The organism is Streptomyces sp. NPDC052496 (assembly GCF_040679095.1).
Classification (GTDB): Bacteria; Actinomycetota; Actinomycetes; order Streptomycetales; family Streptomycetaceae; genus Streptomyces.
This window is the reverse complement of the sequence record NZ_JBFAUH010000011.1, coordinates 115,343-173,013: the sequence shown is the minus strand read 5'-3', so window position 1 is coordinate 173,013 and position 57,671 is coordinate 115,343. Positions and strand designations below refer to the sequence as shown.

The following is a 57,671-nucleotide window of genomic DNA, read 5'->3' as shown; positions in this document are numbered from 1 at the left end:
CGCGACGGAGAAGCTGAGCCCCACCGCGTGGCCGGGGGTCGGATAGGGGTCCTGCCCGACGATGAGCACCCGGACGTCGTCGAAGGGCTGTTGGAAGGCGCGCAGCACCTTGCTGCCCGCCGGGAGGTAGGTCCGTCCCGCGGCGATCTCCGCCCGCAGGAACTCGCCCATCCTGGCGATCTGTCCGGCGACCGGCTCAAGTGCCTTGGCCCAGCCCGGTTCGACGATTTCATGAAGAGGTCGTGCAGCCACGCCCGTCACCCTACTGGCCGCAGGGTGATCCTCTTCAACCGATGGCCTGATCCGCTCCCCGGTGCGACCGCCCGTCCACCCCCTCCCGGCTCATCCCACGCTCATCCCACCGCGGCTGCCCGTACGCACAGCACGTCCGGCAGGTGGGAGGCGAGTTGCTGCCAGCTGTCACCGTCGTCCGCGCTGGCGAACACCTCGCCGTTACGGTTGCCGAAGTAGACCCCCGCGGGATCGGCGTCGTCGACGCACAGGGCGTCCCTGAGCACCGTGCCGTAATGGTCCTCCCGGGGCAGGCCGTCGCTGAGCGCCTCCCAGCTCGCACCGGCGTCCTGGGTGCGGTACACCCGGCAGCGGTGGTCCGCCGGGACGCGGTCCATGTCCGCGGTGATGGGGAAGACGTACGCCACGTCAGCCCGGCGCGGGTGGGCCGCTGCCGCGAACCCGAAGTCGGACGGCAGGCCGCCGCCGATGTCGGTCCACTTCGCGCCCGCGTCGTCGCTGCGGTACACGCCCCAGTGGTTCTGCAGGTAGAGCCGGTCCCGGTCCACGGGGTCCTGCGCGATCTTGTGGACACACTGCCCGAACTCCGGGTCCGGATCCGGCAGGAACACGGCCTTCACGCCGCTGTTCGACGGGGCCCAGCTCCGGCCGCCGTCCTTCGTACGGAACACACCGGCCGCGGACACCGCGACCGTCACCGCGTCCGCGTCCCGCGGGTCCGTGATCACCGTGTGCACCGCCAGGCCGCCGCCACCGGGCACCCACTGTGCACGGGACGGGTGGTCCCACAGGGGGCGCACCAGTTCGAACGTCTCGCCCCCGTCCGCCGACCGGAACAGCCCGCCGGGCTCCGTCCCCGCGTACACCACGTCGGGGGCGGCCGGCCCGGCCGGATGGAGCTGCCACACCCGCTCCAGTGACGTCCCGGTGTCCGGCGGGTACTTGACGGGCGGCCGGGGCGGCTCCCGCCAGGTCTCGCCGAGGTCGTCGGAGTGGAAGACCGAGGGGCCCCAGTGCGCGCTGTCCGCACCGGCCAGCACCCGGGGGGTCGGACGACGGGTGTCGATGCCGATCGAATACACCGCCTGCGCGGCGAAGTGCGGCCCGCTCAGCTCCCAGTCGCCGTGCCGCCGCCGGCCGATGAAGAGTCCTTTGCGCGTGCCCACCGCGAGCAGTACGTCTGCCGTGCCAGCTGTCTTGCCGGATGCCATGCCGAACACCTCCGGGACGCCGTTGTCTCAGGTATCGCTCAGTCTGCACCCGACCACTGACAACGGCCCTCCAGCGCGACGTTGCCGCAGGTCGGAGCGCGAGGCCGGCAGCAAAGGACCGGCCCCCGGCAGAAAGAAGACCGGCCCCCCGTCGCCGGGGGGCCGGTCTTCTCTTCTCGCGCCTTGCCGCGTCAGTGCCGTTGGTTACGGCCGATGGTCACGCGGTAGATCACCAGGACGATCACCGAGCCGATGATGGCCGCGATCCACGTCGAGAGGTGGAAGAAGCCGTTGATCGACTCCACCCCGAAGATCACCTTGCCGAGCCAGCCGCCCAGCAGACCACCGACGATGCCGATCAGCATGGTGACGAGGCATCCACCCGGGTCCTTGCCCGGCATCAGCGCCTTCGCGATCGCACCTGCCAGCAACCCGATCAGGATCCACGCGATGATTCCCACGGCAGCTCACCTCGTTCACAAATAAGATCAAAACGCTTCGACTCTGGTGTTTCCTGCTTTTGCGGATCGAAACACTGCAAGCGCATCGGGTCGCTGTGCGAGCCTCGGCACTGGACCTCTGCCGCGGACCTCGGGGCCGCTGCCGCCATGGCCGCCGGTCCACCGGCGCGCCCCGGAGCGTCAAAAATCGCTCGTACGGGAAGCGCCGGGGCCCCTATCGTGAGCCAGTCGGTCCGGGACGGTGTTCCCGGGCCGGACGGCCGGTCGCGGCGGTACGGGGGTACGCCGCGAGCCGGCGGCACAGCAGTGCGGAACGACGTGCGGGGCCGGACCCATCAGGGGCCGGCCCCGTTGTCGTACGCCGGACGGCCCTCAAGTACGAGAACCTTCGTAGTTTGACAAGCCCCGTACTACGAGGGGTATCGTACGAAGCGTCAAGGAGAAGCACCACCGAACGCGGGAGTCCGTCGTGAGCGCACTGTTCGAGCCCCTCACCCTCCGGTCGCTGACCATCCCCAACCGCATATGGATGGCTCCGATGTGCATGTACTCGGCGGCGCCGGACGGTCCGGAGCAGGGCGCGCCCAACGACTGGCACTTCCAGCACCTGGCCTCGCGCGCCGCCGGCGGTACGGGGCTGATCCTGACCGAGGCGACGGCCGTGAGCCCGGAGGGGCGCATCAGCCCGTACGACCTGGGGCTCTGGAACGACACGCAGACCGCCGCGTTCCGCCGCATCACCGACTTCCTCAAGGCGCACGGCTCCGTCCCGGGCATCCAGATCGCCCACGCGGGGCGCAAGGCCTCGACGGAGCGTACGTGGGTGGACCGCGGCGCCCCGATCGCCCCGGGTGAGGGCCACGGGTGGCAGCCGGTGGGCCCCAGCGCGCTGGCGTTCGACGAGGCGTCCACCGAGCCGGCCGAGCTGGCCGTCGAGGAGATCCAGGAGATCGTCGGGCAGTTCGCCGCCACCGCGCGGCGGGCGCTGGAGGCGGGCTTCCAGGTCGCGGAGATCCACGGCGCGCACGGCTACCTGATCAACGAGTTCCTCTCGCCGTACACCAACCGGCGCACGGACGAGTACGGCGGCTCGTACGAGAACCGCACCCGGTTCGCCCTGGAGGTCGTGGACGCGGTGCGGGCCGTGTGGCCCGAGGAGCTGCCGCTGTTCTTCCGGATCTCGGCGACGGACTGGCTCTCGGAGAACGCGGACGACGAGCGCGAGGGCTGGACCGGCGAGGACACCGTGCGCTTCGCCGCCGACCTGAAGGCGCACGGCGTGGACCTGCTGGACACCTCCACCGGAGGCAACGCCCCCGGCGCGAAGATCGAGGTGGGCCCCGACTACCAGGTGCCGTTCGCCGAGCGGGTCAAGAAGGAGACCGGGCTGCCGGTTGGTGCCGTCGGTCTGATCACCGAGGCACGGCAGGCCGAGAAGATCGTCGCGGACGGCCGGGCGGACGCCGCCCTCATCGGCCGTGAGCTGCTGCGCGACCCGTACTTCGCCCGCAACGCGGCCCGTGAACTCGGTGCCGACATCCACGTCCCCAACCCGTACCACCGCTCCTGAGCTGCGAGGACGCGCCGTGCCTGACGGTCCGGCACGGCGCGTCCGGATGCGGTGACCGGGTGCGCGGGAGGGGCGGCCGAACGGGTCAAGTTGTCATGAGCCTGCCAGTGAAGGGGTCGCTCCCCGGCACCCCGTGCACAACGAAAGAGCGGTGGGGTTAGCATCTGAGCACCGCCTAGCTCGAAAGATGGACCTGTGACTGTCAACGAGGACTCGTTCACAAACTGGAAGAACCGCGAGGAGATCGCGGAGTCGATGATCCCGATCATCGGGAAGCTGCACCGGGAGCGGGACGTCACGGTCCTGCTCCACAGCCGCTCCCTGGTGAACAAGTCGGTGGTCAGCATCCTGAAGACGCACCGATTCGCGCGCCAGATAGCCGGCGAGGAGCTCTCGATCACCGAGACGTTCCCGTTCCTGAAGGCCCTCACCGCCCTCGATCTCGGTCCGTCCCAGATCGACATCGGCCGGCTCGCCGAGACGTACAAGGCCGACGACCGCGGTCTGACGGTGGAGGCGTTCACGGCCGAGGCCGTCGCGGGCGCCACGGGTGCCGACAAGATCGAGCGCCGCCAGGGGCGCGACGTCGTCCTCTACGGCTTCGGCCGCATCGGCCGCCTCGTCGCCCGTCTGCTCATCGAGAAGGCCGGTTCCGGCAACGGCCTGCGGCTGCGCGCGGTCGTCGTCCGCGGGGGCGGGGGGCGGGCCGACGAGGACCTCGTCAAGCGCGCCTCGCTGCTGCGGCGCGACTCCATCCACGGCCAGTTCCAGGGCACGATCACGGTCGACGAGGCGAACAGCACCATCGTCGCCAACGGCAACGGGATCAAGGTGATCTACGCCGACGACCCCACCGAGGTCGACTACACGGCGTACGGCATCAAGGACGCCATCCTCATCGACAACACGGGCAAGTGGCGCGACCGCGAGGGCCTGTCGAAGCACCTGCGCCCCGGCATCGACAAGGTCGTCCTGACCGCGCCGGGCAAGGGCGACGTCCCGAACATCGTGCACGGCGTCAACCACGACACGATCAAGCCGGACGAGCGGATCCTGTCCTGCGCGTCCTGCACCACCAACGCCATCGTCCCGCCGCTGAAGGCGATGGACGACGAGTACGGGGTGCTGCGCGGCCACGTCGAGACGGTCCACTCGTTCACCAACGACCAGAACCTGCTGGACAATTACCACAAGGCCGACCGCCGCGGCCGCTCGGCGCCGCTCAACATGGTCATCACCGAGACCGGTGCCGCCTCCGCCGTCGCCAAGGCGCTGCCCGGCCTCCAGGCGAAGATCACCGGCAGCTCGATCCGCGTTCCGGTCCCGGACGTCTCGATCGCGATCCTCAACCTCCAGCTCGCGCGCGAGACCAGCCGCGACGAGGTCCTCGAACACCTCCGTGACGTGTCGCTGACCTCGCCGCTCCGGCGCCAGATCGACTTCACCAGCGCCCCCGACGCGGTCTCGAACGACTTCATCGGCTCGCGCCACGCCTCGATCGTCGACGCCGGCGCCACCAAGGTCGAGGGCGACAACGCGATCCTCTACCTCTGGTACGACAACGAGTTCGGCTACTCCTGCCAGGTCATCCGCGTCGTCCAGTACGTCTCCGGAGTCGAGTACCCGACCTACCCGGCCCCGGTGGGCTGATCCCGCGAAACCGCCCGGGACGGCAGCCTGCCCCGAAAGGGGCCCGGGCTGCCGTCCCGCTGCCGTCCGCGGCGGCTACCACCGGCCGTCGCCGTACCGACGGTGCAACTCGCTGATCTCCTGGTCGTCGTGAGCGTCCATGGACCGGGTGCGCCGTACGCCGGCCTCTATGACGAAGAGCACGAGCCCGCCGATGAGCACCGAGGCGAGCAGCAACACCACCACATATTCCACATACATCTCCTACCCGGCGCCCACGGCGCTGCAACGAGCTTCCGTGGGCACCGCCGAGCCCGCATCCAGGGGCCCCGGCCCGCAGCCGTGCGCCACCGGTCACGTCGCTACGTGAAAGCTGTACGCATGGCCGCAGGCATCGCAGGCGAAGCGGCCGTTCAGTCCGTCGTTGGCCGTCTGGCAGCGCGGGCACGGGGCGGTGGTGAAGTACTCCGGCCACCGCCCGGCCGCCTCTCCGGGGCCCGCGCCACCCGGCCTTGGATCACCTTCTGTCATCCGGACGCTCCACAGTTGCACGACCATCCGCCGTCCGGTCCCTGAATGACCTGAGCACCACACCTGCTGCAATACATGACAGCTCCTCAACCCGCACCACAGCACCCCGCGCCCAGACCGAGTACACCCATCTCAACATCGCCACGCCGTTATTCGGAGAATGTCCGGAAACGGCGTGGCGTACCGGATGCGGGACGGCGCACGGTCCTCTGGAGCACGTCGCGGCGCCGACTGTCCCACCAGCAAGCCCACGGCGGAACCCGCTTCCCGACGGGCAGGCTGATTTCAGCCACCCTCAGCCCCGCTCCCAGACGATCCGGGTGGCGGGATCCGGCGCGTACGAGCAGTACGCGCCCGTCCGCACGCTGCGCTCCAGGTGCAGCCCGAGGACGGGATCGTGCACGGAGATGCGTTTCACCGCCGCTTTGAGGGCCTTGGTGACGCTCAGCCGGGCCCGTTCGCCGTCGGAAACGGCCCGGCGGTCGCGGCCGCCGAGGCCGACGGCACCGGCGAGCTGCTCGGTCACGGCGTCGAGTTCGACACGGGCCTGTTCGGCCCGGACGGTGTCGTGAAAGCGCTCGGCCTCGTCCAGTTCCTCGGCCAGCTCCCGCAGACGCCTGCGGTAGGCGGCCTTCGCCCGTGCGTCGAGGACCGGGCCCGCGTCGCCCGTCCCCCCGGACGCCGGCGCCTCCGGTGCGAGCGCGGCGCCGCGGGCCGTACCGCGGTCGGCCGCGGCCAGCTCGCGGGCCAGGAACTCCCGGTCGGGCGCGGCCAGCAGCCGGGCCAGATAGCCCAGGCCCACCGTGTGCTTGAGGTGCACGACCTGACCGTCGTGGACGAGGGCCCAGTAATCGCCCCGCCTGCGCAGCGAGGCCCGGTGCGGCGGTGGTGCGGACGGCGCGCGGGCACCGGGCGGTGGTGCGGAGGAAACGCGGGCGCCGGGCGGTGCGGGCGGCGGGAGCGGCGGGACCGTGCCGAGCTCCGCCGCGGTGGCCAGTACGGCGGTCTCCAGCGGCCACTGCCGGCCGTGCTCGCGCGCCTCCTCGAAGCGCCGGTCGCCCATCTCCGTACGCGTCTTGGCGATGCCGGCCGCCCGCCAGCCCTTGAGGAACGACAGCAGCGCGGCGCCGGACTTCTTCCGCGCCGTGTCCGACGCGCCGAACAGCGCGGCGGCCTTCTCGTAATGGCGGCCGGACATGGCCAGCATGGCCGTGATCTGGAAGACCTCGGCCAGCCCCCACGGGGCGTCGAGCTTGTGGAACAGGCGCAGCGCCTCGCCGGTACGGGCACGGGCGTCCCGTACGTCACCCAGGCCCCACGAAGCGGTGGCGAGGGTGAGCTCGGCCCAGGCGATGCTCTTGGGTTCACCGGCCTCGCACAGCAGGCGGAACGCGGTCCTGCCGTGGTGCTCCGCCTGCGCGAAGTCGCTCCGGGTGACCTCCACCATGGCCAGGAACAGGTACGACCAGCCCATCAGCCACGGCTCGTCGGTCTTCAGGGCGGCCGCCAGCGACTCGCCCAGCGTCTCCACCGCGCCGTCCGGATTGCCGACCAGCAGCGCGCCGAACCCGAGGTACTGCAAGGAGCACACCAGCCCCGGCAGATCGCCGTTGCGCCGTGACAGGTGCTCGGCCTCGGAGCAGGAGAGCCAGGCACGCTCCAGGTCCCCCTGGATCACCGCGAGCAGCCCCAGCCCGTTCAGCGCCCGCACACGGCCCTTGGCGGCGGCGCTCCGGTCGGCCTCCAGGGCCCGTTCGAGCCAGACGCGCCCCTCGGCGTAACGTCCCTGCACGTCCCAGAAGGACGCGAGGGCGCCGGCCATCCGTACCGCGCCGTCGATGTCGCGGGACGCCATCAGCCAGTCGAGGGCGGCCCGCAGGTCGTCGTGCTCGGCCTTGAGCCGGTCCAGCCACACCGCCTGGTGCGGGCCCCGGAACCGCTCCCAGGCCTGCTCGGCGAGGTCGTGGAAGTACGCGGCGTGCTGCGTCGACAGCGCGGCCGACTCGCCCCGCTGCCGCAGCCGGGCGAGCCCGTAGGCACGCAGCGTCCCCAGCAGCCGGTACCGGGCGGGGGAGCGCCGGGGGACGACCGTCACCAGTGACTTGTCGACCAGCCGCAGCAGCAGCTCACCCGGCCCGACGGCGCCGGCCTCCGCGATGGCCGCCGACTCGCGCGCAGCCACAGCCTCCGCGGCGGCCACGGCTCCCTCCGAAACCATGGCCTCCGGCCCGGCCACGGTCTCCGGCGCTCCCACGCTCTCCTGCGCGGCCACGGCTTCCACGGCGTCCAGGGTGAAGGCGCCCGCGAAGACCGACAGCCGCTCGAACAGCGCCCGTTCGGGCTCGCTGAGCAGGGCGTAGCTCCACTCGACGACGCCGTCCAGGGTCCGGTGGCGGCGCTGCGGGGCCCGGGCCTCCCACGCCAGGAACCGGAACCGGTCGTCCAGCCACCTGCTGAGCTGGGCGGCGTCGAGCGCGTTCGCCCGGGCCGCGGCCAGCTCGATGGCCAGCGGCAGACCGTCCAGCTTCCGGCAGATCTCGGCCACCGCCGCCGCGTTCGCCTCGGTGACCGCGAAGTCCGGCTCGACCGCCGTGGCCCGGTCCGCGAACAGCCGTACCGCGTCGTACTCCATGACGTCCACCGCACCGCCCTGCGCGGGGGGCGTGGCGAGCCCCGTGACCGGCCACAGCGCCTCGCCCGGAATACCCAGCCGCTCCCGGCTCGTCGCCATGACGCGTACGTCGCGGCAGGCGGAGAGCAGCGGCAGCACGAGCTGTGCGACCGCCTCCACGAGGTGCTCGCAGCAGTCCAGCACCAGCAGCATCACCTTGTCGCGCAGCCGCTCCGCCAGGACGTCCGGCAGGGTTCTGCCCGCCTGCTCCTGCACGTCGAGACCGGCCGCGACGGCGTGCGCGACCAGCAGCGGCTCGCTCAGTCCCGCCAGTTCCACGAACCGCGCCCCGTCCCGGTAACGGGGGGCCAGGCTCGTGGCCACCTCGACGGCGAGCCGGCTCTTGCCCGCTCCGCCGGCCCCGGTCAGGGTGACCAGCCGGTTGTGTTCCAGTCGCGCACAGACCCCGGCGGCTTCCTGCCGGCGCCCGACGAAGCTCGTCAGCGGCGCGGGTAAGTCCTTCGGTCCTCCGGCCGGCACCATCTTCGACGCTCCAACCCAGCGGCGCATCGAAGCGCCACCCCCCGCTCGCGAGGATAGTTTCGCGCCGGGCGGCGAAACAACCGAAAGCGGTTGCATCGTCTGCCGGTAACGGGCCTGACCTGCGGGTCGGGTACGGCAGGGCCGGACCGTCACGGGGCGGGTGGGCATTCCGGCGTCCGGGTGCCCCGGGGGACGGGAGCGGCGGTACGGCCCCGCGGACGTACCGCCCCTACGGCGGACGGCCTCCGCCGCCCGGCCCGGTCCGAGGTGGTCCTCCCGGGTGTTACGTGAATTGTCACGGTGTTCCCTCCGCGTTCACGCCCACCACGGCGAGGGGCCCGGTCCGCCGGGCCCGGACCTCCGCTACGCCGCTACCCCGAGGAGCTCACGTGGTGGGAAAATCCGCCGAGGCACCGCCGGCCGCACCGACACCGACCACACCGACACCGGACGCGCCGGATACACCGGACACGCCGGCTGAACCGTCCGGACCGGCCGCCGTGGCCGCCCCGGCGGCCCCCGCCCTCGCCGCGGTGCTCGCGGACGTCCTCCGTGTCGAACGCGTCCCGGCCGACGCCCACTTCTTCACCGACCTGGGCGCCGACTCGCTGGTCATGGCCCACTTCTGCGCCCGGGTCAGGAAGCGCCCCGGCCTGCCGTCGGTGTCGATGAAGGACATCTACCGGCACCCGACCATCACCGGCCTGGCGGCGGCCCTCACCGAGACCACACCGGCTGCGCCCCCGGCGCCGGCCCCGGCCGTGTCCGACGCCCCACCGGCCCCGCCGGCCGCCCCGCCGCGCCCCGTCAGCACCCTCGCGTACCTCCTGTGCGGCACCCTGCAACTCCTGGCGTTCCTCGGTTACTCCTACCTCGCCGCCGTGGTCACCACGGGCGGTTACACCTGGATGTCCGCCGCGTCGGGCGCGGGCGACAGCTACGTACGGGCGGCCGTCCTCGGAGCCGCGGTGTTCGCGGGGCTGTGTGCCTTCCCGGTCCTCGCCAAATGGGTGCTCGTCGGACGCTGGACGCCGCGGGACATCCGGGTCTGGAGCCTGGCGTACGTCCGCTTCTGGATCGTCAGGACGCTCGTCCAGGCGAGCCCGCTGGTCCTGTTCACCGGCTCGCCGCTCTACACCGGCTACCTCCGGGCACTGGGCGCGAAGATCGGGCGGGACGTGACGATCCTGACCAGGCACGTACCCGTCTGCACGGATCTGCTGACCGTCGGCGACGGCACGGTCGTCCGCAAGGACGCGTACCTCACCTGCTACCGGGCGCACGCCGGGGTGATCCGGACCGGCCCGGTCGTCCTCGGCAAGGACGTGCTCGTCTGTGAGGCGACGGTGCTCGACATCGGGACGTCGCTGGGCGACGGCGCCCAGCTCGGCCACGCCTCCGCCCTCCACACCGGCCAGGAGGTGCCCGCGGGGGAGCGCTGGCACGGCTCGCCCGCGCAGCGTACGGCGGTCGATTACCGGACGCTCGACGCGGCGGGCCGCAGCACACCGCGCGTGGCCTACGCGGCCCTGCAACTGCTGACCACCCTGCTCGTGTACCTGCCGCCGGCCATCGGCGGCGTGAGCATGCTGCTGGCCGGAGTGCCGCAGCTCGCCTCGCTGCTGGACCCCGGAGCGTTGGCCCTGACGAGCTGGTCGTTCTACGGCGAGGCCCTGGCCGCCTCCGCACTGCTCTTCTTCGGCGGCCTGACCGCCGGGCTGCTGGTGGTCGTCACGGTGCCCCGGCTGCTCCACCTCGCCCTCGAACCGGGCCGGACCTACCGGCTCTACGGCCTGCACTACTCGCTGCACCGCACGGTCGCGCGGATGACCAACGTCAAGTTCTTCACCACGCTCTTCGGCGACAGTTCCTACATCGTCGCCTACCTCAGCCGTCTCGGGTACGACCTGTCCCGCGTCGAGCAGACGGGGTCGAACTTCGGCACCGGCGTCAAGCACGAGTCCCCGTACCTCAGCTCGGTCGGCAGCGGGACGATGGCCGCCGACGGCCTGTCGCTGATGAACGCGGAGTACTCCCGTACCTCCTTCCGGCTCTCCCGCGTCGTGATCGGGCCGCACAACTTCCTCGGCAACACCGTCTGTTACCCGCCGCGCGGCCGGACGGGTGACAACTGCCTCCTCGCGACGAAGGTCGCCGTCCCCGTCGACGGGCCCCTGCGGGAAGGCGTGGGCCTCCTCGGTTCGCCCTGCTTCGAGATCCCGCGGTCCGTCGAGCGCGACGCCGCCTTCGACCACCTGCGCGAAGGCGAAGCGCTACGGCGCCACCTGGCCGCCAAGAACGCCTACAACCTCCGGACGATGGGCCTGTACCTGCTGGTCCGGTGGGCGCACGTCTACGTCCTGACCCTGCTCGCCTGGGCCGCCGCCGATCTGTACGGCACGTTCGGCGCCGTGGCGGTCGCGGTGGCGTCGCTCCTCGCGGTGCTCTGCTCCGTCGCGTACTCCGTGGGGGTCGAACGCGCCGTCACCGGGTTCCGGCGCCAGACGCCGCGGTACTGCTCGATCTACACGCCGTACTTCTGGCGGCACGAACGTTTCTGGAAGCTGCACGCCATGCCCTCCCGCTTCCTGAACGGCACCCCCTTCAAGAGCCTGTTCTGGCGGGCCCTCGGCGTACGGCTCGGACGGCGGCTGTACGACGACGGCTGCGACATGCCCGAACGCTCCCTCGTCACCCTCGGGGACCACTGCACCCTCAACGTGGGCAGCACCGTCCAGTGCCACTCCCAGGAGGACGGCACCTTCAAGTCCGACCGCACCGTCATCGGTTCCGGCTGCACCCTCGGCACCGGGGCGCTCGTCCACTACGGCGTCACGATGGGCGACGGCGCGTCGCTCGCGCCCGACTCCTTCCTCATGAAGGGCGAGGAGATGCCCCCGGACGCGCGATGGGGCGGAAACCCCGCCAGGGAGCTGCCCGCCGGCCACGCCCTGCCCGCCCGGCACCCGTCCGAGACAGCCGCACCCGCCGCACCCGCCGCACCGAGCGGTCCACCGGCAGCACCCCACCCCGAGCGCACGGACTGAGAGCGGAGGAAGACCGATGACATGGTCAGCGGAGGAAGCCGACCGCGAGTTCTGGCGCGGTGTGCTCGACGGCGGCGGCCGTACCGTCCTTCCCCGGTGGTCGGCCCGCCCGGTGCCGGGCCTGGCCGAGTACCGGACCGTGGTCCCGGACGGCCTCGTGGCGGACCTGCGGCGCGTCGCGGACGAACTGGCGGTGCCGCTGCGCTCCGTACTGCTGGCGGCCCACGTCAAGGTGCTCGCCGCACTGACCGGCGAGCAGGAGGTCACCACCGGCTACGTCACGGCGGCGGGCGGCCGGCCGCTGCCCTGCCGGCTGACGGCCGCCCCCGGCTCGTGGCGGGCCCTGGTGCTGCACACCCGCCGTGCCGAGTCGCGCCTCCTGGCGCACCAGAACCTGCCGGCCGGCGAACCGGGCCTGGACACCCCGCTGTCCGAGGCGGTCTTCGACCCGCACGGCACCGGCCGCGGGCTCCCCGACGGCGTCGTCCTGTCGACCGGCCTCACCTCGGGCCGCGGTCGTCTCACCTTACGGCTGCGCCACCGCACCGAGGCGCTCGACGAGGAGTGCGCCGCCAGGATCGCCGACTACCACCGCACCGCCCTCGCCCTGATCGCCGCCGACCCGCACGCCGAACACGCCCGGCAGAGCCTGCTGTCCGCCGCCGAACTCCACCACCAGCTCGAAGGACTCGCCGGCCCCCGCAGGGACCTGCCGGACCACCGCGCGCACGAACTCTTCGAACAGCGGGCAGCGGCGCACCCGGACGCCGTCGCGGCCGTCCAGGGCACCGGCAGCTGGACGTACGCGCAACTCAACGCACGCGCCAACCGGCTCGGCCGGGCCCTGCTGGCCCGCGGGCTGCGCCGGGAAGGCGTCGTCGCGGTGGTCACCGAGCGGAATCTCGACTGGCTGGCCGCCGTCCTCGCCGTCCTCAAGGCGGGCGGCGTCTACCTGCCGATCGAGCCGCACTTCCCCGCCGACCGCATCGCCACCGTCCTCTCCCGGGCCGGCTGCGCCCTCGTACTGACCGAACACGGCAGCACCGGCACCCTCGACCAGGCACTGAAGACCCTGCCCGGGGTCCGGCGCCTGACCGTCGGCACGGCGTACGCGGAGGACCACGCCGACGCCGAGAGCGACCTGGGTGTCCCGGTCGCGGCGGACCACCTCGCGTACCTCTACTTCACCTCCGGCTCCACCGGCGAGCCCAAGGGAGCGATGTGCGAGCACGCGGGCCTGCTCAACCACCTCTACGCCAAGATCGACGACCTGGAGATCGGCGCGGGGCAGGTGGTCGCCCAGACCGCGCCCCAATGTTTCGACATCTCGCTGTGGCAGCTGCTCGCCGCGCTGCTCGCCGGCGGCCGGACCCTGCTGGTCGAACAGGACACGGTGCTGGACGTGCCGCGGTTCGTCGACCGGATCACCGAGGGCCGGGTGAACGTCCTCCAGGTCGTACCGTCGTACCTCGAAGCGATCCTGTCCTACCTGGAGCAGCACCCCCGCGCCCTGCCCGACCTGCGGTACGTGTCCGCGACCGGTGAGGAGCTCAAGGCCGGGACGGCGCGGCGCTGGTTCGCCGCCCAGCCCGGCATCGTCCTGGTCAACGCGTACGGGCTGACCGAGACCTCGGACGACACCAACCACGAGGTCATGCGCCGCGCGCCGGAAGGGCCCCGGGTGCCGCTCGGCCCGCCCGTCGGCAACGTGCGGCTCTACGTCGTCGACGAGCACCTGGCACCGGTCCCGCTCGGCGCCCCCGGCGCGATCGTCTTCTCCGGCGTCTGCGTCGGCCGCGGCTACGTCAACGACCCCGAACACACCCGCGCCTGCTTCGGCACCGACCCGCACCGCCCCGGACAGCGCCTCTACCGGAGCGGGGACTTCGGGCGCTGGCGGCCCGACGGGAAACTGGAGTTCCTGGGCCGCCGCGACGCGCAGGTCAAGGTCCGCGGCTTCCGCATCGAGACCGGCGAGGTCGAGAACGCCCTGCTGCGCGTGCCCGGCGTCCGCGACGGCGCCGTCGTCGTCACCGGACGGGCCGGCCAGGACGCGCGGCTGGTGGCCTTCTACTGCGGCCCGCGGTCCCTCAGGAGCGACGCGCTGCGCAGCCGGCTGGCACGGTCGCTGCCCGCGTACATGGTGCCGTCGGCCTTCCACTGGCGCGGCGGCACGCTGCCCCTGACCGCCAACAGCAAGACCGACCGCAAGGCCCTCGCCGCGCTCGCCGCCGAACTCGACGCCCCGGACCGCCGCCACCGCACGCCCGAGACGCCCACCGAGCGGCGGCTCGCCACCGCGTGGGCCGCCACGCTCGGCGTCCCGCCGGACCGCGTCGGCCGCCGGGACCACTTCTTCGACCGGGGCGGCACCTCACTGGCCGCGGTGAAACTGGCGATCCTCCTGGACCGCGCGGTCTCCCTCAAGGACGTCACCCGGCACCCGGTCCTGGCCGACCTGGCGCAGGTGCTCGACCGCAGGTCACAGCCGGATCCGGAGCTGCTGCGGCCGCTGACGGAGACGGACGGCGCGCGCGACGGGGCCCTGGTGTGCTTCCCCTGGACGGGCGGTGACACGGCGGCCTTCCAGCCGCTGGCCGACGCGCTGCGCGCGAGCGGGCGAGCCGTCTACGCGGTCGGACTGCCCGGACCCGACGCGGCGCCACCGGCCGGCCCGCCCGCGTCACCGGCGCAGGACGTCGAGCGGGCCGCCGCACGGGCCGTCGCCGACATCGTCCGGCTCGGCCTGACCGGGCCGCTGCTGTGGGGGCACTCCTCGGGGGCCGCGTACGCGATGGAGGTGGCCCGGCAACTGGAGAAGCGCGGTGCGGCGGCCCGACGGCTGTTCATCGGCGCGCGGCTGCCCGGTGACAGCACCGGCGGGCAGGCCGCCGGCGGCGGACCGGCTCACCACTACCTCGCCGACACCCTGGCCGCCCCGCCCACCGTGCGGCTGTCCACGCCGGTCACCGCGGTCGTCGCCGCCGACGACCCGCACACGGCGCGCTTCCGGCACCGGTACCGGGACTGGGGGCCGCTGGCCGAACACGTCGACCTGTACGTCCTCACCACCGGCGGCCACTACTTCCCGCGCACCCGGCCGGCCGACACGGCGCGCGCGGTCCTGCGCGCCGCCGGACTCCGCACACCCACCTGAAGAGCCCGAGCCGCCTGACGGCCCTGGCTTTCCCGACGGCCCAGGCCCTCCCGACGGCCCTGACCTTTCCGACAGACCTGACCGCCCGAACGACCACCACCCCACCCGAAAGGCCCTCCCATGCCCCACCCACCCGCCACCCCACCGCCGCTCGACCTGAACCTGCTCCCCGGCACGCCCCCGGTCCTCCTCGCCGAACCCACCGGCGACGCGGCGAGCTGGGCCGCCGGGTACCGCGACAGCCTGCGCGCCCTCACCGTCGAGCACGGCGCGGTCCTGGTGCGCGGCCTCGCGCTGCACGACGCCGACCAGGCCGGTGCCGTCTTCCGGCAGCTGGCCACCGGCCTGCTCACGGAACGCGAAGCCTTCGCACCGCGCCGGGAGTACGCCGACGGCGTGTACTCCTCCGCGAAGTGGCCGCCCTACCAGCCGATGTGCATGCACCACGAACTCAGCTACCCCCTTACGGTCCCCGGTCTGCTGCTCCTTGCCTGCCTCGGCGCACCGGACAGCGGCGGGGCCACCGGGGTCGCCGACGCCGCGGCCGTCCTCGACGCGCTGCCCGCCGAGCTGACCACACGCTTCGAGCGGGAGGGCTGGCTGCTGACCAGGAGCTACCACGACGAGGTCGGGGCCTCCCTGACCGAGGCGTTCGGCACCGACGACCGCCGCGCCGTAGAACGCTACTGCCGCGGCCACGCCATCGACTTCGCCTGGCAGCCCGACGGCGGCCTGCGCACCCGCCAGCGGCGCGGTGCCGTGCTCCGCCACCCCGTCACCGGCCACCGCTGCTGGTTCAACCAGATCGCCTTCCTCAACGCCTGGACGATGGACCCCGAGGTACGTGAGTACCTGACCGACATGTACGGCGCCGACGCGCTGCCGTTCGACACCCGCTACGGCGGCGGCGACCCGATCGGCGAGGACGTCGTCCAGCTGCTCAACACCGTCTACGAAGCCCACACCGCCCGTGAGCCGTGGCAGGCGGGCGACCTGATGCTCGTCGACAACCTCCGTACGGCACACAGCAGGGAGCCCTACGAAGGGCCGCGCGAAGTGCTCATGGCGATGACCGACGCGGTGCACCCGGCCGCCTGCGCACCCGGAGGGGAGACGATCGCGTCATGACGCTCACCCGCCCCGCCGGGACGGCCGGGCCGGACGCGCCGCCCACCGCACCGCCCTTCGCGGTGATCTCCGGCGCCCAGGTGGAACAGGCCCTGCTAGGCCGCGAACGGCAGATCGTCGAGCTGGTCGAAGCCACCTACCGGCTGCACGGCGCCGGTGACACGGTCGTCCCGCCGTCGTACTTTCTGCGCTTCCCCGACCGCCCGGACTCCCGCATGATCGCGCTGCCCGCCTCGATCGGCGGACGTGCGCCGGTGGACGGCCTCAAGTGGATCTCCAGCTTCCCGCGGAACGTGGCCGCGGGGCTGCCCAGGGCCTCGGCGGTGCTGATCCTCAACGACCACGCCACCGGGTACCCGTACGCCTGCCTGGAGGGCTCGGTCATCAGCGCCACCAGGACGGCGGCCTCCGCGGCGTCGGCGGCCGGCCGGCTCAGCCGCGGCCGCCCGCGCCCGCGCCGTGTCGGCTTCGTCGGCACCGGCCTGATCGCCCGCTACGTCCACACCTTCCTGGCCGCCACCGGCTGGCAGTTCGAGGAGATCGGACTGTACGACGTGTCCGCCGACAGCGCGGCGGGCTTCCGTACGTACCTGGAAACGGCGGCCGGAACGCACCAGGAACTCTCACCGGCCACCGGCGCCGCCCCGGCCCACGTCACCCTCCACACCGACCCCGGACAGCTGATCCGCACCAGCGATCTCGTCGTCTTCGCCACCGTCGCCGCCCGGCCGCACGTCAGCGACCTGTCGTGGTTCGCGCACCACCCGCTGGTGCTGCACATCTCCCTGCGCGACCTGGCCCCCGAGATCCTGCTCACGGCGGCCGACATCGTCGACGACACCGACCACTGCCTGCGCGCCGGCACCTCGCCCCACCTGGCCGAACAGCTCACCGGCCACCGCGGCTTCGTCACCGGGACCATCGCGGACGTGCTGGCCGGGCGGGTGAGCGTGCCCGGCGACCGGACGGTGGTCTTCTCGCCCTTCGGCCTGGGGGTGCTCGACCTGGCCGTCGGTGCCTTCGTCCACGACGAGGTCGCCCGTTCCGGCGGCCTGCGCCACATCGACGGCTTCTTCCACGCACTGCGCCGGTACGGATGAACGCGGCGCCGGTCCAGGAGAACCGGCCGCGCCGGCCCGGCTGAACGACTGCATGCACTGCAGAACGAGGGGGGACAAAGTGCCAGTCATATCCTTGCCGCTGGACTTCAACGAGGAGGACCTCTACGTCGACCTGCGGGCGACGTTCGGGCATCCGCTGTACCTGAAGTGCGAGGGCTTCAACTTCGCCGGCTCGATCAAACTGAAGGCCGCCACGGAGATGGTGGCGGCCGCGGAGCGCGACGGCGTGCTCACCCCGGGAGCCACCCTGGTCGAGTCGTCGTCCGGGAACCTGGGCGTGGCGCTGAGCATCATCGCGGCGAGCAAGGGCTACGGATTCCTGTGCGTGACGGACGCCCGCTGCAACCTGTCGGCCCGGCGGATGATGGAGGCGCTGGGCAGTCAGGTGCACGTCATCACCGAGCCGGACGCCCGCACAGGCTTCCTCGGCGCGCGCATCGACTACGTACGCCGCCTGACCGCCACGGACGACCGCTACGTCTGGCTCAACCAGTTCACCAGCCCCGACAACTGGAAGGCGCACTACCGCAGCACGGCGCCGGCCATCGCCCGCCAGTTCCCGCACCTGGACGTGCTGTTCGTCGGCGCCGGCACCACCGGGACGCTGATGGGCTGCGCCCGCTACTTCCGCACCTGGCACCGGCCGGTGCGCGTCGTCGCGGTGGACACCGTCGGCTCGGTGTCCTTCGGGGGCGTCCCGGGCCGCCGGGTGATCCCCGGCCTGGGCACCAGCGTCCCACCGCACCTGCTCGACGCCTCCTTCGTCGACGAGGTCGTGCGGGTGGAGGAGACGGACACCATCCGTACCTGCCACCGCCTGGCCGGGCGCGGCTTCCTGTTCGGCGGTTCCACCGGCACGGTCGTCAGCGGCGCCACGGCCTGGCTCAGCCGCCGGCACCCGCACCGCCTGACCGCCGTCGCCATCGCCCCCGACCTCGGCGAGCGCTACCTCGACACCGTGTACCGGCCCGCCTGGCTGCGGGACGTCTACGGTGAGGAGCTGCTCGCCGCCGACGGACTGGCGGGGGCCCGCTCGGCGTGAGGTGCCCGGAAAGTCACCGGGCGTGAGCGGCCGGGGCCGGGGTACGCGAGCGGCATCCCGGAGGCGGAGAAAGGGCGGACGACGTGCGCAGTGTGGGTGTGGAGGAGGAGCTGCTGCTGGTGGACGCGCGGACCGGTGAGCCGCGTGCCCTCTCGGCGGCGGTCCTCGCGGCAGCCTCGCGGGATCCGCTGGGCAACGAGGAGGTCTTCGAGAGCGAGCTGCACCGGCAGCAGCTGGAGTTCGCCACCCGGCCCCAGACGGACATGGGCGACCTGGCCAAGGAGATACGGCGGTGGCGGGCGGAGGCGGCGCGCCACGCCGAGGGCCTGCGGGCCTCGGTGGCCGCCCTGGCGACCTCGCCGCTGGAGGTGAGCCCGACCATCGGCAGCGGCGAGCGCCACCAGTGGCTCGCCCGACACTTCGGCCTCACCGCCCAGGAACAGCTGACGTGCGGCTGCCACATCCACGTCTCCGTGGACTCCGACGAGGAGGGCGTGGCCGCACTGGACCGGATGCGGCCCTGGCTGTCCGTCCTGCTGGCGATGAGCGCGAACTCACCGTTCTGGCAGGGCGAGGACAGCACGTACAGCAGCTACCGCAACCGGGTGTGGGACCGCTGGCCGTCGGCCGGGCCCGTCGAGGTGTTCGGCACCGCCGACCGCTATCACGAACAGGTCGCCGACATGACGGCCAGCGGCGTGCTCAAGGACGAGGGCATGGTCTACTTCGACGCGCGGCTGTCCCGCTCGTACCCCACCGTCGAGACCCGGGTCGCCGACGTGTGCCTGGACCCGTCCACCACCGTGCTGCTGGCCACCTTGACCCGTGGCCTGGTGGAGACCTCCGTACGCCAGTGGCACGACGGCGTCCCGCCCACCCGCCACACCGTCGCGCTGCTGCGCCTGGCGGCTTGGCGGGCCGCCCGGTCGGGGCTGGAAGGTGAGCTGATCCACCCGGTCACGATGCGTCCGGCCCCGGCCGAGGCCGTCGTACGGGCCCTGTTCGACCACGTACGGGACGCCCTGGAGGACAGTGGCGACCTCATGCCCGCACAGGAGGCGCTGGCCGCCCTGCTGAAGACCGGCAACGGCGCCCGCGTGCAACGGGAGCTGCTGCGCAGCACGGGCAGTCTGCGCGGGGTGGTCACCGAGTGCGTGCGCCGTACGCTCGACTGACACCGGCTCGCACGTGGCCGGGCCGCGATCGGAGGGGACATGCGCGAGCTGAGGGGCAGGACCGCCGTGGTCACCGGTGCCGCGAGCGGCATCGGCCGGGGCATGGCCGAGGCGTTCGCCGGTGAGGGCATGCGGGTGGTGCTGAGCGACGTGGAGGAGGCGGCGCTGCACAGGACGGCGGCGGAGCTGCGGGACGCCGGCGCCGAGGTGCACGCCGTCGTCACCGACGTGGCGGACGCGGCGGACGTCACCGCGCTCGCCGACTCCGCCCTGCGGACGTACGGCGCCGTACACGTGCTGTGCAACAACGCGGGGGTCTACACGGGCAGCAAGCCGAGCTGGGAGAGCACCCTCGACGACTGGGCGTGGATCCTCGGCGTGAACCTGATGGGTGTCGTGCACGGCATCCGTACCTTCCTGCCCGTCATGATCGAGCAGAACGAGGAGGCGCACATCGTCAACACCGCCTCCATGGCCGGCCTGCTGCCGGGCGGCTCGCTGTACGGGGCGACGAAGACCGCCGTCGTCTCCCTGTCGGAGACGGTGCACCTCGAACTCGTCGAGAGCGGCAGCAGGCCCCGGATATCCGTGCTGTGCCCCGGGCTGGTCGACACGGATATCTACCACTCCCAGCGGAACCGGCCGGCCCGCTTCCCCGACGCGGGACCGGTGCCGGGCACCTGGTCGGTCGACGCGGCCCGGCAGGCCTTCAAGGAGTTCGGGGTCCGGCCGCGCGTCATCGGTGACGAGGTCGTACGGGCGATACGCGAGGAGCGCTTCTACGTCCTGACCCACCCGGAGTACCGGGACCACATCAAGCACCGGACCCAGCGGATCCTCGACGGGGAGAACCCCACGGTGCTGTCCCCGCCGGCGCCCGGCCGGCGCTAGGGTCGCGGTATGGCGGAGCCCCGGCGCATCGACGAGAGCTGCGCCGTGGTGGCCATTGCCGCCTCGGCCGGGGGCGTGTTCGCGCTGCTGGAGCTCTTCGGCTCCTTCGCCGTGGGCCCACCGGTGCCCACGCTGGTCGTACAGCATCTGAGCCCGCGCCACCGTACGCTGCTGGACACGATCCTCCAGCGGCGTACGCGGGTGCCGATCACGCTGGCCCGGGACGGCGAGCGGGCCGGGGCCGGACGGGTCTACCTGGCCCCGCCCGACCGGCATCTGCTCATCGGGCCGGAGGGCACCCTCACCCTGTCGGACACGGAACGGGTGAACTGGGTCAGGCCCGCGGCGGACCGGCTCTTCACCTCGGTCGCCGAGACCTACGGGGACCGCGCCTGGGCCTTCGTGCTCAGCGGGACCGGCCGGGACGGCGCGGTGGGTGCCCGGGCCGTCAAGGCCGGCGGCGGCACCGTCGTGGTGCAGGACCCGGACTCCGCCGATTACCCCGGCATGCCCCGGGCCACGCTGGAGACCAGCGTCGTGGACCATGTGCTGGGCCTGCACGACATCGAGGCGATGATCCGCGCGTTCGCCCGCTGCGGGCAGCAGTCCTGACCCGGCACGGCGCCGTGCGGGAGAGCACAGGAAAAGTGCGGGACGGCCGCGAAGCCGTCCCGCACCGGGGGGTGACACGCCGCCCCGCCGGGGGCGGGTGGCGTGTCAGGGCGTCAACGTCAGTCGTTGACGCAGGTGTTGCCGAAGGCCGGGTTGAGCAGCCCGACGACGTTGATCGTGTTGCCGCAGACGTTGACCGGCACGTGGACCGGGACCTGCACGGTGTTGCCGGAGACGACGCCCGGCGAGTTCAGCGCCGCGCCCTGGGCCCCGGAGTCGGCAGTCGCGAGGCTCGCGCCGCCCAGGATGATGGCGCAGGTTCCCGCGGCGGCGACGGCAGTCTTGATGGCACGCGACATGGAATGTTGCTCCTCGTACATTGAGAAAAAGGACAGGCGGCCTGGCGGGGGCAGACGGTGCCCGCCGTCACGGCTGGTGGGCCGCCGGACACCCACTCAACCCGATGTGGCGCCGCTTGTCGCGAGAAACGGAAGGTATTCACTCTATTTAGGGTGAATCGAATCAGCGTATTAATAGTCCAGGTCAGGGCCCGGTTTCCGGGTTCCGCGGGCGGCCGGGAACCGCGCCGGACCGCCGCGGGAGCCGACGGCGGCCCGGCCGGGGAGCGGGCCGTCAGTGCACGTTGATGGTGAAGGTGGAGGTGGTGTTGCGGATGTTCTCCGCGTTGTCGCGGAGGGTCAGGTTGCGGAAGGTGGCCTGGCCGACGGCCGGACCCGGGCCCTGTTCGTTGGCCCAGATCCCGTAGCCGGACTTGTGGCTGTACTCGTCGCCGCTCTTCTTGGCGCCGGAGACGGTCACGTTGCTCAACTCGGTGTCCTGCACCGGGTTCTGCGGCTGCTGGCCTACGTAGTTCGTCTGGAACATGATGCCGTGGTACGTCGGGTCGGTGATCCGGGCGCCGTCGACCCGGATCGCGCGGAAGGGCTTCGACGCGGAGTAGAGCCAGATGCCGGGGAAGGTCTGGCCGTTCCAGAAGTGGCCGCCCGCGCGCTCGATGTCGAGGTTCGCGAACGTGGTCCGTCCGGGGCCGAAGCCGTTCATCGGCAGGCCGAAGTCCAGCGAGGAGACGGTCACACCGGCGTAGACCAGGGTGTCCGCCACGCGGATGTTGCGGAAGGTGTTGAGCTGGCCGCCGTAGACCGCCAGGCCGGCCGCGCGCCAGGTGAGTTTGGAGGTGAGGTTCTCGTAGACGTTGCCCGACTGCTCACCGCCGCCCGCGTCGAGCGCGGAGAAGAGGGCGAAGGAGTCGTCGCCGGTGGCCCGGGCCTCGTTGTTGGTCACCAGGTTGTCGCTGGAGCCGTTGGTCATGTTCAGGCCGTCGGCGAAGGTGTTGCGGATGCGGTTGTTCTTCAGGGTCATCCGGTCGGTGTCGGCACCCCAGTAGAGGCAGACCATGTGCTCGGCCCAGATGTTGTCGATGGTGATGCCGGAGATGTGCTGGAAGTCGAAGACCTTGCCGGGGCCGTCGATGCGCGAGGTGTAGTTGCCGAAGTACGCGAAGCCGGAGAACGCCGAACCGTCGGCGCCGTCGGCCGCGCGGAAGCCGACATCGGTGTTCTGCTGCCCGGCGGGGGCGTGGAAGCGGGTGTACCACGGGCCGGCGCCGATCACCCGCACCGGCTTGAGGTAGACCTGGAACTTGCCGGACGTCTGGTAGTCACCCGGCGGCAGATAGACCCCCTTGATCCGTCCGGTGGTGTCCATCCGGGCCCTGTCCAGCGCGTTCTGCACGTCCTGGTGACCGAACCCGGCCGGCTGGACGAACGCCTGCGGGTCCGGGTTCGGCGCCGCGGCGGCCTGCTCGACGTCGAGGAAGTCGATGGCGTACGAGGAGGGGTTGTCGGCGTCCTTCTGGAGCCGGATCCTGCTGCCCGCCGGTACGGTACGGCCGAGGTCGAGGTGCGCCTCGTCGTAGATGTGCCGGGCCGGACCGGCGCCGGGGTCGTTGACCGGGGCCGCCTCGGGGCCGTACAGCCAGGCGTACTTGGAGGTCAGCTCGAACGGCCTGGCCTTCTGCCCGTCCACGTAGACGTTCAGCTTCGCGGCGGTCCCGCCGCCGCCCGGGGCGTCCGGGATGGAGAAGCGGGTGACCAGGGTGTTGGTCGCGACCGGGGTGGTGAACTCGACGTACTGACCGGTCTGCCGGAGGGTGACGGCCTTGCGGCCCGAGGCCTCGCCCGCCAGGTCGCCGATCTTGCGGTTGGGACCGACCACCTGTGCGCCGCCGCCGGTGGTGCCGGATTCCGCTTCGATGGTGGTGTAGGGCATGGTGGCGCCGGTGGTGGCCTCGGCCTGCGGGGAGCGGGGCCGGGGCTTGTCGTGCCGCACGGCGAAGGTGGCGTTCCGAGAGCCGGTGCCTGCGGGAACGGTACGGGTGGCCGTACGGCTGTCAGGGGACTGGTTGCCTGCCGCGTCCCGGGCCCGCACCGTGTAGACGGTCTGCCGCGCCGTGCCGCCGGGCGCCGTGGTGTCCTGCCAGTGCGTCGCCGTCGCGGGCAGCGCGGTACGCAGCCGGCCGTCGGCGTAGACGTCGTATCCGGCGGCGCCCGGAGCGTGGTCCCAGCTGAGCGTCGCGCCGTGCAAGTGTAGGGAGCGCGGGGCCTGCGGGGGAGTGGTGTCGCCCGAAGAAGCGCCGTACACGGCCAGTTCGCCGACGCGGTGAGCGCCGACGATGCGGAGGTGGCGCAGCGGGGCGCCGCCCACGGGCAGCGTCACCTTGCCCTGGCGGGCCCGGGTGTCGGACAGGTCGACGAAGTCGCGGCCGTCGACGGAGCCCTGGAGGCGGACCTGCTGGGCCGCGCCGGGCAGGTCGATCTCGACCCGGTCCAGGCGGCGGGTCGCGCCGAGGTCGGCCCGTAGCCAGCGGGCGGCGCTGCCCTTCGCGTACGAGGCCGGGTCGCCGTCGTGCGCGCGGGCGGCTTCCTCGCCGCTGAGGCGGAGCGGGAGGGGAGCGGTGCTCCCGCCGGCTGCCCCACTGCCCGGCGTACTGCCCGGTACGGTCGCGGCGGAGGCCGTCTGCCCGCTGGAGAGCAGCAGGCCGGCGCCGAGCAGGGCGGCCAGCGCGGGTCGCCAGGCTCTGCCGCGTGGCGTGGTGTGCCTCGGGGTATGAGGTGCGGTGCTCATGATGTTCCCTTCTGTGGGGAGAGGGGGCGGCGGCCGAGTCCGGGTCGGCTGCCTGCCGTTCGACCGTGTGGCGCGCCCAGTCCGCCGGGCGCGGCAGCCAGCTCGGGCCGTCACCGTCGGCGCTCCAGGGCAGCGGGACGCTGCAGCCGCCCCGGCCCGGGGCCACGCCGCCGGAGCGGGCGTGCACGGGTCCTGGATCAGTTCGCGGGGGACGTCCACTTCCGACAGGCCCAGTTCCTCGCCCTGGTGGAGGTGGACGGAGCCGGGCAGGGCCAGGGTGAGCAGCGCGACGGCGCGAGCCCTGCGGGTGCCCAGGCCGAGGTCGGTGGGGATCCCGAAGCGTTTGCGTCCGAAGGCGAATCCGGTGTCGCCGGACCGTCCGTAGCGGGTGACCGTACGGGTCACGTCGTGGTCGGCCAGCACCCAGGTGGCGGGAGCCCCGACGGGGGCGTGCGCGGCCGGCGTCAGGTCGATGGACGCCCGTGGCTCGGCCGCGTCCCAGGGGCGGGCCATGAGGTCGAAGGTGAAGGCGGTGTGCAGCTCGGCGGGGCGCAGGTAACGGGCGAAGCGCTCGGCGTCGGGCAACCAGATCTCCCCGATCAGCACGACACCGTACTCGTCGGCCGGCCGCCGCCAGGAGCGGTAGAGGCCGTGCGGCTCCGGCCGGCCGTGGAAGGGGTGCGGGCCGCCGTCGCGGGGCATGTCGGGCAGCCCCGCGGCCTTGACGAGCAGCGCGGCAGAGTCGATGCGTACCGTGCGAGCCGCTTGCGTTGTCGGTGGCACCCGGAGCGGACCCGCGGGCAGGCGCGGCGGCGCGAGAGCGCACCGGTGCCCGTCGGGCCCGCTCCGCCGCGGCCGGCCGCATCATCTCAAGCGGCCGGCCGCGGCCGGTTCAGCGGACGAACTTCCAGCTGACCTGCGGGACCATGTCGGTGCCCGCCGGCACCAGCTTGCGGAAGGCCGCCTGGCTGAGGTCTATGTGCGTCGAGGCACAGGAGGGGCACTTGTCCCTGACCGGCACGGTGATGGTCCTGCCGTTGTAGGTGACCTGCACCTTGACGCCGGAACAGAGCGGGTCGTTGTTCGGGTTGGGCGAGGTCCACCAGGACGCGGAGACGGCGACCAGGTCCTGGGTGGCGGCGTCGATGTACGTGCCGCAGGCGCCGTAGCCCTTGTCGTTGTAGTAGGTCATCTTGCCGTTCATGGTCTGGCCGATCGGCACGGCCTGGGCCGTCCCGGTGCCGAGGGCGAGGCCGGTGACGGCGGCCACGCCGCAGACCACCGTTCTCCAGTGCCTGGATACGCGCATGATCGTCTCCTCCGAGTCTGTCCGGGTACGTTCCGGGGGGATTTCTCGGGCAGCTGCCGGTACCGGGCAGCGCGGGGCGCCCGGCGTTGCGCAACGGCGGGGAGTCACCGACGCGTTGTCGTCGGCGGCGCGCGCCCGGTTCCCCGGCGCGGCGACTGCCCGGGGCGACAGCCCACGGAGCACTCCCGATCACATGAGTGTCATGGACCGCGGCCGCCCCACAACCCCCAATGGGGTCAGATGTCCTGAAGTCGCGGATATGTGCGACTGGTTTGGCCCGGAACGGACGGTACGCGTCCGCCGCGACCCCGTGCTGCGCGACATCCCGTGAGTTCCCCTGAGCCCTGCTTAGCCCTTGTGCCCGTGGCCAGGGTGGTGCCCGAGCACTCCGGGCCGCCACACCGGGTGGGTGCGGCGGCCGTGGGGGGGATCGGCTCGTGGTTCGAGTCAGTCAGCGGAGCGGCGGATCAGCCTGGCGTCATCGCACCCTCCGGCACTCCGAACCAGTCCTCCAGCGCCTCCGCCGGCCCGGCCGCCGATGCCGGCGCCGGTGCCCCCGCGTCGGCTGCCCAGGCCGTGAAGCCGTCCGGACGGACGAGGACCGCGGCCAGGTCCGGGCGGGACGGGCAGCCGGCCGTCAGGGTGTCGACACGGCCGGCGTACCCCGCGGCGAGGGCCCGGAGCTCCGGGTCGTCGGTGAGGTCGAGCAGGAGCGCCCGGCCGCCGTGGAGGTGGTCCGCAAGGCGGCTGCCATCGGTGAGTTCGAGGTCAGGGGCGCTGCGGCCGATCAGCGGGTGCTCGCCCGGCAGCTCGTACCGCACGCCGCCACCGTTGAGCCGCGCGGTGAGGTACGTGGTGCCCATGACCGTCTCCGCCAGGTCGCTGAGGATCTGGCGCAGGGCCCGGGACTGCGGGTCCGGGCGCATGGCCGCGACCTGGGACCTGGTCCAGTCCAGGACCCACGCACCGACCGGGTGCCGCTCGGCGGTGTAGGTGTCCAGCAGCCCTTCCGGCGCCCGGCCGCCGATCACCGCGGCGAGCTTCCAGCCGAGGTTCATCGCGTCCCCGATCCCCAGGCTCAGCCCCTGGCTCCCGAACGCGGAGTGCACGTGTGCCGCGTCGCCCGCCAGCAGCACCCGGCCCTTGCGGTACTCGGTGACCTGGCGGGCGTGGTCGGTGAAGCGGGTCGCGGTCCGCACCCCGGTGATCGTGACGTCCACGCCGGACACGCGGCGCAGCCGAGCCTGCAGGTCCTCGGCGGTGACCGGCGCGTCCCGGTCGGCCGGCGGGCCGTCGAACTCCACGGTGACGACGCGGCCCGGCATCGGCCCGTGGGCGTACACCCCGGTGTCCGTGGCGGTCCAGCCGACCTTCAGGTCCTCGGCGCCGGTCATCTCCACGACCGCCTGGTGACAGGTGATCTCCGGGTCCGTACCGGGAAATGCGAACCCCGCGAGCTTGCGGACCGCGCTGCGGCCGCCGTCGCAGCCCACCAGCCAGCCGGCGCGTACGGCTCCGTGGCTGGTCCGCACGGTGACGGCCCCGTCGTCCGCGTCGAAGCCGGTCAGCTCCACTCCCCGGCGCACGTCGACGCCGAGCTCGTCCGCCCGCTCCCCGAGCAGCCGCTCGATGTCCTGCTGCGCCACGAAAGCGATCTCGGCGGCGGGCCCGGCGTCGCCGAGGCCCGGCTCCGTACGGTCGACCAGGTCGGCGCGCAGCATGATTCCGGCGAAATGCCCGACGATTCCGAGCCCTTGGCCCGCGGCCCCGCCGCCGTCCCCGTCGTTCCGCTCGCGCAGGAACGCCTGGAAGCGGTCCATCGCCTGCCGCTGCACCTCGGCCAGCGCGGGCAGCATGCCCCGGCGGTAGAGCGCCTCGGCGCTGGGCGTGGTGATCGCCCCGCCCTTGATCGTCGGGTTCACTTCGGTGAGGCGCTCCAGGACGGCCACCCGCGCGCCCCCGAGCCGCAGCTCACAGGCCAGCATCAGGCCGACCGGGCCGCCTCCGGCCACCACTACGTCCACGTCATAGTCCATGGCGCCGACTATGACCGAGGGTCCAAGAGGCCAAAAAGGCGCCGAGGTGTCAAGGGACCAGCCTCGTGAGAAGAATGGGGTCAGCACGGACAGCGCTGAGGACGATGGAGCGCTCGTCGACAAAGCACTGCATTTCAGCGCCTTCTCCTGCTCGACGGGGTCGTTGTCGGCGATGACGCCCGGGTTGCCGAAGCCGACCCACTGGAAGAACCGGTTGAAGGACTCGACCTTGTCCGTCGCCGCGGTCACCCGTCGGCGAAGTGGGGCGTTCGTCAGATATCGCGGCAGTTGTACGGTGCGGATGACGTGGCCGACCTCGCGGAACGCGGTGCAGGTGGCATTCTTGCGCGACCCCGACCCCGACCCCGACCCCGACCCCGACCCCGACCCTGACCGCAGCCGCTTGAGCAGCGTCGCCGAGGAGAGTGAGTGAGCAGCCGCTCGAAGTGCGACCAGCTCGGGGCCTGGGCCGGCTTCTTCACCCGGTTGTAGGGCGTGGTGCCGTCCGCGTCCCGCTCCTCCAGCAGCCGCAGCAGGCCCGCCCGCGCAAGCGCGCTCATCCGGTCGTGGATGCCCGCACAGATCGTCTCATGGCAGTCCGTCATCCCGGATGCCCACGCCACCTCACCCCGAGTCGGCGAGAAGAAAGAACAGATGCGGCTCATGCGGTGGCATCAGCTCAACATCGCCACCAACGTCGTTGAGCCGAACGGGCGACGGGCCAGGCGATCACGCCTTCAAGATCATTCCATGGCCCCTTCCGGGCTCACCTCGGCGATACGCGTGCTAGCCCGCACGGCGGAGGGTGATCATCCGCATGGATGACCCTCCACCGGCGTGATCCGGCCACGATGGAGACATGACGATCAAGGTGGCTGTGGACGACGCGGCGCGTCCGGCCGTGCGGGGGGCCGCGTGCCTGTGGCCGGGGATCGCTGTCGCGGTGTGGGGGCTCCTGTTCGCGGTACCCAGTTTCGTCTGGGCGACGGGGTGCACGTCCGGCGCGCGGACGACGGTGTCGCCGGACCTGGTGCGGCTGGCCGAGGACCGGGTGCCGTGGTTCGTGGCGGTCTTGTGGGTGACCGGGTTCCTGAAGGTGTTCGGGGCCCTGATCGGTGTCGGTCTGACCCGCCGGCGCGGCAGGTGGGCCGGCCGGCTCCTGGCGTTCTGCGGCGGCGGCGCGGCGGTGCTGCTCGCCTGGCACGGTGCTCTCTTCGTCGTGCACGGTGCCCTGGTCGAGGCCGGCACCCGCACGGTCGCGCCCGGCCTGGCCGGGCTGACCCGCTGGTACCTCTTCCTGTGGGGGCCGTGGTTCCTCGCCGGCGGCCTGGCGTTCGCCGTCGCCACCGTGCGGTACGTCCGCCGCCTGGATGTCCGCGGTGACGTGCGGCTGCACGGTGTCGTGGGGGCACTGGGCGCGCTGCTCCTGTCCTTGGCGTCGATGATCACCGGGGTCGGCTGACGGGCTCTCCCCGGCTCTGGGTTTCCGGTGCGGTGGTCAGCCCGAGAGGGCGAGGTCGGTCAGGTGCCGGTCCAGGAGGGTGTGCAGGAGTGTGGTGGTGGGGAGGGCGGGGTGGAGGTAGACGTGTTCGCGGCGGTGCTCGATGACGGCCAGCATCTTGCGGAGGGTGGCGGCGGCATCCTCGCGGCGGCCCGCGTGGTGCTCGGCCTGGGCGAGCAGACCGAGGTGCAGGGGCAGCCGCAAATGGGACCGGGAGGGCCGGAGTTCGGCCAGAGAGGTGTGCATCAGGGCCAGTCCCTCGTCGCCGCGGCCCAGGTGGGCCAGGGACCAGCCCTCGGTCAGGCGCAGCATCGCCGCCCAGTACAGGAGCCCGTGCTCCTCCGCCAGCCGTGCCCCCTCGGAGGCGGAGGCGTGCGCCGTGTCGGCGTCGCCCTCCCAGGCCGCGAGCACCGAGTCCACGTACAGGGCGAAGGACCGGTCGGAGGGCCGGCTCTCGTACGCCGTCAGGCCCAGCAGCTGGCGGCGGCGGGAGCTCGCCGTGTCGCGGTCGCCCAGGATCCAGTGGGTGAAGGCGTCGTAGGACCGGCAGGAGACCCGCGGGTCGTGCTGGAACGTACGGGCCAGCGTGCGGCCCTCAAGGGCGAAACGATCCGCCAGCCCGACGCTGCGCTCCAGCTCCGCCAGCGCCTCCGGCAGCCGGCCGCGCACGTGCAGCGCGATGCCCTTGCCGTACGCCGCGCCGAGCAGCGCCACCGGATGCCGCGTACGGCTGCCGATGTCCCGCAGCAGCCGGGAGAACTGCCGGGACTCGTCGTAGCGGCCGGTGACCAGGTACGCCGAGCACAGCGCCCACAGCACCGACGGGTCCTCGGGCGCGCGGGTGACCGCCGCGAGGGCGCGGCCCCGGCTGAGCGCCGCTTCCGCCTCGGCGTCGCCGTACCCGCGGACCGTGGCGAGCAGCTGCCCGAGCTGGATGTAGAGCCGCTGCTCCAACGCGCGGGCCGAGGCGTCGTCACGGGGCAGCAGGCCGGCCAGGTGCACGGCCCGGCGCAGCCACGTCTCGACCTTCTCGTACGCCAGCTGCTGCTCGGCCTGTTCGGCGGCGCGTAACAGCCGGGGGAGGGCCTGACGGGCGGGCAGCGCGTCCTGCGCGTGCCAGGTGTGGTGCGCCAGACGCTCGAACTCCTCGTCGCCGGCCTGCCCGCCGACGCGCGCGCTGAGCGACTCGGCGACCCGGGCGTGCAGCCGGTGACGCTCATCGCGCGCGAGAACGTCCAGGAGCGTCTCACGGACCAGCGCGTGGACGAAGTGCAGCCGCCCCGGGTGGTGCGGGTCCTCCCCGAGCAGGCCCGCCCGGATCGCCGACTCCAGGGAGGAGGCGACCGGTTCGTCCTCGACGGCGGTGCGGTGCAGCAGGTCCGTGTCCACCTCGGTGCCGATCACGGCACACAGCCGCAGTACCCGCAGGGCCTGCTCCGGCAGCGCGGCGAACCGCTGCCGCAGCGCCTCGCGCACCCCGGTCGGCACCTGGGTCAGCAGGACGTCGGTGGCGTCCGCGTCGTGCAGCCGCCGCGCGTCGCCGAGCAGCGACAGGAGCTGCATGACGAAGTACGGGTTGCCCTTGCTGCGCTGGTGGAGCGCCTCCACGACGTCCGCGCCGACCCCGCGCCCGGCCTGCGCCTCCACCAGGGACGCGACGGCGCTGCGCGACAGCCCGCCGAGCCGCAGCGTCTCGGTCCTGGGGCCGCGGAGGATGTCGGCCAGCACCCGGCGGATCGTGGCGTCGGAGTCGGCCTCGAAGTCCCGGGCGGTCAGCACGATGCTGATCCGGTGCCCCTGCCGCCGGGTGCCGAGCAGCCGCAGCAGGTCGAGGGAGGCCGCGTCGGCCCAGTGCAGGTCCTCCAGGAGCAGCACCAGCGGGCGTTCGGCGGCGAGCGCGAGCAGCACCTCGCACACCGCGTCGTGGGTCAGGAACCGCGCCTGGGCCCAGTCGTCCTCGTGGCCCTGCCCGCCGGGCCCGGCCGACCGCTCGGGCATCACCGGGGTGAGCAGCGTGTCGAAGGGCGCGGTCGCGGTGCGGAAGGCGTCCGGCCGGGTGGCCGACAGGTGGCGCAGCACCTGCGTCCACAGCCAGTACGGCGGTACGCCTTCGCCGGGGAAGCAGTGGCTCCAGACCACGTCGAGCGCGTCGCCGGCGGCCTCCTCCAGCGCCGGGGCCAGCTCCATCAGCAGCCGCGTCTTGCCGACCCCGGCGGCGCCGAGTACGCACGCCACGTGCCCGTGCCCGCCGGTCGCGCTCGCCGACGCGGTGACCAGGCGGTGCAGCTCCTGGTCCCGCCCGGTGAACGGCCAGGGCGCCGCGCCTCCTTCGGGGCGCGAGCAGTCGTCCGCGGTGGCTGCCGGCCGACCGGCGGTGACCCGGCCGACGCCGTGCACGCGCCGCGGCCCGGCCGCCCGCGCGCCCCTGGCCGGTCCCGAGACCGCCGTGCTCCGGTCCGGTGCCCCCGCGCCGGAGCCCCGGGCGGGCCGGTGCGCCCCGATGGCGCGGACCGGCGCGGCCGCGGCTTCCGGCGGGCAGGCGGGTGTGTCGGCCGGGGGGTGCTGCGCGGGAGGTTTCCTCATCCGGGACGGGGTGGGGGAGCCGGGGGTGGCCGATGAGCCGGGAGCGCTCGATGAGCCGGACAGGTCGGATGGGCCGGATGAATTGGGTGGTGCGAGAGATGTGAGTGATGAGGGGGAGTCGGATGAGCTGGGCTGTGCCCCCGACGACGCGCCGGCGTCCGGAGCCGCCGCGGCCCCGGCCCCGGCCGCCGGCCTCCCGTCGTCCAGCTCCTGACGGAGGATGGCGGTGTGCACCCGCTGGAGTTCGGCGGCGGTGTCCACGCCGAACTCCTCCACCAGGTGGCAGCGCGTCCGCTCGTACACCTCCAGCGCCTCGGCCTGCCGCCCCAGCCGGGACAGTGCCGTCATCAGATGTCCGACCAGGCGCTCGCGGGTCGGGTGGCGGCGTACCTCCAGGCCCAGTTCGGCCGCCACCTCCTCGGCCGCGCCGAGCGCGAGCCGGGCCTCCGCGCAGGCTTCCAGCGCGGTGAGCCGCACCTGCTCCAGGCGGGCGGTCTCGTCGGAGAGCGGCGGCTGGGCGCCGAACTCCGTGTAGGGCGAGCCGCGCCACAGCTCCAGGGCCTCGGTGAGCAGGTCGCGGGCGGCGCGCGGATCACGCCGGTCCAGCAGCTGCCGCCCGTCGGCCACCATCCGCTCGAAGCGGAACGCGTCGACCTGCTCCGGGGCGAGCTGGAGCACGTACCCGGGCGCCTGGTAGCGCAGGACGGACGAAGCGCCTTGGCCGGCCGCCGGGGCGAGCACCCGGCGCAGGTGGGAGAGGTGGCTCTGGAGCGTGGCGACGGGGTGCCGGGGCGGCCCCTCGCACCACAGCTCCTCGACGAGCAGTTCGGTGGGCACGACCCTGCCCAGGCGTATGAGGAGCAGGGCCAGCAGGGCGCGCCGCCGGGGCGGGCCGAGCGGCAGGTCCTCGCTGCCGAGCCGTGCCGACATCGGGCCGAGGACGCGCAGTACGGGGCCGGGGTCGGCCGGCCGGGGCCCGACGGGGGCGGCGGGTTCCGGCAGAGGTGTGGGGGGCGGGGTGTGGGGTGTGCACATGTCGGTCCCAATCGTTCTCGCGCCGGCGGCTGTGCGGGGGGAGAGTACCGGACGGTAACCAGGTCCATCCGGAACGTGATCATGGCATATGTGGCGAGACGTTCAAAAGATCGGCAACCGGCCAACGGCAAGGGTTCGGCAAGCGGAACGGCAAGAAAGCGGAAAGCCGCGGTGCGATGGCGGGCAGGCGTCCTGACCAGGGGGTCGCAAGGGGGCTGACGCACGATGGCGGCAACCGCCCGCCGGTCCGGCCGATCACCGTCGCCGGTCCCGGGCGGGTGCGTCGCACCGAACCGGTAACCACCTCGCGAACAGGGACGACATGCACACAGAAGGCCACGACAGCAGCGCCGGCCACCACCCGGCGCACCGCGGTACGCGCCGTACCGGGCACCCGGCCGTCCAACGGCCCGCGACCGTCTGAGGGGTACCGTGCGCTTCGCGATCCTCTTTCCCGGCCAGGGGGCGCAGTTCCGCGGCATGGGGGCGGACGTCTTCGGACGCTATCCCGGTCTCACCCGGTTCGCCTGCGACCTCCTGGAATACGACCTCGTCGCGCTGTGCCGCGACGATCCGGACGGTCTGCTTTCGCAGACGCAGTACACCCAGCCCGCGCTCTACACCGTCAACGCGCTGCTCACCTTCGAACGTACGCGGCGCGAGGCCCGGCCGGCCGACTGTTATCTCGGGCACAGCCTCGGCGAATACAACGCCCTTCTGGCGGCGGGCGCCTTCGATTTCGAGACGGGCCTCAGACTCGTCAAGAAACGTGGTGAACTCATGGCCGCGGCGTCCGGCGGCGGAATGACCGCCGTGCTGCACACCTCCGCGTCCCGGCTGGCCGACATCCTTGCGCAGGAAGGCATCGACGGCATCGACGTGGCGGGCTACAACACCGACGAACAGATCGTCGTGGCCGGCCCGTCCGGACTGCTGAGCACCGTCCACGCCGCTCTGGAGCGCAGGAAGATCCGCTTCGCCCCGCTCCGCGTCAGCGCCCCCTTCCACTCCCGCTACATGGAGCCCGCCCGTATCGAATTCCAGGAATTCCTGCGGAAATTCACCTTCGCGGACCCGGACCCCGCAGTCATCGCCAACGTCACCGGACGGCCGTACGAAAAAGGTGCCGTCGTCGCCACGCTGAGCGCTCAGCTGGTCGAACCGGTGCGTTGGACGGACAGTGTCCGCCACCTCCTTTCCGTCGACCCCGGCGCGGAATGCGAAGAGGTGGGCGGAAAGTCACTGCTGCGCATGGTGGAAAAGATCCGGGCCGCCGCCACCCCGCCCGCTCCTCTCGGAAGCAGGACCTGAGTCATGGACAGAACACAGAAGATCCAGCAGTTCATCGAAGAGCGCTTTCTCGTCGAGTTCGGCGGTGAGGTGACGGCCGGGACGGACCTCTTCAAGGCGGGGGTCATCGACTCGTTCGGCTACATCCAGCTCATGAGCTTCATCGAGGACGAGTTCGCGCTGGAGATCTCCGACGACGAGCTGCTCGCCGAGGTCTTCGTCTCGCTCGCGGACCTCGACGCCTTCGTCGCGGGCATGGCCGAAAAGCGCGCCCGGACCGGCGCCGGACGGGAGGGCGTACCGTGTGCGGACTAGCCGGATTCATCGCCCCCACGCTGCCGGCCGCCGAGGCCCCGGGGGTCATCACCTCGATGCTGACGCACATCCGGCACCGGGGCCCGGACGAGGCCGGGTACTACCTCGACGACGGCGTCACCATGGGAGCGGTGCGCCTGTCGATCGTCGGGCTCGCCACCGGCGCGCAGCCCATGGCCGACCCCACCGAGCGGTACTGGATCTGCTTCAACGGTGAACTGTACAACCACATCGAGCTGCGCGAGGAACTGCGCCGGCTCGGCAGGCCGTTCCGCACCGACTCCGACACCGAGGTCGTGCTCCAGGCGTGGATCCAGTGGGGCGAGGCCTGCCTGCCGCGCTTCAACGGCGCCTTCGCCCTCGCGATCCGCGACGCGCTCTCCGGGGACCTCGTCCTCGCCCGCGACCGGTACGGCAAGCGCCCGCTGTTCCACGCCGACCACGGTGACGCGTTCCTCTTCGCGTCGGAGATGAAGGCGTTCCGCGCGTTCCCGGGCTTCGGCTTCGCGTTCGACCCGCGCGAGCTGGCCTCGGTCTACGCGCTGTGGACCCCGCTGCCCGACCGCACCCCGTTCCGGGGCATCCGCCAGCTGCCGGTCGGCGGCGTGCTGACCGTCCGCGGGGACGGCCGCCGCAGCCTGCGTACGTACGAGGAGCTGCGGGTCGACGCGCCGGCCTTCACCGGCTCCGCGGCCGAGGCGGCCGCCCATGTGCGGGAGACCCTGCGCACCAGCGTCGAGCTGCGCCTGCGCAGCGACGTCGAGGTCGGCGTCTACCTCAGCGGCGGCCTCGATTCCTCCATCGTCACCAAGCTGGCCACCGACCTCTCGCCCCACCAGGTACGCACCTTCTCCGTGCAGTTCGAGGAGGCGTCGTTCGACGAGTCGGACAGCCAGCGGGTGGTGGCCGACCACCTCGGGACGCGGCACTCGGCGATCTCCGTCACCGGCGCGGACATCGCCGAGAACTTCGAGTCGGCGGTGTACCACGCCGAGGTCCCGGCGTTCCGTACCGCTTTCGTGCCGATGTACCTGCTGTCGCGCCACGTGCGGGACGCCGGGATCAAGACCGTCCTCAGCGGCGAGGGGGCCGACGAGGCGTTCCTCGGTTATTCGCTCTTCCGCGAGACGCTGCTGCGCGCTTCCTGGGACGACCTGGACGAGGACGAGAGGCAGCGCAGGATCGCGGGGCTCCATCCGGAGCTGAGCCATTTCGGTCCCGCGCACCGCAAACACCTCACCGGCCTGTTCCGCCAGTTCGCCACCGAAAGCCTGCCGGGCCTGTTCTCCCACGAACTCCGTTACCAGAACGGCCGGTTCGCCGTACGGCTCCTCAAGGACCGCGAGGAACCGTTCGCGGCCCTCATCGCCATGGTGCGCGCCGACCCCGGATACGCGGGACTGTCGCCGGTGCAGAAGGCGCAGTGGCTCGAATACAAGACCCTGCTGGCCGGCTACCTGCTGTCGACGCAGGGCGAACGTATGAGCCTGGCCCACAGCGTCGAGAACCGCTGCCCGTTCCTCGACCCCGCGGTCGTCCGCGCGGCGGCCTCGGTGAACCTGCGCTTCGACGACGGATTCGAGGAGAAGGCGATCCTCAAGAAGGCGTTCCACGGAGAACTGCCGGAATCGAGCCTGACCCGGCCCAAACAGCCCTACCGGGCGCCGGGCGCCGCCGTGTTCAAGAAGCAGCGGCCCGAATACCTCGATCTGCTGCTCTCCGACGCGGAGCTGCGCAAGCTCGACTGCGTCGATCCGGTCTTCGCCGGAAAACTCGTGAACAAGATCATGACCACCCCTGACGAGCAGATCAGCACCAAAGAGGACCAGGCGTTCGTCTACCTGCTCTCGACCGCCGTCCTCCACCAGCAGTTCGTCCTGAACCGGGAAAGGCACATGGGCACCCCATCCGACGCCGGACTGACGTTACGCACGACCGTGGACCACCGCCGGGCGCGGCTGAGCGCCGGAGGAATGCGATGAGCGATCCGCAGCACCCGCACCCGGACGACGTGGCGGTCATCGGCCTCGCCCTGCGCTTTCCCGGTTCGGAGAACCTCCGGGAACTGTTCGGCCACCTCGTCGCGGGCCGGTCACTGATTTCCGAGGTACCGCCCGAACGCTGGGACAAGGAACGCTATTTCGGCGAGCCGAAGAGCGGCACCGAGCGGACGAGCAGCGTCTGGGGCGGTTTCATCGAGCACGCCGACCGCTTCGACGCGGCGTTCTTCGGCATCTCGCCGCGGGAAGCCGAGAGCATGGACCCGCAGCAGCGGTTCGCGCTGGAACTCGCCTGGCAGGCGATCGAGGACGCCGGGTACCGGGCGAGCGCCTTCGCGGGTACCAGAACGGGCGTCTTCATGGGCGTCTGCCACGCGGACTACGCGGAACTCATGGAGCGCGAGAAGGCGCCCACCGACGTGTACTTCCCCACCGGCACCGCGTATTCCGTCATCGCCAACCGCGTCTCGTACTTCTTCGACTTCCAGGGCCCGAGCATCACCAACGACACCGCGTGCTCCAGCTCGCTGGTCTCGGTCTACGAGGCGGTCTCCGCGCTGCGCAACGGCGAGTGCGGTCTCGCCCTGGCCGGCGGCGTCAACCTGATCTGGTCGCCGAAGCACTTCGTCGCCTTCAGCCAGGCGAGCATGCTCTCGCGCACCGGCCGCTCCCGCGCCTTCGACCAGGACGCCGACGGGTACGTACGGGGCGAGGGCGGCGCCGTGCTCGTACTGAAGCCCCTGGCGCGGGCGCTGGCGGACGGCGACCAGGTGCACGCCGTGATCAAGGGCATCGCCACCAACCACGGCGGCCGCACCAGCTCCCTGACGGTCACCAACCCGGCCGCGCAGGCGGACCTCGTCGAAGGGCTCTACAAGAGCGCCGGCATCCGCCCCGACTCGGTGACGTACATCGAGGCGCACGGGCCGGGCACCCCGGTCGGCGACCCGATCGAGGTGATGGCGCTCAAGCGGGCGTTCCGCAGCCTGCACACCGCGTACGGCACCGAGGCGCGGCCCGGGAGCTGCGGCATCGGGTCGGTCAAGACCAACATCGGGCACCTGGAAGGCGCCGCGGGCGTCGCCGGGATGATCAAGGTGATCGGGGCCCTCGCCTGCCGGACGCTGCCCGCGACGGTCAACTTCACCCGGCAGAACAAGCTGATCAAGCTCGACGGCAGCCCGTTCCGCGTCGTGCGCGACACCGAGCCCTGGGACGCGCCGCCGCCAGGACCCGACGGCGGCCCGGCCCCGCGCCGCGCGGGCGTCAGCTCCTTCGGCTTCGGCGGCACCAACGCGCACGTCGTGCTGGAGGAGTACCTCCCCGTGTCCGACGACGAGGAGGGCCGGCCCGCCTCCGGTGACGAGCCCGCCGAAGAGCCCGGCGGCCCCCACCTCGTACCCCTCTCCGCCAAGACCCCGGACCGGCTGCGCGCCGTCGCCCGCGCCCTCCGCGACCATCTGCGCGCACCGGCGGCCGACGACGGCCCCACCGCCGCGCTGCGCCCCGCGCAGCGGCTCGCGGACATCGCGTACACCCTGCAGACCGGCCGTGAACCGATGGCCGCCCGTGTCGCGTTCCTGGTGAGCGACCGCGCGGAACTGGCCGCGTCCCTCGACGCGTTCCTGGACGGCACGCTCGCCGGCTCCGCCGTGCACACCGGCGCCGGCACGGCGGCCGACGACGCGGCCGGACTCCTGGAGGCCGCGACGCGCTGGGCCGAGGACGGCACCGACGAGGACTGGGCGGCGCGGTACGCTGCACTGGACGAGGACGCCCGCCCGCGCCGGGTACGGCTCCCCGTCTACCCGTTCGCCCGCGAACGCCACTGGTTCCGCGCCCCCACGGAGGACCCCGCGCCGGACACCCGGACGGCCGCGGACGGGGCGCTGCACCCGCTCCTGCACCGCAACACCTCCAGCCTCTTCGAGCAGCGCTACACCTCCGCCTTCACCGGCCAGGAGCCCTTCCTCGCGTCCCACCAGGTGCGCGGCGCCCGCGTCCTGCCCGCCGCCGCGTACGTGGAGATGGTCCGCGCGGCGGTGGCGGCGGCCGTGGGGCACGGTACGGGGCAGCACCGGCCCGTCCGGCTGCGCGACATCGCGTGGCTGCGCCCGCTGGTCGTGGACGACGCCCCCGCCGAGGTGCACGTGGGCCTCTTCCCCGGGGAGGACGGCACGGACGGCGGCGGTGCCGTCTCGCTCACGGTCTACACGGGCCCGTCGGCCCTCGACCCGTCGGCCGTGGTGCACTGCTGGGGCACCGCCGAGGCGGACGCTCCCGAGGAGCCGCCGGCCCTCGACCTCGACGCGCTGCGCGCGGCCTGCCCCACCCCGTACGAGCCCGCCGACGCGTACGCCGCCCTGCGCGACCAGGGCCTCCAGTACGGCCCCGGTATGCGCGGCATGGCCGGACTCCGGCTGGGCGGCACGGAACTGCTCGCCCGCATCGAACAGCCGCGGGCCGCCGGTGAGAGCGCGGAGCACGTCCTGCCGCCCAGCGTGCTGGACGCGGCCCTCCAGGCCACGCTGGTCCTGATGGCGCACACCGCGTCCGGCCCGGCCGACGGACCGGCGATGCCGTTCACGCTGGACCAGGTGGACATCCACCGCCCGTGCGCCGAAGTGACCTGGGCCTGGGTACGGCGCAGCGGTGACAGCGGCGGGGCCGACACGTTCGACATCGACCTCTGCGACGCCGAGGGCGTCGTCGCCGCCCGTCTACGGGGGCTCGTGCAGCGCACGGCGCCGGCCGGCGACGCACCGGTGACGACCGGAACCCCGGCCGCCGAGGAGGCCGCGCCGCGCGTCGTCACGGGCACCAGCCGCTGGGTGGACGCGCCGCCTGCCCCGGAAGCGGTCCCTGCCGCCGACGCGTCGTCTGTCGCGGACGGGCCCGGCGCCCCGACGGTGCACGGCTTCCTCGCCGGACGGGCCGCCCGCCACGCCGCCGCGGCCGCGACCGCCGCCGGCCACGACGTGACCGCGCTGCCGCCCGTCACCGCCGGCCAGGTCGCCGACGGCGTGGACGCCGTGCTCGGCCTCCTGGTCGAGCGGATCCGGGACGTGCTCGGCGCCCGGCCCGACTGGGCCCACCGCTTCGTCGTCCTCGTCGACGACCGGGTGCCTCGGCACTTCCACGCGCCGCTCACCGGCCTGTTCAGGACCGCGGCCCTGGAGAACCCGCTCGTCGGCGGCCGCCTGGTGCGCGTCGCCGGGCTCGACACCGCGACGCCCGAGCGGATCGCCGGACTCCTCGCCGAGGAGGGCGCCGATCCGTACGACGCCTGCGAACTGCGGCGTACCGAGGACGGCACCCGCCAGGAGTGGCGGCCCGTGGACGTCGCGCTCGCCGACGGGCCGAGCGTGCCGCCGCTCAAGGAAGGCGGCGTGTACTGGGTGACGGGCGGCCTCGGCGGGCTCGGGCAGCACCTGGCGCGCTACTTCGCGCGGTGCCCCGGCGTCACCGTCGTCCTGAGCGGCCGGGCCGAGCCGTCGGAAGCGGGCGACACCGCCCTCGCCGCGCTCCGTGAAGCCGGCGTCGACGCGCACTACGTGGCCGCCGACGTCACCCGCAAGGACGAGGTGGAGCGCGCCGTCTCCGCCATCACCGGCGAGCACGGACGGCTCGACGGCGTCGTGCACGCGGCGGGCGTCCTGCGCGACGCGTACCTGCTGCACAAGGACACCGCCGACCTCCCCCTGGTGACGGCGCCCAAGGTACGCGGAGTGCTGCACCTCGACGCCGCGACCCGCGGCCTCGCGCTCGACTTCTTCGTCGTCTTCTCCTCCGTGGCGGGTGTGTACGGCAACTCCGGACAGGCCGACTACGCCGCGGCCAACGCCTTCCTGGACGCCTTCGCGCAGCACCGGCAGGCCCTCGCCGGCGCCGGCGAGCGCTCGGGCCGTACCGCCGCCGTGAGCTGGCCCCTGTGGGCCGACGGCGGCATGACGGCCGGCGCCGTGACACGGGCGACGATGCGGGCGGAACGCGGCTGGGAGCCGCTGCCGACCGAGGACGGCCTGCGTGTCCTGGGACGCGCCCTGGACGACGACGCGCCCGCCCACGTGGTCGTCGCCTTCGGGACCGACGCCACCGTCGCCTTGGAGCGCCGCCTGCCTGCCGCCGGACCGGCACCGGTCGCGTCCGGTACGTCTGGTACGTCCGGTGCCGCCAGGACCGCCCCGGAACTGGGCGACGCCGAACTCCTGGAGCGTACGGTCGGCCTGCTCCAGCACCACCTGGGCGAGGTGCTGCACCACGACCCGGCCGCGATGGATCCGGCGGTCAACCTCGTCGAGTACGGGATCGACTCGCTCAGCATCCTGGAGATGACCGCGCGCCTCGAAGCGCTCTTCGGGCAGCTGCCGAAGACCGTCTTCTTCGAGTACCTCACGATCGAAGGGGTCGCCGGGTACTTCACCGGGACGCACCGCGACAAGCTCCTGGCCGTACTGGGCGCGGAGGACGCGCCGGAGGAGCGGGAGACGGGCCCGGAGACGGCCGGTCCCCAGGCGGCGGAGGCCCCGCGGGCGCCGCGGACCGGCGAGCCGGCCGCCCCGCGCGCCCGGTTCGCGCGTCCCGCACCGTCCCGTACCGGCTCCGCCCGCCCCGCCGTACCCGCCGTTCCCGCGCGCGAGGACCGCCACGACATCGCCGTCATCGGCATCTCGGGCACCTACCCCGGCGCGGACACCCTCGACGAGCTGTGGACGCTCCTCGAAGAAGGGCGCCACACCTTCGAGGAGGTGCCGCGCGACCGCTGGGACCACGACGCGATCTACAGCCCCGACCGCAGCGTCCCCGGCAAGAGCGCCATCCGCACCGGAACGTTCCTGCGCGGCATCGACCTGTTCGACCCGCGCTACTTCCGCATCTCCAAGCGCGACGCGGAACTGATGTCCCCGGAGGTCCGCCTCTTCCTCCAGACCGGCGTCGAGGCCCTGGAGGACGCGGGCTACTCGCGCGAGACGCTCCAGCGGCAGTACGACGGCGACGTGGCCGTGCTGGCCGGCGCCATGAGCAACCACTACGGGCTGCACGGCTTCCAGAACAGCCTGCTGCGCGGCTCCCCGGCCAGCGGCAGCTACACCGGGACGCTGCCCAACATGCTGTCGTACTTCTACGGGTTCACCGGCCCGTCGATCTTCCTCGACACGATGTGCTCCGGCTCGTCCACGTGCGTGCACCAGGCCGTGCAGATGCTGCGGGCCGGCGAGTGCCGGATGGCGGTGGCCGGCGGCGTCAACCTGCTGCTGCACCCGTACAACCTCGTCACCTCCTCGCACGAGCACTTCACCACCGCCACCTCCGACGTGATCCGCAGCTTCGGACTCGGCGCGGACGGCACGATCCTCGGCGAGGGCGTCGGCGCCGTCGTCCTCAAACCGCTCACCGAGGCGGAACGCGACGGCGACCACGTGTACGGCGTCATCAAGGGCACCGCCCTGTCCAACGCGGGCGCCCGCAACGGCTTCACCGTCCCCAGCCCGCACGCCCAGGCCCGCGCCGTCGAGAAGGCGGTCCAGGACGCGGGGATCGACGCCCGCACGGTCAGCTACGTCGAGGGGCACGGCTCGGGCACGTCGCTCGGCGACCCCATCGAGGTCAAGGCGCTGACCACCGCCTTCCGCAAGCACACGGAGGACTCCGGGTTCTGCGCCCTGGGCTCGGTCAAGTCCAACATGGGGCACCTGCTGCACGCGGCCGGCATGGTCGGCTTCGCCAAGGTGCTCCTCCAGCTGACCAAGCGCACCCTCGTCCCCTCGCTGCACAGCGCGGAACTCAACCCGGACATCGACTTCTCCGGCACGCCCTTCCGCGTACAACGGGAACTCACCCCCTGGGAGCCGGCGGTCACCCAGGAGGACGGGCGCACCGTCGTCCATCCGCGGCGCGCCGGCCTGACCTCCATCGGCGCGGGCGGCATGAACTCGCACATCATCATCGAGGAGTACGTCCCGGACGCCGCCGCGCGCCCGTACGCCACCACCGACGGCCGCGACGAACTCCTGGTCTTCTCCGCGATGACCGACAGCGCGCTGGAGTCGGCCCTCGCCCGCTTCCGTACCTACCTGGAGCAGGCCGACCCGGCCGACCTGCCGTCGATCGCCCACACCCTGCGCGTCGGCAAGAACGAACTGCCGCGCCGCTGGGCGTTCTTCGCCAAGGACGTGCGGAGCGCTCTGGCGGCCCTGGACCGCCGGCTCGCGGGGGACCGCGACCAGGACGCCGCGCTGGCCACCGACGACCCGCGGGCCGCGGACGCCCGGGAACTGGCGACCGCCTGGACCGGCGGCCGCAGCGCCGACTGGACCCGGCTCACCGGATCGCGCCGGCTGCGGCGCGTCCCGCTGCCGGCCTACCCGTTCGAGCGGGTGCGGTGCTGGGTGCCGCAGGAGGACGGCGCGCCGTCCGTGCTCGCGCCGCTCGCCCTGCGCGACAAGCTCCACCCGTTCCTCGGCCGCAACGAGTCCGGTCTCGACGGACTGCGGTACGGCCTCGACGTGCACCTGGACGACCTGAGCGACTACGGCTACGAGCGGGACAAGGAACCCCGCATCGTCCCCACCTTCGCCGTCGACCTGGCGCTCGCCGCCGCCAAGGTCTCCGGCTTCGCGGCCGACCCCCTGGTACGCGGCCTGCGGCTGCCCGCGCCGGTCGCGTGGGACACCACCGAGCGGCTCGTCACCACGCTCATCGAGCCCGCGGGCGAGGGCGCGGCGACCGGTGCGGTGTTCGCGCAGGACGCGGCGGGCGCCCGCACACTCGTCGCCGCCTTCGAGGCGTACGACGCGCACGAGACGGACGACGCGCACCAGGCGGACCTGCCCGCGCGGCGCCCCGAGTGGCGCACGTCCGCCGCCGAGCTGCGCGACGGCGCCGTCCGGGCGCTCGGTGCGGAAGAGATCCGGGCGGAGCTCGCCGAAGGCGGGCTGGTCCACCCGGCGCTGCTCTCCGGGGTGGCCGGCGCGTACTGGCTGCGGGACGGGCGGCTGCTCCTGGACGTCACCGTGCCGGGGCTGCGGCGCGACACCGTACGGCGCAACGTCACCGTCGCCCCGCACGTCCTCGCGGCCGTCACCCAGGGCCTCCGGCTCGACGCGAAACACCGCGGCCTGCCGCACTGGCGGGAGACCCGGCCGTACCGGATCGCGGAGGTACGCGTGCACGGCGCGGCGGGCGACGGCGAGGTGGCGCACGTCGTCCTCGCGCCGGACGGCGGGACCGCCGGTGACCGGCCCTTCGAGGGCGCCGTCCGGCTGCTGGACCGTACCGGCCGGGTGCTCGTGGAGTGCACGGGCCTCACGTGCGACGAGTCCGGCGTACAGGAAGCGCCTTCGGGAGCGTGGCACGCGCCGCGCGAGCGCCGGAGCGCTCCGCAGGAGCCGTCCGGGGCTCCCGGCGACGACCTGACCGCGTTCGTCGTCGGCGAGCTGCGGTCCCTGGCGTCCGGCATCCTCAAGTACGAGCCCGCGGAACTGGACGCGCACACCGGCTTCGACGCCTTCGGCTTCGACTCGATCTCCTTCGTCACCTTCTCGCGCCTCATCGAGGAGCGGCTCGGTGCCGAGGTGACCCCGGCGGCCTTCTTCGACGTGAACACCTTCGACACGCTGGCCCGGCACCTCGTCGCGGAGTCCGGGGAGCCCGTACGGGCCGCGTACGAGCGGTCGCGGGAACGGGCCGCGGCGTCCACCGCCATCCCCGGGCCGACGGCTTCGGCCGAACCCACGGTTCCCGCACGCCCCGCGCCGGGCTCCGGACCCGCGCCGGCCCCCGAGCCGGCGCCGATCCCCGAACCCGCGTCCCCCGCCGACCCGTCACAGCCCATCGCCGTCATCGGCGCCGCCGGCCGCTTCCCCGGCGCACCCGATCTCGACACGTACTGGGCCAACCTCGTCGCGGGCCGGGACTCGGTGACCGCCTTCCCCCTCGACCGCTACGACGCGACGTACCGGCGCATCGCCGAGGCCGCCGACTTCCCCCGGCACGCCGGCGTCCTGGACGACGTGGACGCCTTCGACGCGGAGTTCTTCCGTGTCTACCCGCGCGAGGCGGAGCTGATGGACCCGCAGCACCGCCTCGCCCTGGAAACCGTCTGGAGCGCCCTGGAGGACAGCGCCTACACGCCCGCCGGCCTCCCGAAGAACACCGGCCTGTTCCTCGGCGTCTCGGGCACCGACTACGCGACGCTGCTCACCACGTACGGGGTGGAGCCGGACGCGTTCACCTCCACGGGCAACGCGCACTCGATGCTCGCCAACCGCATCTCGTACGTCCTCGACCTGCGCGGGCCGAGCGAACCGGTCGACACCGCCTGCTCCAGCTCGCTGGTCGCCGTCCACCGGGCCGTCGAGGCCATCCGGTCGGGCGCGTGCGACGCGGCCGTGGCCGGCGGGGTCAACCTGCTGCTCAGCGTGGACACCTTCGTCAGCGCGCACCGCGCCGGAATGCTGAGCCCGGACGGCCGCTGCAAGACCTTCGCGCGTGACGCGGACGGGTACGTACGCGGCGAAGGCGTCGGCGCCGTGGTGCTCAAGCCCCTGGCCGCGGCCGAACGCGACGGCGACGCGATCCTCGCGGTGCTGCGCAACAGCGCGGAGAACCACGGCGGCCGGGCCAACTCGCTGACCGCCCCGAACGCCGACGCCCAGGCCGAACTGGTCACCACGGCGCTGCGCGGCACCGACCCGGACACGATCGGCTACATCGAGGCGCACGGCACCGGCACCGCGCTGGGCGACCCCGTCGAAGTACGGGCCCTGCGCACCGCGTTCCGCCGGCTGGGCGCCACCTCCCGGGCGGACTGCGGGCTCGGGTCGGTCAAGACGAACATCGGGCACCTGGAGGCGGCCGCCGGGATCGCGGGCCTCCTGAAGGTCGTCCTCGCGATGCGGCACGGCGTCCTCCCGGCGACGCTGCACTGCCGCGAGATCAATCCGTACATCGAACTCGACGGCGGGCCGTTCCGCGTCGTGCGCGAGAACGAGCCGTGGCCGCGTCCGCGCGCGGCGGACGGCCGGGCCGCGCCCCGGCGCGCGGGCGTCAGCAGCTTCGGCTTCGGCGGCGCCAACTGCCATGTCGTGGTGGAGGAATACGTGCAGGACGATGCCGGAACCGAGGCCCCGGAGGCCAGCGAGACAGTGGACACCACAGCAACCACGGACGTCCTCGTGCCGCTCTCGGCACGGACGCGCCCCCAGCTGACCGAGGCGGCGGCGAACCTGCTCGCGTACCTCGAAGGCCCCGAGCCGGCCCCTCTGCGCTCGGTCGCCTGGACTCTCCAGGCGGGACGCCAGGCGATGGCCGAGCGGGCCGGCTGGGTGGTCCGTACGCGTGACGAACTGATCGCCAAGCTGCGCGCGTTCGTCGCGGACGGTGCGCAGCCGGAGGGAGAAGCGGCACGCAGCCAGGTCCTGGCGCGCTGGCTGGAAGGCGCGGACGCCGACTGGCGCGCGCTGTACGGGCCGCGCGTACCGAAGCGGGCCCACCTGCCCACGTACCCGTTCGCCCGGCAGCGCTACTGGATCCCGGGCACGCGCCCCGAGGACGTACCGGAGGACGTGCCGGAGAGCGGCCCCGTGATCGGTACGACGCTGCTGACGCCGCGATGGACGTCCCGGCCCGTACCGGCGAACTCCAGTGCAGGCAGCGACTTCGACCACCGTGTCGTCATCCTGTGCGGAGCACTCGCCGCCGCGCGCGGTGCGGTCGAGCACCGCGTACCGGGTGTGCGCTGCGTCACCGTCGAGTCGGCCAAACAGCGCTTGGACAGCCGCTTCCGTGACGTGTCGCGGGAGGTCTTCGAGACCGTGCGCGGCCTCGTCGCCGACGCGCCCGCCGGCCGCACCCTCGTCCAGGTGGTGACACCGGCGGACGGTGACGAGGCGGTCAACCTGGCCCTGGCCGGGCTGCTCCGCACGGCATCGCTCGAACACAGCCGTACGGCGGGCCAGCTGATCGCCTTGAGCGGCCCCCGTACGGGCGAGGCGGTGGCCGCCGCCGTCGTCGACAACGCCCGCGACACGGACGCCGAACTGGTCCGCTACGAGGGTGACGAGCGCTCCGTACGCACCTGGCACCCGGCAGCGCCCCCGGCGGACGCGGCGGACACACCGTGGCGTGCGGGCGGCGGGTACCTGATCACCGGCGGCGCGGGCGGTATCGGCGCGGCCGTGGCCCGCCGCATCGCACGGGACGTCGAGCACCCGGTGCTGGTCCTGGCCGGCAGGTCGCCGCAGGACGCCCGTATCGAAGCGCTCCTGGGGGAACTGCGCGCCGCCGGCGCCCTCGCCCGCTACGAGTGCGCGGACGTCTCACGCTGGGAGGAGGTACGCCACCTGCTCGCCCGAGTGCGGGACGGCGTCGGTGAACTCTCCGGAGTCGTGCACGCCGCCGGTGTCCTGCGCGACGCCTCGCTGGTGAACAAGACGGCCGAGGACTTCGAGGAGGTGCTCGCGCCGAAGACCGACGGGCTGGTCCACCTCGACCGGGCCACCCGGCACGACCCGCTCGACTTCTTCCTCACCTTCTCCTCGGGTGCCGCGGTCACCGGCAACCCCGGCCAGGCGGACTACGCCACCGCCAACGCCTTCCTCGACGCGTTCGCCGCGCTGCGCAACGCGCGGGTCGCGGAGGGGGAGCGGGCCGGCCGCACGGTCTCGGTCGCCTGGCCGTTGTGGAAGGACGGCGGGATGACCGTCGGCGAAGGCACCCTCGCCCACCTGTGGCGCAGCCGTGGCCTGGCGCCCATGGAGACGGCCGACGGGCTCGCGGCCCTCACCCGCGCCTGGCGGCTGGGCGCGGAGCAGGTGTGGGTGTACCACGGCGACGCGGCGCGGGTACCGGCGGCTTCGGGCCGCACCGCCACCGCGGCGCCGGTACGGGCCGGAACACCGGACCGGTCGGCGCCGGCGGACGGGCGCCTGGCCCGCGAGACCCTGCGCCTGCTGGTCGCGCTCTTCGCCCGCGTCACCAAACTCCCCGCGCGGTCCGTCGATCCCGACGGGGAACTGGGCGCGATGGGCCTCGACTCGATCCTGATCATCCAGTTGAACAAGGAGCTGGCCGCCGTGTTCGGGGACGTACCGACGACGCTCTTCTACGAGTTCCCGACCCTGCGCGCGATCGCCGGACACCTGGCGGCCGGCCACCCGGACGCGGCCCGCGCCTGGACCGGCGGAGAACCGGCGGCCACGGCCCCGGAGCCGGCCGGCGGCGCGCGGACGGACCGTGCGTCCGGGCCGTCCGACGGCGTGCAGGCGGACCGTACGCCGCAGCCGTCCGCCGGCGCGCGGACGGACCGTACGCCCGTGCCGTCCGCGGCCCCCGGGTCCGGTGCCCCCGTGCCCGCGGACCGCGAACCCATCGCGATCATCGGCATCAGCGGCCGCTACCCGCACGCCGCCGACCTCGCCGAGTTCTGGGAGAACCTGAAGGCCGGCCGGGACTGCGTCGGGGAGATACCGGCCGACCGCTGGCCGCTGGACGGCTTCTTCGAGCCGGACCGCGAGCGGGCGGTCGCGACCGGCCGCAGCTACAGCAAGTGGGGCGGCTTCCTGGACGACTTCGCCGCCTTCGACCCGCTGCACTTCCGGATCGCGCCGCGTGACGCCTACGCCATGGACCCGCAGGAGCGGCTGTTCCTCCAGGCGGCGTGGCAGGTCTTCGAGGACGCCGGGTACTCCCGCGAGGAGATCGCGCGCCGGCACGGCAGGCGCGTCGGGGTGTTCGCCGGTGTCACCAAGACCGGCCACGGGCGGCACGGCGCGGGCCGCCTGCCGTCCGGGGAGACCGTCGTCCCCGCGCTGTCCTTCGCCTCGCTCAGTGCCCGTACGTCGTACGTGCTGGACCTGTGCGGGCCGAGCCTGACCCTCGACACCATGTGCTCGGCGTCGCTCACCGCGGTCCACGAGGCGTGCGAGCACCTGTACCGGGGCGACTGCGAGATGGCCGTCGCGGGCGGGGTGAACCTGTACCTCCACCCGCTGGACTACATCGAACTGTGCCGCTCCACCATGCTGTCCACGGACGCCCGCTGCCGCAGCTTCGGCAGCGGCGGCGACGGCTTCGTACCGGGGGAGGGCGTCGGCTGCGTCCTGCTCAAACCGCTCTCGCGCGCCCTCGCCGACGGTGACCACATCCGCGCGGTCGTCCGGGGCACGAGCATCAACCACGGCGGGCGGTCCAACGGCTACACGGTGCCGAACCCGCGGGCCCAGGCGGAACTGCTGCGCGACGCGATGGCGCGCGCGGGCGTCCCGGCGCGCGACGTGAGCTACGTCGAGGCGCACGGCACCGGTACCGAACTCGGCGACCCGGTCGAGATCAAGGGCCTGACCAGCGCCTTCGAACAGGACACGGCGGACCGGCAGTTCTGCGCGATCGGCTCGGTGAAGTCGGCGATCGGGCACCTGGAGGCCGCGGCGGGCATCGCCGGGCTCACCAAGGCCGTGCTCCAGCTCCAGCACCGGCAGCTCGTGCCGAGCCTGCACGCCGAGGAGCCCAACCCGAACATCGCCTTCGAGCGGACGCCGTTCTTCGTGCAGCGCGAGCTGACACCGTGGGAGACGGCCGGGGGCCCGCGGATCGCGGCGGTCTCCTCGTTCGGCGCGGGCGGCTCGAACGCGCACGTCATCATCGAGGAGTTCGGCGAGCGGTACGGTGCCGGGCCCGCGCGGGCCACGCGGGCCGGCCGCGACCAGCTCTTCGTGCTGTCCGCCCGGACCCCCGGTCACCTGCGGCGCTCCGCCGAGCGCCTGGCGGCCCACCTCGGCGGCGCCGGCGCGGACACCGACCCGGCCGACCTCGCCTTCACCCTCCAGACCGGGCGCGAGGCCATGACCGAACGCCTCGCGGTGGTCGCGGGCACGGTACGGGACCTGCGCGGCGCCCTGCTCGCGTACCTCGACGGCGCGGAGACGGCACCGGGCGTCCACCGGGGCACCGCCGGACGCGTCCAGGGCGCCTTCGCGGAACTCGCCGCCGACGACGACCTCCAGGAACTGCTGATCGAACGCTGGATACGGGCCGGCAAGCTGGACCGACTCGCCGCGCTCTGGGCCGACGGGGTACCGCTCGACTGGCGCGTGCTGCACGGCCCGGACGCCCCACGGAGGGTCGCGCTGCCGACGTACCCGTTCACACAGGACCGTTACTGGATCGCGGACCTCGACCCGGTGCACGAGGCGCCCGCGGCGGACCTGCCCGCCGTGGAGCGGCCGGTGCCCGCGTCCGCGCCGCCGGCCGCCGAGCCGCTGGACGCGCGGGTCGCCCGCGTGGTGCGGGAGAAGCTGGCGCTGGCCCTCGCCATGGGGGAGGACGAGATCGACGGCGCGCTCGCCTTCGCGGACTACGGCGTCGACTCCATCCTCGGCGTCCGCCTCGTCCACGAACTCAACGAGGCGCTCGCCCTGGACCTGTCCACGAGCGTCATCTACGACCACAGCTCGGCCGACCGCCTCACCGCCCACCTGCTGACGGCCCACCGCGACGCGATCACCTTCACCGGCACACCGGAACCGGCCGTACCCGTGGCCGCGCCCACCAGCGCCCCCACGACCGCGCCCACCAGCGCCCCTGCCGTCGTTCCTGCTCCCGCGCCCGACGGCGCCCGGCCGCCCATCGCCATCATCGGCATCAGCGGACGCTTCGCCGGCTCCGACACGCTCGACGAACTCTGGGACCACCTCGTCGCCGGCGACGAACTCGTCACCGAGGCCACCCGCTGGGACCTGAGCGGCCCCGACCCCGCCGACGCGGCGCGCCGCTGCACCCGGGGCGGCTTCCTCGACCGTATCGACGCGTTCGACCCCCTGTTCTTCAACATCTCGGGCGTCGAGGCCGCCACCATGGACCCGCAGCAACGGCTCCTGCTGGAAGAGTCGTGGAAGGCCCTGGAGGACGCCGGGTACGCGGGCCGGCAGCTGAGCGAACGCCGTTGCGGCGTCTACACCGGCTGCTGGAACGGCGATTACGCCGAACTGATCGGCCCCGACGCCCCCGCCCAGGCGTTCTGGGGCAACACCGCCTCCTTCATCCCCAGCCGCGTCTCGTACTTCCTCAACCTCAAGGGCCCGGCCGTCGCGGTCGACACGTCGTGCTCCAGCTCGCTGGTCGCGCTCGACCTCGCGTGCAAGGACCTCTGGTCGGGCGAGACGGAACTGGCCCTGGCCGGAGGCGTCTTCGTCCAGTCCACGCCACGTCTGTACGAACTGGCCGGGCGCGCCAACATGCTCTCGCCGACCGGGCGCTGCCACACCTTCGACCACCGCGCGGACGGCTTCGTACCGGGGGAGGGCGTCGGCGTCCTGGTCCTCAAGCGGCTCGACGACGCGCTCGCCGACGGCGACCACGTGCACGGCGTGATCCGCGGCTGCGGCACCAACCACGACGGCGCGACCAACGGCATCACCGCCCCCAGCTCCGTCTCGCAGGAGAGCCTGCTGCGCGAGGTGTACGACGGTTTCGGCATCGACGCCGGGCACATCACGCTCGTCGAGGCGCACGGCACCGGCACCAAACTCGGTGACCCCATCGAGTTCGGCGCGCTGACCCGCGCGTTCCGTGCGAGCACCGACAAGACCGGGTACTGCGCGCTGGGTTCGCTCAAGACCAACCTCGGGCACACCCAGTTCGCGGCGGGCGTGGCCGGCGTACTGAAGATCCTGCTCGCGCTGAAGCACCGGCAGATCCCCGCCTCGCTGCACTTCGAGAAGGCGAACGAGGCGGTCCCGCTCGACGGCAGCCCCTTCTACCTCAGCACCCGTACGCACGCGTGGCAGGCGCTGCCCGGCGTGCCGCGCTGCGGCGCCGTCAGCTCCTTCGGGGCCAGCGGCACCAACGCCCACGTCGTCATCGAGGAGGCACCGCCGGTACCGCGGTCCCGGCCCCGCCCGCAGGTGCCCGGCCACCTGGTCGTGCTGTCCGCGCACTCGCGCGGGCAACTGGCCGAGCAGCTGACACGGCTGGCGGCGCACCTCCGCCGCGAGCCGGCACCGGACTGCGGCGACCTGGCCCACACGCTCGTCGTCGGCCGGGAGCACTTCGCGCACCGTTTCGCCTGCGTCGTACGGGACCGGGACGAGCTGCTGCGGATTCTGGACGGGGGACTCGACGGGCCGGGGGCGGTCACGGGCGGTCCCGGCACGGCCGGTACTGCCGGTACCTCCGGTGACGACGTGGCGGCGCTGACCGAGCGGGGCGCGGCGAGCCTGCGCGCCTGCGCGGAGGGCGCGTCGGACGCGTCGGGCCGTACGGACACGGTGTCCCTCGCCGGCCTGAAGACCCTCGCCGAGTGCTACGTACGCGGCCTCGCGCTCGATTACGCGGCGCTGTTCGCGCCCGGCGCCTACCTGCGCGTACCCCTGCCGACGTACCCGTTCGCCAGGGAGAGCCACTGGGCGACGGACACCCCGCCCAGCCGGGCGGCGGCGCCCCGGACCGCACCGGTACCGCTTGCGGCTCAGCCGGCCGCCGGTTCCGCCGCCCCTGGGCACCCGATGATCGGCGCGCCGTCGCCCGTACCCGACAAGCCCGGCGCGGTGCGCGCGAGCACGGTCCTGACCGGTGAGGAGACGTTCCTCCGCGACCACCTGGTGGGCGGCCGGCGGGTGCTGCCGGGCGTCGCGCACCTGGAGATGGCCCGCGAGACGGCCCGGCAGGCACTCGGCGCCGACGCCACGACGCCGCTGCGGATGCGGGACATCACCTGGGTCCAGCCGCTCGTCGCCGACGGCACGCCCACCGGGGCCGACGTGCTCGTCACCCCGGTGGACGGGGACACCGTCTCCTTCCGCGTCACCTCCGGGACCGCCGGCCCCGCCGTCTGCTCCGAGGGACGCGTCAGCCGCCGCACCACGCAGCGCCCGGCCCGTACCGACCTCGCGGCGCTCCGCGCGCTCTGCCCGACGCCGGTGTCCGCCGAGCGCATCGGGGCGGCGCTGGTGGCGATGGGCATCACCCACGGGCCGTCGCTGCGCGCGGTCCACGCGGCGTACGCCGGCGACGGCACGGTCCTGGCCGAACTGCGCCTGCCCGCCGCCGCTGACCGGCCCGCCACCCCGTACGTCCTGCACCCGGCGCTGCTCGACTCGGCCGTCCAGGCGTCGATCGCCCTGCAACTGGCCGGGGGAGAGGCGACCCGCGAGACGGTGGTGCCGTTCGCGCTGGAGCAGCTGGAGCTGTTCGCGCCCTGCACGGACTCCATGTGGGCCGTCGTCCGCGTCGCCGACGACGGTGCCGCGAGCGCCCTCAGCAAGCTCGACATCGACCTCCTCGACACCGACGGAGCGGTGTGCGTCCGCATGACCGGCTACACCTCGCGCCGGGTGAAGGAGCCGGTACCGTCCCTGTTCGCGCCCGTGTGGGAACCGCTGCCGGGCACGGTGACGGACGGCGGCGCGGAGCCGGCCGTACCGGCCCGCACCGACCGCGTCCTGGTCGTCGGCGGTACGGCCGCCCAGCGCGCCGCGGTCGCCGTCCGGCACCCGCGCGCCACGGCCTGGCCCCTGGCACCGGACGCGCCGCTCGACGAGGTCACCTCGTTCCTCGCGGCCGCCGGCCCCGTCGACCACCTCCTGTGGCTGGCGCCCGGCACCGCACCCGAACCCACCGACGCGGCCGCCGTCGTGGCCGCGCAGGAGGAAGGCGTCGTCGCCGCCTTCCGCATGATCAAGGCCCTGATCCGTACGGACCACGACGCCCGCCCGCTCGGCATCACCCTCGTCACCCGGCGCAGCCTGGCCACCCACGCGGGCGAGGACATCCGCCCGGCCCACGCGGGCCTGCACGGCCTGTTCGGCTCACTGGGCCGCGAGTACACCAACTGGACGGTCCGGCGCGTCGACCTCGACGGACCCGCCGACACCCCGCAGGAGCAGGAGACGGATGCCTGGCTCGCCGGCATCGCGGCGCTCCCGGCCCACTCCGGGGGTGACAGCTGGGCGCGGCGCGCGGGCCAGTGGCTCGTCCGGCGCTGGGCCCCGTGCGACGCCGGACCCGCGACGGACACCCCGTACCGCGAAGGCGGCGTGTACGTCGTGATCGGCGGCGCCGGCGGCGTCGGCACCGCGTGGACCCAGCACCTGGTCGAACGGTACGGCGCCCACGTCATCTGGATCGGACGCAGCCCGCACGACGCGTCGGTGGACGCCAAACTGCGCGCCGTCCACGGCCGCGGCGACGTGCGGTACATCGCCGCCGACGCCGCCGACCCCGCGGCCCTGCGCCGCGCCCACGCCGAGATCAAGGCCCGCCACCCGCACATCCACGGCGTCGTGCAGGCGGCCCTCGTGCTGCGCGACCAGAGCTTCGCCAAGATGGACGAGACCGCCCTGCGCACCAGCCTGGCCGCCAAGGTCGGCGTGAGCGCCGCCATGGCCGAGGTGTTCGACGGCGAAGCGCTGGACTTCGCGGTCTTCTTCTCCTCGGTCCAGTCCTTCACCACCGCCGCGGGACAGGGCAACTACGCGGCCGGCTGCACCTTCGCCGATGCCTTCGCCCACCAGCTGTCCCGGCACTGGACCTGCCCGGTCAAGGTGATGAACTGGGGCTGGTGGGGGAGCCTGGGCAGCGCGTCGTCGGACTACCACCGGCGGCGGATGACCGGCTGGGGCTTCGCCTCGATCGAGCCGCCGGAGGCCATGGCCGCGCTCGGCACGCTCCTCGGCGGCCCGCAGCCGCAGATCAGCTTCACCAAGCTGACCCGGCTCGACGCCCTGGAGGCCGTCGACCCCGGCACCCGCGCCACGGTGTACGCACGGTCCACGACGGCCCGTGTCACGGTCGACGCGGCGGACGACCTGACGGGTGACGCAGCGAACCTGCGCGCGGTCGCCGACTGGCGGCGCACCGAACGCGACCCGCTGCTCACCCGGATGCTCCGCGGCCACCTCGAAGCCCTCGGCGCCGTCGGCCCGGACACCCCGGCCCCCGGCGAGGTGACCCGCGACGACGCCCGCCGGATCGGCCGGCAGGCCGGTCTCCTCGACCGCTACACGACCTGGCTCGAACACGCCCTGCGCGTCCTGCCCGGCCCCGTGCCGCCGCTCGACACGCTCTTCCGCGAGTGGGACGACCGCCGCGCCACCTGGTCGGCCGACCCCGACAAGAAGGCCGAACTGGAGCTGGCCGACGCCACCCTGCGGGCCCTGCCCGACATCCTGACCGGCCGCACCCGGCCCACCGACATCCTCTTCCCGCGCGGCTCCGTCGAACTGGTCGAGGGCTGCTACCGCGACAACCGGGTGGCCGACACGTACAACCGCGCACTGGCCGGCGCCGCCGTCGGCATCGTCGGCCGGCGGCTGCGCCAGGACCCGGACGCGCGCCTGCGCATCCTGGAGATCGGCGCCGGCACCGGCGGTACGAGCGTGGGCCTGTTCGCCGCGCTGCGCCCGTACCGGGACCGCATCGAGACGTACACCTACACCGACCTGTCCAAGGCGTTCCTGAACCACGCCCGGGCCTCGTACGGGGCCGACGCGCCGTACCTGTCCACCACCCGCTTCGACGCCGAACAGCCCCTCGCCGGGCAGGGCATCGAGGCCGGCAGCTACGACCTGGTCATCGCCGCCAACGTGCTGCACGCCACCCGCGACACCCGCAACACCCTGCGCAACGCCAAGGCCGCCCTGCGCGACGGCGGCTGGCTCCTGCTGAACGAACTGGTGGCGTTCGACATCTTCAGCCACCTGACGTTCGGACTGCTGGAAGGCTGGTGGCTGTTCGAGGACGCGCCGCTGCGCATCCCCGGCTCGCCCGCGCTCTCGCCCGAGAGCTGGCGCGACGTGCTGCACAGTGAGGGCTTCCCGGAGGTCGTCTTCGTCCTGCCGCAGGCCCGGGAGCTGGGGCAGCAGATCATCGCCGCGGAGAGCGACGGGATCGCCCGGCAGCGGGTCGAGGGTGCCGAGCGCCGGCCGGTGACACCCGCGGCACCCGCGGCACCCGCGGCACCCGCGGCACCCGCGGCACCCGCGGCACCCGTGACACCGGTGACGCCGGTGGCGTCGGTGGCGGAGCCGGTCCGTACGGTGGACGGGCCCGTGACCGCGCCCGAGCCGGTGCGTACGGAATCGGTGCGTACGGAAGCGGTGCGTACGGAGCCGGAACGCTTGGCGGCACCGGCACCGGCACCGACCCCCGCCGCACCGGCCCCCACTTCCACCCCCGCCTCCACCCTCACCGAAGCCGACCGCACCGAGACACTGACCGCCTACCTCCGCGACAAGGCCGCCGAGACCCTCGGGGTGCCCGCGGAGCGGATCGACGCCGCGCAGCCCCTCAGCACGTACGGCATGGACTCGATCCTCGTCCTTCAGCTGACCAACGCGCTGCGCGAGGACCTGGGAGAGGTCTCCTCCACGCTGCTGTTCGACGCGGAGTCCGTGGACCAGCTGTGCGCCCACTTCCGCACCGCCTCGGCGGACCGGGTGGACGCGCTGGTCGCCCGGCTCCGGCCGGAACCGGCGCCCGCTGCGGCGCCCGCGCCGGCTCCTGAGCCCGCGCCCGCTCCCGAGCCCGCGCTCGCCGCGCACTCCGTCAGCGCCCTCTTCCGGGCGGCGTCGCGCGACGACAACCTGAAGCAGGGCAGTGAACTGCTGACCATGGCGGCCCGGCTCCGGCCGCGGTTCGCCGCCGCTGCCGGCCACGAGCCGGAGATCCTGCGGCTGGCGGACGGCGCGGAGCAGCCCGCGCTGGTCTGCCTGCCGTCCCTCATCGCGCCCACGGGCCCGTACCAGTACGTGAAGTTCGCCGCCGCGCTCCGCGGACGGCGCGAGGTGTGGACCGTCGAGCAGCCCGGTTACGGGACCGGCGACGCGCTGCCGCAGACCCTGGACGCGGCGGCAACGGCGCAGGCCGACGCGCTGCTCCGGCGGTTCGCGGGACGGCCGTTCGCCCTCGCGGCGTACTCCTCCGGCGCCTGGCCGGCCCACGAGGTCGTACGGCGCCTGGAGGCGGCGGGCGCCCCGCCGGCCGCGCTGGTGCTGCTCGACTCGCCCGGCTCGACCGGCGGAGCGGACCTGACCGGCGAGACCCTGTGCCACCGGATGGCCGGGATCTCCCGTCTGCTGCTCGACCGGTTCCCCCAACTGCCGCTGGACGACGACCAGCTCACCGCGATGGCCTGGTACGCGGAGTTGCTGGACGGCTGGCAGCCGGCACCGGTGAGCACACCGGCCCTCTTCGTGGCGGCGCACACCCCCGTGGACCAGCTCCTCGGAGACGGCCGCCGTCCCGCCTGGCAGCTGGAGCACGCCCGCGTGGAGGTGGCGGGCGACCACTTCTCGATGCTCGACGAGCACGCGGAGACGACCGCGCTCGCCGTCCACCGGTGGCTGACCGAGTACCGGCGATGACACCGCAAAGCACGCCGGGGCGGCCCTGCCACGCGCAGGGCCGCCCCCGGCACCCGCACGACGCAGCAGAACCCGGACACGGACGAGAGGTGCACATGGCGGACATGATCGGTGGCGGCAGCGCCGCCCCGGCACGACTGGTGGTCGGCATCACGGGGGCGACGGGCGCCGTGCTCGGCGTCCGGCTGCTGGAGCAGCTGCGCGCGCACGGCGGCGTGGAGACCCACCTGGTGATCAGCCGATGGGCGCGCAGCACCATCGAGTGGGAGACCTCGATGAGCGTGCGCGAGGTCAGCGCGCTCGCCGATGTCACCCACAGCCCCGAGGACCAGGGCGCGGCGATCTCCTCCGGTTCGTTCCGCGTGGACGGCATGGTGATCGCCCCGTGCAGCATGAAGACGCTGGCCGCGATCCGGATGGGCTACGCCGACGGCCTGATCGCCCGGGCCGCCGACGTCACCCTCAAGGAGCGCCGCAAGCTGGTACTGGTGCCCAGGGAAGCGCCGCTGAGCGAGATCCACCTGGACAACATGCTCACGCTGGCCCGGATGGGCGCGGTGATGCTGCCGCCGGTGCCGGCCTTCTACCAGCACCCGGCCACGGTCGACGACATCGTGGGGCACACCGTCACCCGCGTGCTCGACCAGTTCGGCATCGACACGCCCAAGGCGTACCGCTGGAACGGGATGCACGCGGCCCGGCAGCACGCCCGCGCCACGGAGGAGCACCACGCGGCCCCGGTGCCCGCCCCCGGCCTCCCCTGACCGTTCCCGCCGGCCTTCCCCCTCCGGCCCCCAGCCTGCTCCCCACCCCACCGACAAAGGATGAGCACCCGCCCATGAAGCACCTCACCAGCCTCCGCGACTACCTCGACGCCCTGGCCGAACTCGACGACCTGCGTGTGATCGACGACGAGGTGGACCCCGAACTGGAGATCGGCGCGATCGCCCGGTACGCCACCGAGCACCGGGCCCCGGCCCAGCTCCTCACCCGTATCCGCGGCTGCCGGCCCGGGTTCCGGGTCCTCGCCGCGCCCGCCGCCCTGAGCAGCCGGCCGCAGGCGCCCTACGCGCGGCTGGCGCTGGCGCTGGGGCTGGACCCGCGGACGCCGCCGCGG

Annotated in this window: 27 protein-coding genes (2 of these 27 running past the window's edge); 17 read left to right on the top strand and 10 right to left on the bottom strand. The window is 73.2% G+C overall.

Annotated features, from left to right (window positions below):
• The 3 genes from AB0L45_RS16970 to AB0L45_RS16960 form a co-directional block, all read right to left on the bottom strand.
• Positions 1–252: the start of a uracil-DNA glycosylase gene (locus AB0L45_RS16970; RefSeq protein ID WP_365840518.1), read on the bottom strand. It extends 426 nt beyond the left edge of the window; only the first 252 of its 678 coding nucleotides appear in the window; its start codon is at positions 250–252; the stop codon falls past the left edge of the window.
• Positions 253–353: 101 nt separating this feature from the next.
• Complete coding sequence (locus tag AB0L45_RS16965) at positions 354–1,463, bottom strand: exo-alpha-sialidase (RefSeq protein ID WP_365840516.1); 1,110 nt, start codon at positions 1,461–1,463, stop codon at positions 354–356.
• 191 nt (positions 1,464–1,654) lie between these two features.
• Complete coding sequence (locus AB0L45_RS16960) at positions 1,655–1,924, bottom strand: GlsB/YeaQ/YmgE family stress response membrane protein (RefSeq protein ID WP_030019131.1); 270 nt, start codon at positions 1,922–1,924, stop codon at positions 1,655–1,657.
• Positions 1,925–2,393: 469 nt separating this feature from the next.
• Between AB0L45_RS16960 and AB0L45_RS16955 the strand changes: the two genes are divergently transcribed.
• Both AB0L45_RS16955 and AB0L45_RS16950 read left to right on the top strand, forming a co-directional pair.
• Positions 2,394–3,494: an NADH:flavin oxidoreductase/NADH oxidase gene (locus AB0L45_RS16955; RefSeq protein WP_365840514.1), complete on the top strand. Its 1,101-nt coding sequence runs from the start codon at positions 2,394–2,396 to the stop codon at positions 3,492–3,494.
• A gap of 195 nt (positions 3,495–3,689) precedes the next feature.
• Complete coding sequence (locus AB0L45_RS16950) at positions 3,690–5,144, top strand: glyceraldehyde-3-phosphate dehydrogenase (protein WP_365840512.1); 1,455 nt, start codon at positions 3,690–3,692, stop codon at positions 5,142–5,144.
• A gap of 75 nt (positions 5,145–5,219) precedes the next feature.
• On the opposite strand, the gene AB0L45_RS16945 is transcribed toward AB0L45_RS16950, so the two are convergent.
• Both AB0L45_RS16945 and AB0L45_RS16940 read right to left on the bottom strand, forming a co-directional pair.
• The gene (locus AB0L45_RS16945; RefSeq protein WP_365840510.1) at positions 5,220–5,378 is read right to left on the bottom strand and encodes a hypothetical protein; all 159 of its coding nucleotides are present in this window, start codon (positions 5,376–5,378) and stop codon (positions 5,220–5,222) included.
• A 571-nt stretch (positions 5,379–5,949) separates the two neighbouring features.
• A complete protein-coding gene (locus tag AB0L45_RS16940; protein WP_365840508.1) occupies positions 5,950–8,835 on the bottom strand; it encodes a hypothetical protein in 2,886 nt (961 codons plus the stop codon).
• A 473-nt stretch (positions 8,836–9,308) separates the two neighbouring features.
• Between AB0L45_RS16940 and AB0L45_RS16935 the strand changes: the two genes are divergently transcribed.
• The 8 genes from AB0L45_RS16935 to AB0L45_RS16900 all read left to right on the top strand — a co-directional run bounded on the left by AB0L45_RS16935 (position 9,309) and on the right by AB0L45_RS16900 (position 20,981).
• Positions 9,309–11,855: a Pls/PosA family non-ribosomal peptide synthetase gene (locus AB0L45_RS16935; RefSeq protein ID WP_365840599.1), complete on the top strand. Its 2,547-nt coding sequence runs from the start codon at positions 9,309–9,311 to the stop codon at positions 11,853–11,855.
• A gap of 16 nt (positions 11,856–11,871) precedes the next feature.
• The gene (locus tag AB0L45_RS16930) at positions 11,872–15,012 is read left to right on the top strand and encodes an amino acid adenylation domain-containing protein (RefSeq protein WP_365840506.1); all 3,141 of its coding nucleotides are present in this window, start codon (positions 11,872–11,874) and stop codon (positions 15,010–15,012) included.
• Between the two features lie 120 nt (positions 15,013–15,132).
• A complete protein-coding gene (locus AB0L45_RS16925; protein WP_365840504.1) occupies positions 15,133–16,140 on the top strand; it encodes a TauD/TfdA family dioxygenase in 1,008 nt (335 codons plus the stop codon).
• Complete coding sequence (sbnB, locus tag AB0L45_RS16920) at positions 16,137–17,240, top strand: 2,3-diaminopropionate biosynthesis protein SbnB (protein WP_365840502.1); 1,104 nt, start codon at positions 16,137–16,139, stop codon at positions 17,238–17,240. The genes AB0L45_RS16925 and sbnB overlap by 4 nt, the downstream gene beginning before the upstream one ends.
• 79 nt (positions 17,241–17,319) lie before the next feature.
• The gene (sbnA, locus tag AB0L45_RS16915; RefSeq protein ID WP_365840500.1) at positions 17,320–18,303 is read left to right on the top strand and encodes a 2,3-diaminopropionate biosynthesis protein SbnA; all 984 of its coding nucleotides are present in this window, start codon (positions 17,320–17,322) and stop codon (positions 18,301–18,303) included.
• Between the two features lie 83 nt (positions 18,304–18,386).
• The gene (locus tag AB0L45_RS16910) at positions 18,387–19,478 is read left to right on the top strand and encodes a glutamate--cysteine ligase (RefSeq protein WP_365840498.1); all 1,092 of its coding nucleotides are present in this window, start codon (positions 18,387–18,389) and stop codon (positions 19,476–19,478) included.
• 39 nt (positions 19,479–19,517) lie between these two features.
• Complete coding sequence (locus AB0L45_RS16905) at positions 19,518–20,369, top strand: SDR family NAD(P)-dependent oxidoreductase (RefSeq protein WP_365840496.1); 852 nt, start codon at positions 19,518–19,520, stop codon at positions 20,367–20,369.
• Between the two features lie 9 nt (positions 20,370–20,378).
• Positions 20,379–20,981: a chemotaxis protein CheB gene (locus tag AB0L45_RS16900; RefSeq protein ID WP_365840494.1), complete on the top strand. Its 603-nt coding sequence runs from the start codon at positions 20,379–20,381 to the stop codon at positions 20,979–20,981.
• Between the two features lie 119 nt (positions 20,982–21,100).
• Here AB0L45_RS16900 and AB0L45_RS16895 read toward each other — a convergent pair whose 3' ends face one another.
• The 4 genes from AB0L45_RS16895 to AB0L45_RS16880 all read right to left on the bottom strand — a co-directional run bounded on the left by AB0L45_RS16895 (position 21,101) and on the right by AB0L45_RS16880 (position 27,773).
• Positions 21,101–21,340, bottom strand: a complete 240-nt coding sequence (locus tag AB0L45_RS16895) for a chaplin (protein WP_365840492.1) — start codon at positions 21,338–21,340, stop codon at positions 21,101–21,103.
• A gap of 274 nt (positions 21,341–21,614) precedes the next feature.
• On the bottom strand, positions 21,615–24,908 hold the full coding sequence (locus AB0L45_RS16890; protein ID WP_365840490.1) for a glycosyl hydrolase: 3,294 nt from the start codon (positions 24,906–24,908) through the stop codon (positions 21,615–21,617).
• Between the two features lie 109 nt (positions 24,909–25,017).
• The gene (locus tag AB0L45_RS16885) at positions 25,018–25,434 is read right to left on the bottom strand and encodes a cysteine/serine endopeptidase inhibitor (protein ID WP_365840488.1); all 417 of its coding nucleotides are present in this window, start codon (positions 25,432–25,434) and stop codon (positions 25,018–25,020) included.
• A gap of 467 nt (positions 25,435–25,901) precedes the next feature.
• Positions 25,902–27,773 carry an FAD-dependent monooxygenase gene (locus tag AB0L45_RS16880; protein ID WP_365840597.1) on the bottom strand — a complete coding sequence of 624 codons (1,872 nt, stop codon included), beginning with the start codon at positions 27,771–27,773 and terminating at the stop codon, positions 25,902–25,904.
• Positions 27,774–28,329: 556 nt separating this feature from the next.
• Here AB0L45_RS16880 and AB0L45_RS16875 point away from each other — a divergent pair.
• The gene (locus tag AB0L45_RS16875; RefSeq protein WP_365840486.1) at positions 28,330–28,932 is read left to right on the top strand and encodes a DUF3995 domain-containing protein; all 603 of its coding nucleotides are present in this window, start codon (positions 28,330–28,332) and stop codon (positions 28,930–28,932) included.
• A 36-nt stretch (positions 28,933–28,968) separates the two neighbouring features.
• On the opposite strand, the gene AB0L45_RS16870 is transcribed toward AB0L45_RS16875, so the two are convergent.
• Complete coding sequence (locus AB0L45_RS16870) at positions 28,969–32,589, bottom strand: BTAD domain-containing putative transcriptional regulator (protein ID WP_365840484.1); 3,621 nt, start codon at positions 32,587–32,589, stop codon at positions 28,969–28,971.
• 432 nt (positions 32,590–33,021) lie between these two features.
• On the opposite strand from AB0L45_RS16870, the gene AB0L45_RS16865 reads away from it, so the two are divergent.
• The 6 genes from AB0L45_RS16865 to AB0L45_RS16840 form a co-directional block, all read left to right on the top strand.
• Positions 33,022–33,900: an acyltransferase domain-containing protein gene (locus tag AB0L45_RS16865; protein WP_365840482.1), complete on the top strand. Its 879-nt coding sequence runs from the start codon at positions 33,022–33,024 to the stop codon at positions 33,898–33,900.
• Between the two features lie 3 nt (positions 33,901–33,903).
• The gene (locus AB0L45_RS16860; RefSeq protein WP_365840480.1) at positions 33,904–34,194 is read left to right on the top strand and encodes an acyl carrier protein; all 291 of its coding nucleotides are present in this window, start codon (positions 33,904–33,906) and stop codon (positions 34,192–34,194) included.
• Positions 34,182–36,176: an asparagine synthase (glutamine-hydrolyzing) gene (asnB, locus tag AB0L45_RS16855; RefSeq protein ID WP_365840478.1), complete on the top strand. Its 1,995-nt coding sequence runs from the start codon at positions 34,182–34,184 to the stop codon at positions 36,174–36,176. Before AB0L45_RS16860 ends, asnB begins: the two co-directional genes overlap by 13 nt.
• A complete protein-coding gene (locus AB0L45_RS16850) occupies positions 36,173–56,554 on the top strand; it encodes an SDR family NAD(P)-dependent oxidoreductase (RefSeq protein WP_365840476.1) in 20,382 nt (6,793 codons plus the stop codon). Before asnB ends, AB0L45_RS16850 begins: the two co-directional genes overlap by 4 nt.
• A 95-nt stretch (positions 56,555–56,649) precedes the next feature.
• Complete coding sequence (locus AB0L45_RS16845; protein WP_365840474.1) at positions 56,650–57,318, top strand: non-oxidative hydroxyarylic acid decarboxylases subunit B; 669 nt, start codon at positions 56,650–56,652, stop codon at positions 57,316–57,318.
• Positions 57,319–57,392: 74 nt separating this feature from the next.
• A protein-coding gene (locus AB0L45_RS16840; RefSeq protein ID WP_365840472.1) for a UbiD family decarboxylase crosses the window boundary here: on the top strand, positions 57,393–57,671 show its beginning. 1,191 nt of this gene lie beyond the right edge of the window; only the first 279 of its 1,470 coding nucleotides appear in the window; its start codon is at positions 57,393–57,395; its stop codon lies beyond the right edge, outside the window.

Coding starts and splice junctions, on each gene's coding strand:
- AB0L45_RS16965 (WP_365840516.1), bottom strand. CDS start 1,463: ATGGCATCCGGCAAGACAGCTGGCACGGCAGACGTACTGCTCGCGGTG.
- AB0L45_RS16940 (WP_365840508.1), bottom strand. CDS start 8,835: ATGCGCCGCTGGGTTGGAGCGTCGAAGATGGTGCCGGCCGGAGGACCG.
- AB0L45_RS16930 (WP_365840506.1), top strand. CDS start 11,872: ATGACATGGTCAGCGGAGGAAGCCGACCGCGAGTTCTGGCGCGGTGTG.
- AB0L45_RS16925 (WP_365840504.1), top strand. CDS start 15,133: ATGCCCCACCCACCCGCCACCCCACCGCCGCTCGACCTGAACCTGCTC.
- sbnB (WP_365840502.1), top strand. CDS start 16,137: ATGACGCTCACCCGCCCCGCCGGGACGGCCGGGCCGGACGCGCCGCCC.
- AB0L45_RS16905 (WP_365840496.1), top strand. CDS start 19,518: ATGCGCGAGCTGAGGGGCAGGACCGCCGTGGTCACCGGTGCCGCGAGC.
- AB0L45_RS16900 (WP_365840494.1), top strand. CDS start 20,379: ATGGCGGAGCCCCGGCGCATCGACGAGAGCTGCGCCGTGGTGGCCATT.
- AB0L45_RS16895 (WP_365840492.1), bottom strand. CDS start 21,340: ATGTCGCGTGCCATCAAGACTGCCGTCGCCGCCGCGGGAACCTGCGCC.
- AB0L45_RS16885 (WP_365840488.1), bottom strand. CDS start 25,434: ATGCGCGTATCCAGGCACTGGAGAACGGTGGTCTGCGGCGTGGCCGCC.
- AB0L45_RS16875 (WP_365840486.1), top strand. CDS start 28,330: ATGACGATCAAGGTGGCTGTGGACGACGCGGCGCGTCCGGCCGTGCGG.
- AB0L45_RS16870 (WP_365840484.1), bottom strand. CDS start 32,589: ATGTGCACACCCCACACCCCGCCCCCCACACCTCTGCCGGAACCCGCC.
- AB0L45_RS16860 (WP_365840480.1), top strand. CDS start 33,904: ATGGACAGAACACAGAAGATCCAGCAGTTCATCGAAGAGCGCTTTCTC.
- AB0L45_RS16850 (WP_365840476.1), top strand. CDS start 36,173: ATGAGCGATCCGCAGCACCCGCACCCGGACGACGTGGCGGTCATCGGC.
- AB0L45_RS16845 (WP_365840474.1), top strand. CDS start 56,650: ATGGCGGACATGATCGGTGGCGGCAGCGCCGCCCCGGCACGACTGGTG.